At 31.3% G+C, this 57,671-nt stretch carries 56 protein-coding genes (1 of these 56 running past the window's edge); 38 read left to right on the top strand and 18 right to left on the bottom strand.

All coding sequences use genetic code 11. The features are described from left to right. From GXK57_RS20720 to GXK57_RS20700, 5 genes are all read left to right on the top strand, one after another. On the top strand, window positions 1-20 hold the end of the coding sequence (locus tag GXK57_RS20720) for an ABC transporter ATP-binding protein (protein ID WP_160679932.1). 1,831 nt of this gene lie to the left of the window's left edge; the window shows 20 of its 1,851 coding nt (coding positions 1,832-1,851); the start codon falls outside the window, past its left edge; the stop codon is at window positions 18-20. 126 nt (window positions 21-146) lie between these two features. Further along, a complete protein-coding gene (locus GXK57_RS20715) occupies window positions 147-545 on the top strand; it encodes a MerR family transcriptional regulator (RefSeq protein WP_160679931.1) in 399 nt (132 codons plus the stop codon). 98 nt (window positions 546-643) lie between these two features. Beyond that, on the top strand, window positions 644-1,432 hold the full coding sequence (locus GXK57_RS20710; protein WP_160679930.1) for an EFR1 family ferrodoxin: 789 nt from the start codon (window positions 644-646) through the stop codon (window positions 1,430-1,432). A gap of 297 nt (window positions 1,433-1,729) precedes the next feature. Then, complete coding sequence (locus GXK57_RS20705) at window positions 1,730-2,257, top strand: PadR family transcriptional regulator (RefSeq protein ID WP_202127760.1); 528 nt, start codon at window positions 1,730-1,732, stop codon at window positions 2,255-2,257. 111 nt (window positions 2,258-2,368) lie between these two features. Beyond that, window positions 2,369-4,090 (top strand): DHA2 family efflux MFS transporter permease subunit, encoded by a 1,722-nt coding sequence (locus tag GXK57_RS20700; protein ID WP_160679928.1) that lies wholly within the window; start codon window positions 2,369-2,371, stop codon window positions 4,088-4,090. Window positions 4,091-4,385: 295 nt separating this feature from the next. Here GXK57_RS20700 and GXK57_RS20695 read toward each other — a convergent pair whose 3' ends face one another. Next, entirely contained in the window at window positions 4,386-5,240 is an 855-nt protein-coding gene (locus tag GXK57_RS20695) for a LysR family transcriptional regulator (RefSeq protein WP_160679927.1), read from the bottom strand. Window positions 5,241-5,545: 305 nt separating this feature from the next. On the opposite strand from GXK57_RS20695, the gene GXK57_RS20690 reads away from it, so the two are divergent. Next, entirely contained in the window at window positions 5,546-6,085 is a 540-nt protein-coding gene (locus GXK57_RS20690) for a DUF4865 family protein (protein WP_160679926.1), read from the top strand. 224 nt (window positions 6,086-6,309) lie between these two features. Here the strand turns inward: GXK57_RS20690 and GXK57_RS20685 are convergent, their stop codons facing one another. The 3 genes from GXK57_RS20685 to GXK57_RS20675 all read right to left on the bottom strand — a co-directional run bounded on the left by GXK57_RS20685 (window position 6,310) and on the right by GXK57_RS20675 (window position 8,553). After that, window positions 6,310-7,140, bottom strand: coding sequence for an amidohydrolase family protein (locus tag GXK57_RS20685; RefSeq protein WP_160679925.1), 831 nt, complete (start codon window positions 7,138-7,140; stop codon window positions 6,310-6,312). A gap of 315 nt (window positions 7,141-7,455) precedes the next feature. Next, a complete protein-coding gene (locus GXK57_RS20680) occupies window positions 7,456-8,058 on the bottom strand; it encodes an NUDIX domain-containing protein (protein WP_160679924.1) in 603 nt (200 codons plus the stop codon). A gap of 135 nt (window positions 8,059-8,193) precedes the next feature. Beyond that, complete coding sequence (locus tag GXK57_RS20675; protein ID WP_160679923.1) at window positions 8,194-8,553, bottom strand: hypothetical protein; 360 nt, start codon at window positions 8,551-8,553, stop codon at window positions 8,194-8,196. Between the two features lie 863 nt (window positions 8,554-9,416). Between GXK57_RS20675 and GXK57_RS20670 the strand changes: the two genes are divergently transcribed. Both GXK57_RS20670 and GXK57_RS20665 read left to right on the top strand, forming a co-directional pair. Next, a complete protein-coding gene (locus tag GXK57_RS20670; RefSeq protein ID WP_160679922.1) occupies window positions 9,417-9,701 on the top strand; it encodes a hypothetical protein in 285 nt (94 codons plus the stop codon). Window positions 9,702-9,828: 127 nt separating this feature from the next. After that, the gene (locus GXK57_RS20665) at window positions 9,829-10,611 is read left to right on the top strand and encodes a class I SAM-dependent methyltransferase (RefSeq protein ID WP_160679921.1); all 783 of its coding nucleotides are present in this window, start codon (window positions 9,829-9,831) and stop codon (window positions 10,609-10,611) included. Between the two features lie 412 nt (window positions 10,612-11,023). Here GXK57_RS20665 and pyrE read toward each other — a convergent pair whose 3' ends face one another. Next, window positions 11,024-11,548 (bottom strand): orotate phosphoribosyltransferase, encoded by a 525-nt coding sequence (gene pyrE / locus GXK57_RS20660; RefSeq protein WP_160679920.1) that lies wholly within the window; start codon window positions 11,546-11,548, stop codon window positions 11,024-11,026. A 437-nt stretch (window positions 11,549-11,985) separates the two neighbouring features. Here pyrE and GXK57_RS20655 point away from each other — a divergent pair, with 437 nt between their 5' ends. After that, window positions 11,986-12,564: a DJ-1/PfpI family protein gene (locus GXK57_RS20655; RefSeq protein ID WP_160679919.1), complete on the top strand. Its 579-nt coding sequence runs from the start codon at window positions 11,986-11,988 to the stop codon at window positions 12,562-12,564. Window positions 12,565-12,790: 226 nt separating this feature from the next. Continuing rightward, a complete protein-coding gene (locus GXK57_RS20650) occupies window positions 12,791-13,573 on the top strand; it encodes a class I SAM-dependent methyltransferase (RefSeq protein ID WP_160679918.1) in 783 nt (260 codons plus the stop codon). A 222-nt stretch (window positions 13,574-13,795) separates the two neighbouring features. Here GXK57_RS20650 and GXK57_RS20645 read toward each other — a convergent pair whose 3' ends face one another. Then, entirely contained in the window at window positions 13,796-14,308 is a 513-nt protein-coding gene (locus GXK57_RS20645) for a GNAT family N-acetyltransferase (protein WP_160679917.1), read from the bottom strand. Window positions 14,309-15,682: 1,374 nt separating this feature from the next. On the opposite strand from GXK57_RS20645, the gene GXK57_RS20640 reads away from it, so the two are divergent. The 4 genes from GXK57_RS20640 (at window position 15,683) to GXK57_RS20625 (ending at window position 18,950) form a co-directional block, all read left to right on the top strand. Then, window positions 15,683-16,435: a methyltransferase domain-containing protein gene (locus GXK57_RS20640; RefSeq protein WP_160679916.1), complete on the top strand. Its 753-nt coding sequence runs from the start codon at window positions 15,683-15,685 to the stop codon at window positions 16,433-16,435. A 100-nt stretch (window positions 16,436-16,535) separates the two neighbouring features. Next, entirely contained in the window at window positions 16,536-17,183 is a 648-nt protein-coding gene (locus GXK57_RS20635) for an MBL fold metallo-hydrolase (protein WP_160679915.1), read from the top strand. 125 nt (window positions 17,184-17,308) lie between these two features. Next, complete coding sequence (locus tag GXK57_RS20630) at window positions 17,309-18,079, top strand: class I SAM-dependent methyltransferase (protein ID WP_160679914.1); 771 nt, start codon at window positions 17,309-17,311, stop codon at window positions 18,077-18,079. A gap of 334 nt (window positions 18,080-18,413) precedes the next feature. Further along, window positions 18,414-18,950 (top strand): GNAT family N-acetyltransferase, encoded by a 537-nt coding sequence (locus GXK57_RS20625; protein ID WP_160679913.1) that lies wholly within the window; start codon window positions 18,414-18,416, stop codon window positions 18,948-18,950. Between the two features lie 50 nt (window positions 18,951-19,000). On the opposite strand, the gene GXK57_RS20620 is transcribed toward GXK57_RS20625, so the two are convergent. After that, complete coding sequence (locus tag GXK57_RS20620) at window positions 19,001-19,588, bottom strand: DUF6434 domain-containing protein (RefSeq protein ID WP_160679912.1); 588 nt, start codon at window positions 19,586-19,588, stop codon at window positions 19,001-19,003. A gap of 512 nt (window positions 19,589-20,100) precedes the next feature. Between GXK57_RS20620 and GXK57_RS20615 the strand changes: the two genes are divergently transcribed. The 16 genes from GXK57_RS20615 (at window position 20,101) to GXK57_RS20540 (ending at window position 34,455) form a co-directional block, all read left to right on the top strand. After that, on the top strand, window positions 20,101-20,448 hold the full coding sequence (locus GXK57_RS20615) for a DUF6442 family protein (RefSeq protein ID WP_160679911.1): 348 nt from the start codon (window positions 20,101-20,103) through the stop codon (window positions 20,446-20,448). Beyond that, window positions 20,449-20,679, top strand: a complete 231-nt coding sequence (locus GXK57_RS20610; RefSeq protein ID WP_160679910.1) for a helix-turn-helix transcriptional regulator — start codon at window positions 20,449-20,451, stop codon at window positions 20,677-20,679. A gap of 329 nt (window positions 20,680-21,008) precedes the next feature. Continuing rightward, complete coding sequence (locus tag GXK57_RS20605) at window positions 21,009-21,521, top strand: GNAT family N-acetyltransferase (RefSeq protein WP_160679944.1); 513 nt, start codon at window positions 21,009-21,011, stop codon at window positions 21,519-21,521. A gap of 164 nt (window positions 21,522-21,685) precedes the next feature. After that, entirely contained in the window at window positions 21,686-22,021 is a 336-nt protein-coding gene (locus GXK57_RS20600; RefSeq protein ID WP_160679909.1) for a hypothetical protein, read from the top strand. Window positions 22,022-22,231: 210 nt separating this feature from the next. Next, window positions 22,232-22,723 carry a hypothetical protein gene (locus GXK57_RS20595; RefSeq protein ID WP_160679908.1) on the top strand — a complete coding sequence of 164 codons (492 nt, stop codon included), beginning with the start codon at window positions 22,232-22,234 and terminating at the stop codon, window positions 22,721-22,723. Between the two features lies 1 nt (window position 22,724). Beyond that, the gene (locus tag GXK57_RS20590) at window positions 22,725-23,168 is read left to right on the top strand and encodes a VOC family protein (RefSeq protein WP_160679907.1); all 444 of its coding nucleotides are present in this window, start codon (window positions 22,725-22,727) and stop codon (window positions 23,166-23,168) included. 125 nt (window positions 23,169-23,293) lie between these two features. Next, a complete protein-coding gene (locus tag GXK57_RS20585) occupies window positions 23,294-23,674 on the top strand; it encodes a hypothetical protein (protein ID WP_160679906.1) in 381 nt (126 codons plus the stop codon). A gap of 237 nt (window positions 23,675-23,911) precedes the next feature. Continuing rightward, the gene (locus GXK57_RS20580; protein WP_160679905.1) at window positions 23,912-24,172 is read left to right on the top strand and encodes a TfoX/Sxy family protein; all 261 of its coding nucleotides are present in this window, start codon (window positions 23,912-23,914) and stop codon (window positions 24,170-24,172) included. A 25-nt stretch (window positions 24,173-24,197) separates the two neighbouring features. Next, on the top strand, window positions 24,198-24,518 hold the full coding sequence (locus GXK57_RS20575; protein ID WP_160679904.1) for a hypothetical protein: 321 nt from the start codon (window positions 24,198-24,200) through the stop codon (window positions 24,516-24,518). Window positions 24,519-24,709: 191 nt separating this feature from the next. Further along, window positions 24,710-25,114, top strand: a complete 405-nt coding sequence (locus tag GXK57_RS20570) for a hypothetical protein (RefSeq protein ID WP_160679903.1) — start codon at window positions 24,710-24,712, stop codon at window positions 25,112-25,114. Window positions 25,115-25,940: 826 nt separating this feature from the next. Further along, entirely contained in the window at window positions 25,941-28,598 is a 2,658-nt protein-coding gene (locus tag GXK57_RS20565) for a TetM/TetW/TetO/TetS family tetracycline resistance ribosomal protection protein (protein WP_160679902.1), read from the top strand. Between the two features lie 161 nt (window positions 28,599-28,759). After that, window positions 28,760-29,245, top strand: a complete 486-nt coding sequence (locus tag GXK57_RS20560) for a flavodoxin (RefSeq protein WP_160679901.1) — start codon at window positions 28,760-28,762, stop codon at window positions 29,243-29,245. 21 nt (window positions 29,246-29,266) lie between these two features. Next, a complete protein-coding gene (locus GXK57_RS20555; RefSeq protein ID WP_160679900.1) occupies window positions 29,267-29,638 on the top strand; it encodes an ester cyclase in 372 nt (123 codons plus the stop codon). A gap of 73 nt (window positions 29,639-29,711) precedes the next feature. Continuing rightward, window positions 29,712-30,479 (top strand): MurR/RpiR family transcriptional regulator, encoded by a 768-nt coding sequence (locus GXK57_RS20550; RefSeq protein WP_160679899.1) that lies wholly within the window; start codon window positions 29,712-29,714, stop codon window positions 30,477-30,479. 994 nt (window positions 30,480-31,473) lie between these two features. Continuing rightward, the gene (locus GXK57_RS20545; protein WP_160679898.1) at window positions 31,474-33,069 is read left to right on the top strand and encodes an alpha-glucoside-specific PTS transporter subunit IIBC; all 1,596 of its coding nucleotides are present in this window, start codon (window positions 31,474-31,476) and stop codon (window positions 33,067-33,069) included. A 60-nt stretch (window positions 33,070-33,129) separates the two neighbouring features. Next, window positions 33,130-34,455 (top strand): 6-phospho-alpha-glucosidase, encoded by a 1,326-nt coding sequence (locus tag GXK57_RS20540; protein ID WP_160679897.1) that lies wholly within the window; start codon window positions 33,130-33,132, stop codon window positions 34,453-34,455. Window positions 34,456-34,789: 334 nt separating this feature from the next. Here GXK57_RS20540 and GXK57_RS20535 read toward each other — a convergent pair whose 3' ends face one another. Both GXK57_RS20535 and GXK57_RS20530 read right to left on the bottom strand, forming a co-directional pair. Further along, window positions 34,790-36,529: an ABC transporter ATP-binding protein gene (locus GXK57_RS20535; RefSeq protein ID WP_160679896.1), complete on the bottom strand. Its 1,740-nt coding sequence runs from the start codon at window positions 36,527-36,529 to the stop codon at window positions 34,790-34,792. Between the two features lie 15 nt (window positions 36,530-36,544). After that, window positions 36,545-37,297: a MerR family transcriptional regulator gene (locus GXK57_RS20530; protein WP_160679895.1), complete on the bottom strand. Its 753-nt coding sequence runs from the start codon at window positions 37,295-37,297 to the stop codon at window positions 36,545-36,547. Window positions 37,298-37,728: 431 nt separating this feature from the next. On the opposite strand from GXK57_RS20530, the gene GXK57_RS20525 reads away from it, so the two are divergent. Continuing rightward, complete coding sequence (locus GXK57_RS20525; RefSeq protein WP_160679894.1) at window positions 37,729-39,120, top strand: response regulator; 1,392 nt, start codon at window positions 37,729-37,731, stop codon at window positions 39,118-39,120. 141 nt (window positions 39,121-39,261) lie between these two features. Here the strand turns inward: GXK57_RS20525 and GXK57_RS20520 are convergent, their stop codons facing one another. The 3 genes from GXK57_RS20520 to GXK57_RS20510 all read right to left on the bottom strand — a co-directional run bounded on the left by GXK57_RS20520 (window position 39,262) and on the right by GXK57_RS20510 (window position 41,340). Beyond that, the gene (locus GXK57_RS20520; protein WP_160679893.1) at window positions 39,262-39,621 is read right to left on the bottom strand and encodes a VOC family protein; all 360 of its coding nucleotides are present in this window, start codon (window positions 39,619-39,621) and stop codon (window positions 39,262-39,264) included. Between the two features lie 373 nt (window positions 39,622-39,994). Beyond that, window positions 39,995-40,777, bottom strand: coding sequence for a DeoR/GlpR family DNA-binding transcription regulator (locus GXK57_RS20515; RefSeq protein WP_160679892.1), 783 nt, complete (start codon window positions 40,775-40,777; stop codon window positions 39,995-39,997). A gap of 389 nt (window positions 40,778-41,166) precedes the next feature. Continuing rightward, on the bottom strand, window positions 41,167-41,340 hold the full coding sequence (locus GXK57_RS20510) for a DUF6440 family protein (RefSeq protein WP_160679891.1): 174 nt from the start codon (window positions 41,338-41,340) through the stop codon (window positions 41,167-41,169). Between the two features lie 465 nt (window positions 41,341-41,805). Between GXK57_RS20510 and murD the strand changes: the two genes are divergently transcribed. From murD to GXK57_RS20490, 3 genes are all read left to right on the top strand, one after another. Then, window positions 41,806-43,143: a UDP-N-acetylmuramoyl-L-alanine--D-glutamate ligase gene (gene murD, locus GXK57_RS20505; protein WP_160679890.1), complete on the top strand. Its 1,338-nt coding sequence runs from the start codon at window positions 41,806-41,808 to the stop codon at window positions 43,141-43,143. A 208-nt stretch (window positions 43,144-43,351) separates the two neighbouring features. Beyond that, window positions 43,352-44,533: a GNAT family N-acetyltransferase gene (locus tag GXK57_RS26685; protein ID WP_243156481.1), complete on the top strand. Its 1,182-nt coding sequence runs from the start codon at window positions 43,352-43,354 to the stop codon at window positions 44,531-44,533. 478 nt (window positions 44,534-45,011) lie between these two features. Then, entirely contained in the window at window positions 45,012-45,530 is a 519-nt protein-coding gene (locus tag GXK57_RS20490) for a metallophosphoesterase (protein ID WP_160679889.1), read from the top strand. Window positions 45,531-45,916: 386 nt separating this feature from the next. Here GXK57_RS20490 and GXK57_RS20485 read toward each other — a convergent pair whose 3' ends face one another. The 6 genes from GXK57_RS20485 to GXK57_RS20460 form a co-directional block, all read right to left on the bottom strand. Further along, a complete protein-coding gene (locus GXK57_RS20485; RefSeq protein WP_160679888.1) occupies window positions 45,917-46,522 on the bottom strand; it encodes a hypothetical protein in 606 nt (201 codons plus the stop codon). Between the two features lie 642 nt (window positions 46,523-47,164). After that, window positions 47,165-47,560: a DUF6678 family protein gene (locus GXK57_RS20480; RefSeq protein WP_160679887.1), complete on the bottom strand. Its 396-nt coding sequence runs from the start codon at window positions 47,558-47,560 to the stop codon at window positions 47,165-47,167. A 1-nt stretch (window position 47,561) separates the two neighbouring features. Next, window positions 47,562-48,188, bottom strand: coding sequence for a HutD family protein (locus tag GXK57_RS20475; protein WP_160679886.1), 627 nt, complete (start codon window positions 48,186-48,188; stop codon window positions 47,562-47,564). 299 nt (window positions 48,189-48,487) lie between these two features. Next, a complete protein-coding gene (locus GXK57_RS20470) occupies window positions 48,488-48,901 on the bottom strand; it encodes a GNAT family N-acetyltransferase (protein WP_160679885.1) in 414 nt (137 codons plus the stop codon). Between the two features lie 2 nt (window positions 48,902-48,903). After that, entirely contained in the window at window positions 48,904-49,296 is a 393-nt protein-coding gene (locus tag GXK57_RS20465; RefSeq protein WP_160679884.1) for a helix-turn-helix domain-containing protein, read from the bottom strand. 5 nt (window positions 49,297-49,301) lie between these two features. Next, window positions 49,302-49,889 (bottom strand): LysE family transporter, encoded by a 588-nt coding sequence (locus tag GXK57_RS20460; RefSeq protein WP_160679883.1) that lies wholly within the window; start codon window positions 49,887-49,889, stop codon window positions 49,302-49,304. Window positions 49,890-50,078: 189 nt separating this feature from the next. On the opposite strand from GXK57_RS20460, the gene GXK57_RS20455 reads away from it, so the two are divergent. The 4 genes from GXK57_RS20455 to GXK57_RS20440 all read left to right on the top strand — a co-directional run. Beyond that, window positions 50,079-50,369, top strand: a complete 291-nt coding sequence (locus GXK57_RS20455) for a hypothetical protein (RefSeq protein WP_160679882.1) — start codon at window positions 50,079-50,081, stop codon at window positions 50,367-50,369. Between the two features lie 403 nt (window positions 50,370-50,772). Continuing rightward, window positions 50,773-51,636: an ACP S-malonyltransferase gene (gene fabD / locus GXK57_RS20450; RefSeq protein WP_160679881.1), complete on the top strand. Its 864-nt coding sequence runs from the start codon at window positions 50,773-50,775 to the stop codon at window positions 51,634-51,636. A 21-nt stretch (window positions 51,637-51,657) separates the two neighbouring features. After that, entirely contained in the window at window positions 51,658-56,697 is a 5,040-nt protein-coding gene (locus tag GXK57_RS20445; RefSeq protein WP_160679880.1) for a condensation domain-containing protein, read from the top strand. 28 nt (window positions 56,698-56,725) lie between these two features. Next, window positions 56,726-57,671, top strand: a 946-nt coding sequence (locus tag GXK57_RS20440) for a condensation domain-containing protein (protein WP_243156480.1), incomplete at its 3' end; no start/stop codon positions are given.

Genomic DNA, 57,671 nt, shown 5'->3' with positions numbered 1-57,671 from the left:
GACAGGTGGACGGAGCCTAAGTCCAACTTTATGAACAAAAAGGTTATATATAGTATGAAAAAAGTATTTCTAATAAGCAAACCATGAAGGCTATAGTATAATATTTACAAAGAAGCTGACATTATTGAAATAAGGGGAAGATGTATATGGAAGATGAATATACTATTGGGAATTTGGTAAATGAATTAAAGATAAACAAGGAGACAATAAGATATTATGAAAAAGTTGGTTTGCTTTCTGAGCCAAAAAAGAATGCAAATGGATATAGGATTTATTCAAAAAAAGATATAGAAATGATTAGATTCATACGGATAATTAAAAGCTTTGGTTTCTCCTTAAAGGAAATAGGTATATTAATACATGATGAAATATTATGTGGAAGCATGGAAGACATCAAAACAATGGTTGAAGGTAAAATCAATGAATTAAATATAAAAATCAATGAATTAGAAGGAAAAAAGAGCTTACTTATGAAAGTCAATAAAACGTTATCGTCGGAAAATATGGAAGCTTGTAATAACATGGAAATCTATATGAAGAAATAAGTGTTGACTGTGTACTATAGTACCTGGTCTATAATACCATTAAAAACTATGACCTTCGTTGTACAAAACAATGGGGGAACAATAAAGGAGAGTTTTTTATGGTGATAGACAAGGATACAATCTTATATTACTCAGGAACAGGCAACAGCTTGCAGGTGGCTAAGGATATAAATAGTGAACTAGGAGGCTTCAAGTTATTTAATATAGCTTCAATTAGAACAGAAGATAAAATAAGAATTGAAGGGAAAGTACTTGGAATAGTTTTTCCGGTAATCTATGCACGTTTACCACTAATATTGGAAAGAGTACTAGAAAAGCTTGAAATTAATGAAGACAGCTATGTTTTTGCAGTAGCAACCCATGGGGGAGCGCCTGCTGAAGTATTGATTAAATTGAGAAAAATATTTAAAAGCAAAGGTATAACATTAAGTTCTGGATTTTTAATTCACATGCCAGGAAATAATATTTTTTCATATGGTGCCAATTCTATTAAAAGACAAAGGAAGCTTTTCCAAAGAGAAAAGAAAAAAGTGAAAAAAATAACTCATATAATTAAAGAAAGAAAAAACTATAAATGTGAACTAAGTAAACTAGTAGTTGATATATTAATTGATAGGGCTTTTATTAAGACAACAGACAAGATAGTTAAAAACCTTCACTTAAGAGACAAAGATTTTTGGGTTAAGGATAATTGCAGTAGTTGCAAATTATGTGAAAGGATTTGTCCAGTAAATAATATACAGTTTAATAAGGATAAACCGACATGGAAGCATAACTGTGAGCAATGCGCTGCTTGTATTCAATATTGCCCTGTACAGGCCATTCAATGGGGGAATAAAACCATAAAAAGAAAGAGATATACAAATCCTAATATTAAGGTTATTTAGGAGTTGTTTTTGGTGCTGTCTTTAAACATATTGAGTGGGGTATGATTATTGGTGGTGGCATTGGAAGTTCTATAGACCTTATGAAGTATTCACGCAAAGCAAAGCTTAATAAATAAACAATTGTAAATTTAATAAATTACAATCACTATTATAAGAGAACTAAAGGACCTTCTAAGGTCCTTTAAAAATCTAAAAAATAATTACTTAACTGGATATGCATGTTATAAATTTCTATATTGACAAATATTTATTATACTACTATATTATATAGTAGTATAATAAATGGTGGTGATTAAATTGTCTTCAATAAATTTAATAATACTTGGCTATTTGAAAAACAAAGAGAAAAGTGCCTATGAAATGGTTAAAGAGTTTGAAGTCTGGAATCTTAATAAGTGGCTGAAAATAAGTACCCCGTCAATTTATAAAAATATAATTAAACTATGTGATAGTGGATATCTAAATTCAAGAATAGTTAAGGAAGGCGAAATGCCTGAAAAAACACTATATTCACTGAACGAAAAAGGAAATTTATATTTCAATGAACTAATGGAAGAAGGTTCAAAGAATATAGGAAATATTTATTTAGAATTTAATGCCTTCTTGGTTAACATAGAAAATTTACCAGAAGAAAAAAGAAAAGAATATCTTAGTAATTTCAAAGAGAAGGCACAAGAACGTAGGGCTTTTGTGGAATCAGTTTATAATCATGAGAAACAGCACAAGGAAAGATCTGGTTCTGAATTTCTTATATTAGATTTATATAACGAAGTTTATAACGTTTTGGAAAAATGGTCTGAAAAAGTTTTTGACTACTATAATTAATATCTTAATGTCTCTAATAAATCATAATATTAGGAGGCATTTTTTTCACCATACTACTATACTTTATAGTACTTTATATTATATTAATATATTATTTAGGAGGTTTGTCTTATGAACAAAAAGCATCAACTAATTTCTTTCATAGCCATTATTTTAGGATTTTTTATGGCGCTATTAGATACGACGGTGGTAAATATCACATTGCCTAAAATGACCCAATACTTTAATACTACTATGGATCATATTTCTTGGGTGGTAAATGCCTATAATCTAGCTACGGCAGTTATCTTAGTGACTGCTTCAAGGTTGGCAGATCAATTTGGCAGAAAAAAATTGTTTGTTGGAGGAGTGATTTTATTTACCATATCTTCACTGCTATGTGGTGTTTCAAATTCTCTTCAAGCCCTTATATTATTTAGAACAATCCAAGGATTTGCCGCAGCTTTTGTTGTGACTATTGCAATGCCTCTTTCAGCTGAAATATTTCCACCAGAGAAGAGAAGAACTATTATGGCTCTTTGGGGAGCTTTTTCTGGTCTTGCTGCTGCCAGTGGACCATCCATTGGTGGTATAGTAACTCAGTTTTTTAGTTGGAGAAGTATTTTCTTTATCAACATACCTATAGGTTGTGTATGTATCTTATTAACCATGAAATTCATAAAGGAATCTTATGACCCAACTGCAAGTAAAAGTATAGACTTTGGGGGAATTATAACAATGTCAATTGCCATGTTTTCCTTAACTTTTGCATTAATGAAGGCTAATGAAAAAGGCTGGACTTCAAGCTTTATCCTTTCCTTTTTTGCGGTTTCAGTTATAACACTTGTATTATTTGTTATTATTGAATTAAAAGTTAAAGAACCAATGGTTCCACTTAGTCTATTTAAATCCTTACCATTTACAAACGGCTCTATTACTCTATTCTTATTAGGACTTGGCATGATGTCTGGTACCTATTTGCTATCTTTTTTCTTAATTCAGATTAAAGGGTTAAGTCAACTGTCAGCAGGGCTTATTATTTCAACTATGTCCTTAACTTCAATGTGTTTTTCCTTATTGGCTCCTATTCTCATAAGGAAATGCGGCAGTAGGATAATTAGTGCATTGGGTATTTTATTACTTTGTGCCTCATGCTACTTAAACAGTTCTCTTACTCAAAATTCTTCAAATCTAGATATTATTCTAAGATTAATTGTTGCTGGTTCTGGTACTGGTTTAAGTATGGCAACATTAATAGGTTCTATAATGGCCAATGTTCCTGTAGATAAAATAGGAATAGCTTCCGGAATAAATAACATGACAAGAACACTTGGAACTGTACTTGGAGTTGCCTTGTTTTTAACTATATTTACATCGAATATGACTACCCAAATATGTGATGCTAAAAATTCTGTTGCTCAAACAATACAGAATGACACTGTATTTGATAATGAAACTAAGCTGAAGCTTATTAATTCTATCAAAGCAGGCAGTGATAAAAGTGTTAATCTTTCACAAATATTAAACTCAAATGATAAAAAAGAAACTGCTGCGGTAGCATCTTCTAAAAGCATGTCTGAAAATAAAGTCAAAGAAAGTATTGAAGCTCAAAATAAAGAATATCAAAAGAAAGATGATCAAAAGAAAGAAACTCAAAAGAAGGAAATAAAAAAAATAGAGTATAATATTCAAGATACCTTCTTGACTTATGCTGTTAAAGCCTTTAGTTTCACATTTAAAATTAGCTCTATAATTCTTTTACCAGGCATACTTTTTGCATTATTTAGTGATAAAAGTTGGGCAGGGGGACGGAGAGTTAGTCCCAAATCCAAGGATCATATCAAGATAGAATAGACAGAAAGTGAAGGATTAAACAGAAAGTAGGATATTAAGCAGAAGAAAATCTAATAAACAATCGCTAGAAAATCATGAAAATTATATAAGGCATTTAGTAAATAAAGATGTACCCTATATTTTTAGAGTACATCTTTATTTAGTAGTTTACTCTGAGGAGCATACACATTATTTGTATGAAATCCTGTATTTCACATCATTATTATCTATTTGTATAATGATGAGGTTGCACTTAGCCAGCTCACTTTTAAACAGACCTAAAGAAAAATAAAAATTTCCACCTAACGAAAACTAATCAGTGTGAATTGGCGATATAATCATTTGAAATATCAATAAAGCTTTTAACTAAACTATTTATCTTTAAGCCATTATTAACTACAAACTTAACTTCCAGCTCTCTAAAATCATCTTCTAAGTGGTAAATAAAAAACTTATTATCCTTAGGTAAAATACTTTTAGGCAACAGGGATATTCCTAAACCTTCACCAATACCACGAATAATAGATTCTAATGAGTCAAATTCAAGGACAGCAGCTTTAGAATTCTTACCAATTAACCATTTTTGCAGTAGCCTACGATAAGGGCAATTAATATCAGAGGCTACTATTACTGGACAAGTTAACTTATTAATATCATCAATTTCTTTAGAAGCTACTAATGCAAGCTCTTCCTTAAAAGTAAAGACCTCTTTAATTTTTGAAGAGGAAAACTCACCAGATATAAAAGCTCCATCTAGCTCATCTTCTAGAACCATATCTAGCAGAGTTTTTTGCTTTTCTGTTTTTAATACTAAAGATACTTCAGGATTTTTCTCGTAAAATAGTGAAAATAACTTAGGTAAAATAGCTGCAGAAATAGTCTGGGTAGCGCCTATTTTAATAGTGTTAGGATGTTTATCAGTAACAAACTCAGCATCAAGCTCATCAAATAACTGAAGAATTTTATCTGCATATTTAAGCAATCTTTCTCCGCTAGGGGTAATAATTGTACCTTTATTGTTTCTTATGAATAAGGTTGTATTAAGCCTATTTTCAAGATGCTTAATTCTCATGGTTATATTTGACTGCGCATAGCCAAGCTTTAAAGCGGCCTTTGATATAGATTTTTCATATGCAACAGTTTGGAATATTTTTAAATCATTAATTTCCATAGTATAGAAACCTTTCATTAAAGCTAAATTATTCTTGCCATCACTATTAGTGATATTAAAGATTATTTATAAGTATTATACAATTTAGATATGGAGAGTTAAACTTAAAGTGTAAAAAATATTTCATGTGACAAGGATAGAGCTTTATAAAGAGATTGTACAAGGAAAACAAATTCAAGCACGTTTAAAAATTATAGCTTCTAGTAATTTTTCACATTCATAAACTAATACTTTAATGAAAATTGCAGTCTTTATAGATTTCAGACCTTTATAGAGCTAGTAAAAATAAAGGGAGGATAAAAGAAATGATAGCAACACAATATAAAATAATATTACCTAGTGATTATGATATGAATATAGTAAGGGATAGAGTTAAAAACAACGGACATAAAACAGATGGATTTGAAGACTTGAAATTTAAGTTGTACCTAATAACCGAAAGAGGAAAGAATAACAATTTACAAAACAGCTACAGTCCTTTATATCTTTGGAAAGATAGTAATGGACTAAATAAGTTCTTATTTAAGGGGTTCTATGACAATATAATAACTTCTTTTGGCTGGCAAAAAGTAAATGTAGGAATACCATTGATTGATACCACCACCTCTAAAATTAAAGATAGCAAATATCTATTGGAAATAACAAGAGAAATAAAACAGCAGCAAAGTCTTGATAATTTTAAAGATAAAGTAGAAGAGGAAGTTATAAAAATTAAAAATGCAGAGTATATAGTTATTTATAATCCTGATAAATGGAAATATAGTATATTTTACTTTGTAGATACCTTGAGCAGTAAAGGATTAGAAGAAGGAACAGTCTATGAAATACTTCATATATCACAATAAAAGAGGTTTTAATACGAAAAATTAGGCTTTAAAGCAGAGCGATTACATCAATTTGTAAGTAAAAGTATAATATAAAGCGTCAATATGATACTGAGGAAGTTCGCTATTTAGCTTAAGGAGTAATCCTTCTAAAAATATGTATTCACTGATTTTATATATACTTAATCATAAATATTATTTTGTGGGCTATAGATGAAATCCTCAGTAAAAATACTTTTTGATGACTATAATTTTAATAAATCTCTCATATTATCACCTAAAATTAAGTCCTTTTCATGGCTTGTTATGGATAGATTTTGAACATTAGAAATTACACTACTAAGATTGTTTTTACCATAGGGAGTATCTGATCCCATAATTACTTTTTCTGCACCAAACTTTCTTATACAAGATAAAATCTTAGTTTTAGGAACTAGTTGGGGACAGGATATATCAAAAAATACATTTGGAAACACTACATTAGATTCTATAAAAACTTCTAAACCAATCAAATGACCTATAATAAAGTTTGTGTTTTTATGATGGCTAATCAATTGAACCATATCCACAATATCTTTTTTTGAAGTAAGGTGAATAAATATAGGAAGGCCTTTTATACCAGCCCACTGGGCTATTTCATGCATATAACTTTCTTTCAAATTAAACTTATTAATACACTGGTGTAGCTTTATACCTTTAAAATTATACAGTTTATATTTTTCATCAAGTTTTGCTAATATGTTTTTTTCAGCTGGATCAATCCAGTAAAACTGAATTATTCTATCAGGATACTGTTTAACCAAGTTATAGACATATTCATTTCCAAGCTCTATATTCTTAGAGGTTCTATTTAAAGAGTTAACTTGCTTTACAATGATATTGGTAAAATATATTAGACCTTCAGGATGCTTCTCAGCAAATTTAGAGAAAAAGGACAAATCCTGATTTTTTTCACTGTTAATTTGAGGAGTACCAGCTAACACTACATAATCTACATTATTTTCATTTAGGATTTTTATAATATCAAGAGCTCTGCAAAAGTCTCCAGCAGCATGAGCATGACCATCTATTATCATTACTTTAATCTCCTATCGTATGATTATTTTTTTCTATAAATAAATACTCTTGTCAAATTAATGAAGTTATAACCATATATATCAGCAGTTAGGTATTGATTTAAATGGATATAGCTATTTGAGAATGATAAGAAAGTTGTGAAAATCAAAATGATTATGATTCAATATGAAGATTAAAGGAGCAGTTATATCAATTAAAACAGTATATATGAATGTATTCAAAAAATGTGGGTGGAGCTTTTTTTATGACAATCAGTAAAGTAAGGTACATTTTACGAACAATATAACTTAAATTACAGAGTAGGGCAAAGTAGCTTACTTTTGTAAACTCCTAGTAAAATAGCTATGAATAAAACTATTATCATCTTCCATAAGTTTATTTAAAAATGAAAGGTGAACACCTGCATACATTTCCATATTAAGGTCTAGCTCTTTCTGCTGAATAAGTTTCCCGCCACTGTTTAGAAAATCTATTAAATGAAGCTTTCTTGTACAAATATATCTTATGTCTTCTTCTTTAAGAAAGATCAATCCATGAGCTTCTGATGATGGCTTTGGCTCTTCTTCAGTATATGATAGAAAAACAGCGGTTGAACGAGAGTTATCTCCAGTTATAATTAAGGGCTTAATATCCCATTGTAATTTATTTGATATGTTGCAGTAATTGGTATCTGCCCAATTTGCTTTATAAAATGTATTTTGAGCATTAAACAAACTTACTTCAACTGCCCCTTCTTCTTTAATTTCTCTTTCTAAGGCCTGTAGCAAGCTTTCATCCTTTTCTATATGACCACCTAGCCGCATTATGCCTAATCTCTTACCTGTGTTGTCTGGCCCAATCATGAATACTAGTGTATCTTGATAAAAAATAAATGAGCCCACAGTTTTAAAAGCATTCAATACATTTAATTCAAACATTCAAGGTCCCTCCTTTAAATAATAGCTTTAATAAATAATAGTGTTGAAATTAAGTCGTCAGTCATCCAAGTATCATGATTGACAACTTAACTTTAACGGGGGACTTTAACAAAACCTAAACTTTTCATATTACTTTTACTTATTTGACCATACAATGTCGTAATAACCACTTGCTTTTTCAGTTTTAATTGTTAGACTCCATTTACCTTCTACTGGTGCAAAATCTTTTGTTTCAGCAAATGAAGATTTTTCCTTCAAATTTCCGTTCCAAACTATTTTTCCAGTAGGATCTTTTGCTTCCCATTCCAGATTCCCTTCATCAGTTTTAATATCTAATTTGAGTTTTACTGTCTTAAAACTTTTATCTACCTCAAAATCAAAGCTATTATTACCTTTACTTATTTCAGAAGAACCGTCTTTAGTAAAGGTTGAATTACCGTGATTATATTTAGGGCTACTCTTAGTACAGCCTGTTAAAATAAAACAACTTATCACAATAATTAAGATGAATAATTTTAATATGGCTTTATATAAGCCGCTCCATTGGTTTGATAATTTATATTGTACTACTTTGTGGATTTAATTGTAAATATTAGAATTAGAGCCTTATTATACAATATATACTTTATGTTCCTCAAGGCATTGAAGTAACTATATAAGACACTTTCCTATGTCAAAAGTCTTTAATTTTATATAATTAAGAGATTCTATCATTAGGATTTTGATCTTTATGCTTTCTTTTTCTATAACGAAGAGTTTAATCTATCTAAACAAACATATATATTCGGAAAGACAATTGGTTGCATCACTTTTAATAATAGCTATGTTTAATAATATTGTTGAAATTAAGTGGTCATGAAGGAGATGATATATGAGCGAGCAATTAGAATTAAATGATTTTTTCAGATGGAATGGCGTTAAGAAACTGTACTGTTCGAACGTAGTGAGTTTACAGTTTTAGCCATGGAATATGACAAAATCATATTAATTCTTTGCGCAAGCGAATCTAAACATCGGATGACTGACCACTTAATTTCAACACAGTACTTTAACATAGCCTTAATAATAAATTATAATTTCTAATTCGCACCTCAGAAGTCAGAGAAATTAAAAAATAGATTTCTGATAAAATCCATTTATATATAATAATAGCTTATTTACATTAATAGATTGTAAAATTAAATACTTTGTTAGGCTGATGTAATAAAATATAGAGTTAAGGATTTGTTGGTTTTAGAAAAAATGATATAATTAGGTAATATATAGATGTTGTAGCTAGTAAATTTCAAATAGTATTCCTTTAGAGAGGTAAAATACTTGATTTATAGGCGCAAATTACCTATGGGGGATGAAAGATTATGAATGATTTTCTATACAAGCTATTACCAATGATATTAGCCTTAACAATAAGTCAGATTATTTATTTAAAAATTGATGAAAAATATAATATGAACAGTAGAATTAGTTTAAGACTACACATAAAACAAGAATGGTTGGCAGCCGTTAGTTTTTTATCTACATTTGCAGTTATGTTTTTTATAGGAGTATTATCTATATACGTAATTAACCTTCCAACTACTGCATATTTCATATTGGGTGGAATATTAACTGGTGTTACAGTTGGAATGAAAGTAGGAAAATAGATAGAATTTTTGGCTCAATTAATAGGGGGAATTTTATTGCAAAATGATTTTGATCATAGGATATATAGCGTGTACTTTTTAATTATTTAAAATTAACTAAGATTTGTATAAGAGGAGGCAAAGATTAATGGCTATACTTAAAGGCTTGGAAACCACATTTAATAATGTTTACGCTGAATATGACAAATGGAGACCAACTTATGTTTCTGAATTATATGAAGACATTATGGAATATAAGGAAATCAATCCATCAAGTAAAGTTCTTGAAGTAGGGATTGGCACTGGTCAAGCTACACTGCCTATCCTTGAGAAAGGTTGCTCATTAACAGCTATAGAACTTGGAGATAAGTTAGCAGAGTATACAAAGCAAAAATTTAGCAACTACAACAATCTTAGTATAAAAAATATTGCTTTTCAAGATTATCAGTGCCAACCAAACTCATATGACATGATCTACTCAGCTACTGCTTTTCACTGGATACCTGAAGAACTAGGCTATAAAAAGGTATATGAAATGATAAAAAGTGGGGGAATATTCGCCCGTTTTGCTAATCACCCGTATAAAGACAAAGGAAGAGAAGATATGGATAGTGCTATTCAAGAGGTATATTCAGAATATATGTCAGCTTCCACTTTGAGGCCAGAATATAGCGAGGAGCAGTGCAAGGAGTTAGCAGACATAAGTAAAAAATATGGATTCGTTGATGTGGAATACAAACTATATCACAGAACAAGAACCTTTACTTCACAAGAATATATATATCTGCTAGGCACATATTCAGACCACATAGCAATAGAAGAAACTAAGAGAAAAGTGTTTTTTAATAAGATAAAAAATATAATCGATAGTTACGGAGGGAAAATTACTATTTACGATACCATAGATTTGCAACTTGCAAGAAAACCTTAGCTGTCTTATTAACGTGGCAGGTAGTTTTGCCGAAGAATACAGAGCTTCTACTTATCAAAGTGAGCTATTTAATACTAATATTTATAGATTCTAATAAATAGAAAGCATGTATGGAAGTATACTTGCTTTATTTTTATTCAGATAACATACATTGATTTAGCAGAGTTGTTGTTTATTTGAAAATCACCACTGTATAAGCATTTCAGTGGTGATTTTTCTTTTCACTGCGGGTTAATATATAGGGGGCATTACGAAAGCTTAAGTTATGCATGTTGAAAAATCGCGGATTCTAGGTATCTTTGCAGCATGTATAAATTAATAGTTGAATTTGGTTCCCTATAGTTTGAAAAAAGCTTGCACTTAAAAATATGAGATCTATAAATAACCCTTGTGGTGAAACTGTGCTCTTGATTTATTTATGTACTTTCAATTCATCCATTGTGAAAAGTGCTTTTAACTCCAATCCGGATTCTTTAAGCTTTTTTCGTCCATCAGGATTTCTCTCTATAACGCATAGTACATTCTCTAATTTTGCTCCAAAGCCTCTTAAATCCTCTGCACTTAATAATATTTGCCCACCAGTTGTGACAACATCCTCTATAATACATACTTTTTTATTTCTAAAGTCAATTCCTTCTGCCAATTTGCACGTACCATATTCTTTAGCTTTTTTTCTTACAAATACTACTGGAATTCCTGTTTCAATTGATAAGGCTGTTGCTATTGGAATTCCACCCATTTCTAAACCTGCTAGAATTTCTGTACCATCCGGTAATTGCTCTGCCAGATGTTTAGCAATTCCTTTCAAAATTGCTGGATTAGATTCAAATAGATATTTATCAAAATATTCATTTGAAACTTGTCCGGACCTCAGCTTAAAAGTTCCTTCTAAGTGTGCTACTTCATAAATTGCTTTACACAAGTCTTCTCGTCTCAATATTATCCCCTCCAAATACTTTTATATAGTTGTACTACCTCGTTCTAAACTACAACTGATTATAATTTAGTTTAATCATTATTATAACATATTTTCCAATTTGTCACTGGGAGGTTTTAGGGGGGGTGAAAATAGATTTAGGCTTGAATTGGTATATCTTTAAGAAGAATATATGGTAGATTACTCTAATTTATTTAATAAGTAGTTTAATATACATAGTAAATAAGTAGAACCTCACCATAAATCAGCAGTAAATTTGCTGAAATAGCAGACATAGTTATAAAATCAATAGTTACATAAAAACAAATATGGAATATGATGGTTGGTAAATGTATAATGGATATATGCCTGAAGTAAGTATTACGTATAATTTAATTATTTAGTATTTACTTAATTTTGGGCTGTAAGAGTTTGTAGGTAAAGTGGAGGAGAAGGATATGAAAACATTGTTACTTTTGGCCAAGGGCTTTGAAACCATGGAGTTTAGTGCTTTTGTGGATGTTTTAGGTTGGGCAAGGAATGATTATGGATATGATGTGCAAGTTGAAACCTGTGGATTTAACAGAGAGGTTATGAGTACTTTTAATATTCCTATAGCAGTAGATCGTTTAATAGATGATATAGATGTTGATAAATATGATGCATTAGCAATTCCAGGAGGGTTTGAGGAGTATGGATTTTATGAAGAAGCATATGACGAAAAGTTTTTAAACCTAATTAGAGAATTTGAAGCCAAGGGAAAAATCATTGCAACTATTTGTGTTGCTGCCTTACCCTTAGGGAAAAGTGGAGTGTTGAATAATCGTAAAGCAACAACTTATCATTTGAGAGATGGGTATCGTCAAAAGCAGTTAGCTGAGTTTTCAGTAGCGGTAGTTAATGAGCCTATAGTAATAGATAAGAATATTATTACTTCATATTGTCCACAGACAGCATCAGGAGTTGCCTTTAAACTATTGGAATTATTGACATCAAAAGAACAGATGGAAGTAGTTAAAAAAGCCATGGGATTTTAATGAGAGTTCTGTGTCTGAATAATTAATATAATTAACTTGTTATTACGTTCTTCTTCAGTTTCTTAAATCAATTAATAATTTATATATAGGTATACTTTATGAAAATTTAATTTATAAATATTCGATGATACAGGCTTCTAGGGATTAGATGATTCCATTTTGTTTATGATCATCAGGTATGTATAAATTAATAGTTGTTGGATACCTATAAGAGGAGGAAATATCAATGGCTATAATTGAAGGATTAGAAACAACCTTTAATGACATGTATGCGGAATATGACAAATGGAGACCAACTTATGTTGCAGAATTGTATGAAGATATTTTCCGATATAAGAAAATTAATTCATCAAGTAAGGTGCTTGAAGTAGGTATTGGAACAGGCCAAGCTACATTACCTATTCTTCAGAAAGGCTGTTCTATAACAGCTATAGAATTAGGAGATAAGTTAGCAGAGTATACAAAACAAAAATTTAGCACCTACAAGAACCTTAACGTAGAGAATACTTCTTTTCAAGATTATCAGTGCCCACCTAATTCATATGACATGATATATTCAGCCACTGCTTTTCATTGGATACCTGAAGAACTGGGATATACAAAGGTATATGAAATGTTAAAAAGCGGTGGAATATTTGCTCGCTTTGCCAATCATTCTTACAAAGATAAAGGAAGAGAAGAGATGCATCTTGCTATGCAGGAGGTATATTCACAATATATGCCAACCAATAACCTTGGCCCAGAATACAGCGAAGAGAAATGCAAAGAAAGAGCAGAAATCAGTAGGAAATACGGTTTTATTGATATAAAATACAAATTATATCACAGAACAAGAACCTTTAGTTCCCAAGAGTACATTAATTTTATAGGCACATATTCAGAATATATTGCAATGGAAAAAGCTGATAGAGAAGAATTCTTCAGTAAATTGAAAGCTGTAATTGACAGTTACGGAGGAAAAATTGATGCTTATGATACCATAGATTTGCAGCTGGCAAGAAAACCTTAGCTGATATTATTAATAAAATATAATTTTAATATATTAATTTATGCATGCCAGATAATCTTAAGAAGCTGTGATTATCGAACATGTATAAATTAATTATACACAGTCTGCTAAAATTACTTTTAAAAGGGTGACCATATTAATTAGATTAGTATACGTGAATGTATTAAAGAAATGTGGGGGGTGGAACCTTATAACTTTATTAAAATAATCAATTAGTAATTATTATAAGTCAAGTCTGTATATGTACTCATCGTATACAATGTCAGTACCGCTTTTTTTAAAAGTACCTTCTTTTTCAACATAAAAGTTAAGCTTCTTTAAGACAGCATTTGAAGCTATATTTTCTTTTGCTACTGGAGCAGTTATTTTTATTGCACCATTAAGATGACAAAAATCAATTAGTGCCTTTATCATTTCTGTAGCATATCCTTGATTCCAATAGCTTTTATGAATGGCATATCCTAAATCCCAGTGCTTTTTATCTTCGCTTGGAACGGCACTGCATGTTCCAATATAGCAATCAGTTTCCTTTGATACTGCAACAAAGTAATAGCAACCAGAATAAATTTCTACATTTTCCTTCCACTTTAAATATATACCTCCTGCTTTTTCACGAGGTGGGTCTGATAAATATTTCCCCATTTCATCATCTAACCATATATCCAAACAAAAATCAGTATCTTCAATCTTCGTACTTCTAATAATCAATCTATTCGTTTCTAAATTTTCTTTCATTATAATAGTCTCCTTTGTTATTTCAGTAATGAATAGTAAAGTAATATTGCAAAACACTCTAAGTTGTATTTAATGCTTATTGTAGAACATCTTACAAGTTATAACATATGCATTGTAGCTCATGGTAGAGATTCTTTAGCAAATATTAGGCTGTATTTAAAAAGATATTGATATTATGATAATACTTATAGGAAGTTATTTGATTTTCAATAAGTTGTATTTTAGAATTAGGTCGCTTTAATATACTATTGGTTATTAAACTATAGATTTCAATCACACTTATTATAACATTATTTACAAAATATAACATGTGCCGTTCATAGGTTAGTTCTTTATTTTTAGTTTTTCATTTTAGCATACGAATGTGGTACATTGCTTGGAACTATAAAGTTTTTAGCCCTTATGCTTCCCAGCTCTAACTACCATTTAATAAGTGCAATAAGTGCATAGTTTACCTTGTGAACACCAACTCTCTCTAACTTCTTGTGCTAAGTTTATGCATAGGAAAAAAGTTGTAATTATTTCTTCGATAGGGTTGAATAATTGTTCTTTATCAAGACAAGAAAGAATAGAAACACCTGATAAAATAGTAGCTATATCTGCATAGGCTAACCGCAAACTCTTATTTAGTTGACTAATAATAGCATAAGATTGGAGTGTCTCTAATTTATAAGCATTTATTTAAAACAAAGCCAAATATTAAGATTCAGTACGATTAAATACTACACTTATTGTTATAAAAAATTCAGATGCATATTGAAAAATCAATAAAGCTGCAAGAATAAATTTTTGATTCTGATAAAGCTTTCTTATATCAGTTCTAAAGCTTTAGTCTTATAGATAATTGATAATTTTAAATTAAAAGCTTAACCTTGTACGAGGTAAAAACACTAACAACATTTTTTGAATACATATCAATATAGGTCTGAATATAAAGATACACCACTACGCTCTGCAATGTATCTTCAAGGCTCATCATGATTATAAAATGGGAATTTGAAAATATAAATTTTATTACAAAATGATATACTACTTCAAAATAGAGTTGCGTAGATTAAGGGAGAGTTTAATTTTCAGTTAAAGCATTGAAGTAGTTGTATATTTAAATTATTTAATACATACCAGTAAAAATTGCAAGATCTATGCATCAGGTATATGTAAAATTACAACAGCTTGATTATAAGCTTATCGCAATTGAATAGCGGAAAAAACTACTTCAACATAAAAACAAATATGGTAACTTTTGCTTTATAATTATATAATGAAATAGTATGCTATCATATCAAATCAAACTAAGATAACTAATATTGATATAAAAAGGAGAACTTAAAAAAACAATTCTACAATTATATAATTATGAAGGAAGTGATTTTCATGGATTTTAGGAAGGTTTTTAATAGTATTCCTGAGGAATTTGACAAATGGAGAACCCGTTATTGTGATGAAGTTTTCACTGACATTATACAATACTCAAAGCTTGATAATGAAAAAGCAACTCTTGAAATTGGTCCAGGCACTGGGCAGGCTACAGAGCCTATATTGAAGACAGGCTGTAATTATTTAGCCATTGAACTTGGGGAGAAGCTTGCGGAGTATACAAAAAATAAATTTAGCTGCTATGAGAATTTTCACCTTGTAAACGCTGACTTTGAAAGCTATGATTTTGGACATAATCAATTTGATTTGGTATATTCAGCAGCGACTATTCAATGGATACCAGAGGAAATTGCTTTTCCAAAAGTCTACCACATGCTAAAAAGTCATGGAACTTTTGCCATGATGTTTACTAAAACAGATGAAAAGAGTGCTAATGAGCTTTTATATATGAAGCTGCAGGAAGTTTACGATAAGTATTTTCATCCAGAAACAGATTATACCTGCCATATAGAGTACAATAATACTGAAAAATATGGTTTTACTGATATTGAATGCCGTAGTTATAACAAAACCAGAGAGCTTAATGCTGATGAATATGTAGCTTGGATAAGTACCCATGCTCCTCACATAACCCTAAAGGAGCCTTATAAATCAAGCTTTTATAAAGGAATTAGAGATGTAATCCTTAGTTTCGGTAACAAGATAACTCTAAAGGATACCATAGTTTTATATTTAGCAAGGAAACCATAACTATTTCACTGAACCTGAAGCTCACTCTTATTAAACGAAGTATGTACTTACTTTGCAGCACATAATAAAATAAATATGAGTTAGCAAGGAGGGATTTTCAATGAAAATTAAATGGTATGGACACTCATGTTTTATGATAACATCGGAAAATGGTACAAGAATACTGATAGATCCTTACAAAAATATGCTAGGATATAAATTGCCAGAAGAAATTGAAGCGGAAATAGTAGCAACCAGCCATGTACATGGAGATCATAATTATATACAAGCGGTTAAGGGCAGCTTTGTACACATAAATAAAACTGGTAGTTTTTTAGAACATGGCATAGAGATAAAAGGTGTGGAAACCTTTCATGATAAAGTGTCAGGAGCAAAAAGAGGTAAAAATATAGTATATAACTTTACAATAGACGGAATAAAGCTTTGTCATTGCGGAGATTTAGGTCATACGTTAAGTGATGATCTAGTAAAGGAAATAGGAGAGGTAGATATACTGCTTGTTCCTGTTGGGGGAGGCTTTACCATAGATGCTGCTGATGCAGTAAAGGTAATGCATAAATTAAATCCAACAGTGGTTATTCCAATGCACTACAGAACAAAAGCACTAGGCCCAATGGGGCTAGCATTTGCAAAAGTTGATAAATTCTTAGCAGCATCTGCTCTGCAAGTAAAAGAATACAAAGAACTGGAACTAAACAGCACCAATATTAGAGAATATTCAGGAATTGCCCTGATGAAGTACAACTAAGGGACACGGGGACGGAGCTTCTGTCCCGTATCTAAAGCAATTGTCGGAAAAATAGACAACCTACAGTTAAATTTTACTTCTAGTAATACTATGTATTAACTTTAAATAGTTTGGGGGTAATGAAAATGGAAGACGAAATTCTCAGGTTTTATCATGAGTTTAATGATGAAAGTGAACGTTTAGAATCAAACCCTGGTAGAGTGGAGTATATTACCACAATGACATATCTGAATAAAGCAATCCCTAAAAATAGTAGTATTTTGGATGCCTGTGCTGGCTCTGGCAAATATGCATTTGCACTTGCTAAAGAAGGGCACAGTATTGTGGCAGGAGACTTAATAGATGTTAATGTTAATATGATTCGTGAACAGCAGAAATACACTCCAGTGCTTAAAGATATTTATGAAGGCAGCATTTTAGATTTATCACGTTTTAAAGACGAAAGCTTTGATATTGTACTTAATTTTGGGTCTTACTATCATATATGTGAGGATGACAAACGGGAGAAGAGTATATCTGAAAGTTTGAGAGTGCTAAAGAAAGGCGGAATATACGCATTAGCATATATTAATAGGTATGCTAATTTTTTTGGGCATGCTGAAGAAATGTTGTTAAATTTCAATAGGTTTGAGTATTATATGCAGAAGGGACATTTAGAAAATTCTAATCTTTTTTATGCTTCATCGCCAGAAATGGTTGAAAATGAAATGAAGAAGTTTAATATTAATCAATTGTACAATATTGCTTCTGACGGACCATTGTTTTGCATGCGAGATACTCTTGAAAAAATGTCAGAAGATACTTTTGAAAGATATGTGAGGATGCATTTAAGTATGTGTGAAAACAGGACTACATTGGGCATCAGCGAGCATGGACTATATATAGGAAAGAAGTAGAAATAGATTTTTAATATTAAGAGTGAAGGGCTTTTGTCTTACTTTTATTTAAATAGAGATATAAAAAATTATGGAGTGATACATCGGTGGGATATGAATAAAAAGTATAAATTATTTGTCCAATCTTATTAAAGCATCGAATTAATGCCAACTTAATTTAATATGTTATTTTAACAGATTATAAATGATAAACTTTTGAATGAGGAGCCATATCTAAGGAGACAACATTTTGAGTTTATATCTATTTTTAAGATCTCTCTTATTTTTATAGGAAACTTGAAAATCTAAATTTTATTATAAAGTATTACATCGATTATAGATAGGAGACTATGCTATGGAAGTAAAAGCAATTTTAGCAAATGAACAAAATGCAAATATCATAAAAAATCTTTATCCATTATATTTGCATGATTTATCTGAGTTCTATGGAAATTTACCTAATGAGTATGGTATTTATGAGACTGAGCCTATAAAGACCTTAGCTGAGCAATATGATGTACAGGATACTTGGTTTCACAAGCCTGATGAACTGTTTCCTTTCATCATAATGGTAGACGGGAAACCAGCAGGGTTTGATTTAGTGTCCACTGGCAAATACGCACCTAAAGAGATGGATTATTACCTTTATGAGTTCTTTTTATTAAGACCTTATAGAGGAAAAGATATTGGTTCCATTGCAGCAAAGCAGGTGTTTGATAAGTTTAAAGGAAAGTGGGGACTACATGTAGCACCAAATGGCACAAACCCTAGAGCAGAAAGCTTTTGGAGAAAAACTATTAGAGCTTATACAAAGGATAATTTCAATGAAAAGCAGGGCGAAACTTTTGATGGATGTAGGCTAGTATTTACCTTTGAAAATAAAGATCTATAACTCTAACAATAGGCGGTCTTATGAAAGGCTGCCTATTTGTCTATAAGTAACTATTTTTCAAGAGCACATAAGTCTTGTCTCTCATACTTATTATGTCCTGCTGCCCCCTTTTTGAATTTCCAACATTTAATTGCTTCCTTTAAGGTTTTATCACTGTTGTCCTTGAAAAAGTCACGAATATATGTGTTGTATTCAAATTGATTATCTATAGGTGAGTTACCTTTATTATTCTTTTTAGCTTCCTGTATTTTATACCACTCATTTACTGCATCAGAATATGTTTTACCTGCACTGGTTTTTAGATATTTTTGAAAAGTAACATTAAAGGAAAAGTTATTGCCTATTACTGCTTTAAAAAAGGCTCTATGCTTTTCTGAACATACGAAATTTTCTTCAATAATGCTATCTAAAGATAGTTCATTCAAATTCACGTCAACATTTTTTCTTTTAACTATTGGGTTTATTAATTTTTCACCTGTTCTCAAAAAATGTTCTATTCTCTTACTTATATCCTGTTTTCCTCCAGTTTTAGAAAGTCCATTTTCTTTGCAAAATGAAATAAGTTCTTCTTTTAAGTAATAATATTGAAGAAAGGTGTCAGGATTTAGTTCTTTTGATAGCACTGGACGTTCACTCATATATGTCTCCTCTATTCATTATGTTTTAATTGTTGCAACAGCTGTAAGATAATATATGTAAAACTATTATAATTATAGCATAAATTTCAACCTTGAGGCCGAAGGTTTGTACTAATTGAAAAGTAGATTTTTTATTATAAAAACATGAATGTTTTTGGACAACAAAATTTATTGTAGCCACTTTATTACCCTATACAACATTAACACAGAAGAAAGTATTTTTATACCAGGCCCAGTGATAGTTACTTTTGGGGACAGAGGGACGGAGGTAGTGTCCTACTTTAGCAGGGACTAAGGCACGGAGAAAGTATTCTATGATACTAAGGAAGTATAAAGCATAGGATACCAATCATAGGCTAAAGAAAATAATAAACAATAAGAAATATAGTACGTGTGGACAAACTTACTGATTTTTTGCAAAGAAAACTTGGCAAATGTTGTTGACAAGAAAACTTGGCATGCTATAATAAAAGTACCAAGTTTACTTGGCAATGATGAGAGGTGGTTTATATATGAATAGAGATGAAATGTTGGCAAGAATAAAAAATAAAAAGGTATTAACTGATGAAAGAGAACAATATATTGAAAAATCAGCAAATGAAAATTCTTACTATACTGTAATAGTGGTATTTGCAATTTTGTCAATAATCCTTTTTATACAAAAGCTTATAACAGGCAAAGCCTTTGCAGATTATAGAGTATTCTCTTTAGCACTGTTACTGGCTATAATTGGCCAGAGCAGTACACTTTATTACTACAACCGCGAAAAGAAAGTGTATTTAGTATGTGTGGTTTTAGAAACTATTGGAGCAATTAGTTGTTTAGCATCGATTATTGGATCTGGCATGGGGTGGTTTTAATTGGTAAAGTCTAAAAAAGAGCAAACAGACGATTTAGTATTACGTAACAATTTGAAGGAAGTTAGGACAGAGCAAAAGTTGTCTCAATCTCAATTAGCTGAGATGGTAGGTGTATCTAGAAACACCATTAGTTCCATTGAGACAGGGCAATTTAACCCAACTGCCAAATTAGCACTTATTCTTTGTATTGCACTAGATAAGAAATTTGAGGATTTATTTTATTTTGATTAGGGACAGGGGACGGAGCTAGTGTTCCTAATGTATGCATAGATGTACCACTTAGCCATAAAATTTATATTTTGAAATTACTCTCTAATGATACCGAGGAGTTTTGAAAATAGATTTTGGATTGAAGTGGTACATCTTTGCTTAGAAAATAGATTGCAAAAAGGATTGATAATTTTGTAAGAACAGGCAACCTGAAATTTTAATAATTATCATAAAATTAAATAATGGTCTATAAAATTGATTGATAATTCATCAAGACGCTTTGAGTTTATGTTATGTACAAATCTAAATTTGTATCTCAGATTTTAATACAATTTATAGGAGGTTATGCTATGGTTTTAGAAACTAAAAGATTATTATTAAGAGAGATGACACAAGCAGATTTCACTGATCTTTGCAAGATCTTACAGGATGATGAGGTAATGTATGCTTATGAGGGACCATTTACCATTGACGAAGTTCAAGGATGGCTTGACAAACAAATTGGACGTTATAAAGAATTTGGGTTTGGTCTATGGGCGGTTGTTCTGAAAGAAACTGGCCTAATGATAGGGCAATGCGGGTTATCAATGCAAGATTACAACGATAATAAGGTACTGGAAGTGGGATATCTTCTTCAAAAAGAATACTGGCATCACGGATATGCAAGTGAGGCAGCAATTGCCTGTAAAGAATACGCTTTTGACAAGCTAAATGCAAAAGAAGTATGTTCTATTATCAGAGATACAAATATACCTTCACAAAACGTAGCAATACGAAATGGAATGACTTGCACAGGTAAGTTTATCAAGCATTACAGGGGAGTTGATGTGCCTCATTTTTTATTCTCCATTAGCAGGGACTAGGGCACAGAGCTGTTGTTCCTGTTATTTTAGAATAGGAGACAAAGGGTCGGAGATTACGTGGTAAAAATAGTATTATAGTTAAGTTGTATTTACAAATTGTGCTACAATTAAAAAAGTAGTAATTGATTAGCAGAATAAAAAGAGGTTTATAGATGAGGTAAAGAATGTACAATATAATTAAACAAGCTAATAATGGCTGGGAAATACATCAAGTGCCTGGAGTTAGTACTATTGCTCTTGTAAAGTACAATGCAAATCATCAAGATATAAATGTAATAATGGAGACTCTAAGACTTTTGTACAATGATAAAGTTGTAGAAGGTTCCATTGATATTAATATGGCTATGAGGGAGGAATATCTTCAGGGCCTATCAATAGAAGGATATGATTTTATAATTAATTTAGATTTTTGGGAGACTCTAATTTTTGATCCGAAACAAGAAGGTGGCAACTCATATGTGTTGAGACTTTTTGATAAATTAGCCATAGAAACTGATTAAACTAACAGATTGAGCTTAAGTGATACAAATGCTAATTCAACTGGGGGCATGTATCACTTCTAAGCTATTTTTAATTATAAGAGCAGTATAGTAGGGAATAAACTTCAAGTATTGATTTTCATATACCAGAAAATCCTCATAAGCAGTGATTTTGTAAATTTTAAATCAAGTTTCATCATAGAAATTATTTAGTAATGAGGGGGAAGTTACATGGTAGTTATAACAGGGCAAAGCATCGAGCAAATCGCCAAAAAGAGACAATTATATAAGTTGCTTCGTGAACAAATAAGTGATGAAGAGGAATGGGAAGTAGCGTGGAAGTATTGTAAAAAGACAGCAACATTTACCCATGCACCAGTTACAGTGAAAGAATATTTGCGAATGGAATCATTCGCAGAGGATGAAGCTCTTGTTTTTGCTATAGCAGCAATAATTGAAAAATGGGCTGTGCCAAATGAGAATCCAATTCTATCCGGTTTTGATGTCATAGGTTATTTTTACTCAATTGCATTGCTATCAGTAGCACAATACAATAGAGAAAATAATATAAAATTAATAAATAAGTTATGTGACAAGTTGATAGAAGAAAAAAATGAATATTGTAATTTACTTTTGAGAAACATGACTAGATTGAAGAAAGAGTATCCGGATTTGACTGCTTTGGAAGAGAAACTTAAAGCTTTTTTATTGAGGGAGGGATAAAATGCATTTAGGATCAATCTATTTAATAGTTAAGGATTTTTACAAGTCAATAAGGTTTTATGAAAAACTACTAGAGATGAATGTAACTGCAAAAAATATGGAACGGTTTGCTCAGTTTGAATTCGAAGGACATAACATATCTATAATGAACGGTTATTTTGACTACCTGAATCCTGAACTAACAACACGAAGTGGACAATATATAGAAAAGTTTGATAATCTTGTCGCTATTGCAGAGTCAGCAAATACCAATAAATTTGTATTAAATTTTTGGACTGAAGACTTAGAGAAAGAGCGTGTGAGAATTATAAATTTAAATATAAGCGATTTAGTCACCGATATTAAGTATGTGAATAATGTAATGCCATATTATTATTTTCAAGTGGAAGATCCAGATGGTAACGCCATAGAGATTACAGGTACATATGTACCCAAAATGAGTTGATATGGTCGAAAGCATTGCAGAATTGAGTTGAAGAAAAATAAATATGGATAAGTGATTGTATTTAATTTGCAAACCTAGGATATGAGAAACTTACCACTAATAACATAGACTTGAGGTGAAAAGGTATGGATAAATTTACAAAAGAACAACTAGAAAAGGCTCTAAAGGTTGTAGTTTCAACTATAAGTAATTGTGAAAAAATGCAACCCAAATTCGCAGAGGGAACGTCTCAACACACACTTCTGAAGAATAGGATAAAAGCAATGTACATTTCAAAGGCACTTATAACAGGTGAAAATGTTATGGAGCAATACACAAAGGAAGAATTAATACAAGCGTTAAGTCCAATAAGCTCAATAATCAGTAAATGTGAAAAAGCACAGCTAAAATTTGATGAGGGCACATCAAGTCATACTCGTTTAAACAACATAATAGAAGCAATGAATATCTCAAAAGCATTAATAACAGAGCTACTAGGGGACGGAGAGAATATCCCAAGAAGTTGAAGCTTTACTGATTTAATCCTCAATCTATGGTCAAAGCTCTTGTCAGATTTCCATCATGTACCTTAGAAAAGTCAGATGAGCAAAAAATTCACTGAAGAAAGTGGCTTCAGTGGAGGTGTACATCCGTAATATTATTTAATGAAAGTAAAATAAGTATCATAGAAAAAAGTTTACATAATATGCTGTAATAGTAAAAACACAACCATTACCAATATGATGTTGAAAGGAAGTTTCACTATGGGAGAGTTATCAAAACTACCTAATATAGGAGCGGAAGTTGAAAGACAGTTAAATGAAGTAGGCATTTTTACTTATGATGAATTAAAGGATATTGGTGCGGAAAAGGCATGGCTTAAAATACAAGAAATTGATGTTTCTGCGTGTATTCATAGATTGCTAGCGCTGGAAGGTGCAATTCATGGTATCAAGAAAACCGCTCTGTCACAGGAACGCAAAGCAGATTTAAAAGAATTTTATAATGCTCATAAGATTAAATAGCGAGCTTTTGAGAGGAAGAGGTTATATGGAGACAATAGTAATTAAGTTAAACCCTGAATTATTAGAAAATCCTGATTTAGACTTGCGCTATATTGTACCTGATAGAATTGAAGAATTATCAGATAAAAAGATAATAGATAATGGTTATGATTATTTAGAAGGAACCAATAATCCAATTGGTATTTGGATGAAAACAGAGTCGGCAGAACAGAATTATGCATTTATAATTGATATAATTAAGAAAGAAACCTTTGTAGAAAATGATTTGTCAAAAGCAGTGGAAATATATATTTCTAAAGCAGATTGCGATGAATTTGAGAATTGCAAAAAAGTTTATCCCTTATAAATAATTATATATAGGTCTAAGACTTCAACTATTAATTTATACATGCCCTATAGTAACAAAAAACTGGGATTGAGGAACTGGTATAAATTAAGCCATAGTACTATTTAACATAAATAATATGTTTGAAGTTTAAAGAGAAATAAGTTGTGTTTTAAAAATAGATATAAGAAGGTTGAGAGGAATATAATCCAATGGACAGTTCAAAATATGAAATTAAATTAAATCGATATCCTGAAGATATTATTGTGGAAGCCTGGGAGCGAGAAGATAAAACACAAAGCACAGTAACGCTTGACTCTACAGAATTAGATTTTTCCATAGAAGTAGATGGACATGAAAACATAAGTAATGACATAGTAGTAAGCTTTTTAAGGTATATTAAAGAAGCTGATAATATTGTACAAAAATTTTGTGAGAGCACATTTGAGCAGGGCAAATTTGATATTAGAAACTATATGGTGTCTCTTTCATGGATTACTTTTGAGAAAGATAAAGTAGTAATGGGGTATTGGGGCGAATTTGTAAATATAGAACTAAGAGCTATATTTTCAATAAAAGATGGTGTGTGGGAAAAGTTAGATATATATTATCAATAATTTTGTGATAGGATTGTAAGCATTTGGTGTATATGTCGCTTATAATAAATCCAAGAGCTGGTTTCTATATATTTCATATTCAATTGTTACCTATATATGTACTAGTCCAAGTAAATTTATTTAGTTAGATTACTAGCCAAAGAGATTTTTAAGGGATTTTACTGGTGAAAATATAATCTCTATAGCATAAGTTCCAAATTTAATCTGCGTATTCTAAATAAAGAAGGGTTGTTTTTAGATAACGATATTACCACCAATTTAGAAAAAACTACTTTATATAAATGGTTATTACAAAACTTAGTCACCTATACTTGCATAGCGGACAAGAAAAAGCAAAACTATATAATTAAACCTTTATTTTAAAACTCTGCTAAAACTCAGCAGGGTTTTTTAAGCTAATATAGAGGTACCACTTCATAATAAAATATTCTCTGCTCAGAGCTCAGAGAAGCCTTGAAAATGGATTTTGGCTTGAAATGGTACATCCCTAATAGATTTGATTAATACATGCATTATTTAATAGTGAAAATAGTAGTTCCTCATGATTTTTGCAATATTTCTAATCTAATAGCATAATTTAGAACCCTATATTGCAAAAGAAATAAGTTGTTTTTAGGACTCTAATCAATGGGACAAGAGCTCCGTCCATCTGTCCCTAGATTTAAGTTGCTGGGACAATAGTTCTGTCCCCTAGTCCCTATAGTCCCTGTATGATATAATACTAAATAAATATAAGTTATAGAATTTTGAGATAATTAAATTTACATACTAAATTCCAAGGATCGTAAGTCTAAGGAACTGAAGAAAAATAAAGGATTTGATGAAAATGAGAAAATTAGTGATTGGGATATTGGCCCATGTAGATGCTGGGAAGACGACCTTATCAGAGGCGTTGCTTTATATGAGCGGTAAGATAGGAAAACTAGGAAGAGTTGATAATAAAGATGCTTATTTAGATACTTATGAGCTGGAGAAGGAAAGGGGAATAACCATTTTTTCTAAGCAGGCGGTATTTGAAAACTCTGGTACTGAGATAATGCTTCTTGATACCCCTGGACATGTAGATTTTTCTGCGGAAATGGAGAGAACACTAAAGGTACTTGATTATGCTATTTTAGTTGTAAGCGGTGCCGATGGAATTCAGGGACACACAAAGACCTTATGGAGGCTTTTGGAACTATATAATATTCCAGTTTTTATATTTGTTAACAAGATGGATCAGTATGGGACTGATAAGACTAACTTAATGAAAGAACTTAAAAATCAATTAAGTGATGGGTGTATTGAATTCGATAAGGTTAAGACAGAAGCGTTTTACGATGAACTAGCTATGTGTGGAGAAAGCATGATGGAAGCATTTTTGGAAAATGGGCAAATTGAAGCTCCTCAGATAAAAAAAGCTGTTAGTGAAAGAAGGGTATTCCCTTGCATTTTTGGATCAGCCTTAAAGCTAACTGGTGTGGAGGAGCTTCTTCAGTGTACCGCTGAATATGTAAGCTTACCTTCGTATCCAAAGGACTTTGGAGCTAAAATATTTAAGGTGACAAGAGATGATCAAGGAAATCGTCTTACACATATGAAGATTACTGGTGGAAAATTAAAGGTAAGGGATATACTTAAGGGTAGTGACTGGGAAGAGAAGGTCAATCAGATTCGCATCTATTCTGGTCAGAAGTTTGAAGCTGTGAATGAAATAGAAGCAGGAGCAGTGTGTGCGGTGACAGGACTCAGTAAATCTATGCCAGGAGAAGGTCTTGGAATAGAAGAGGCATCAGGTGCTCCAATTTTAGAGCCAGTACTTTCTTATCAGATGATACTGCCAGAGGACTGCGATCCTAGAGTAATGATTCCGAAGCTTCGACAGATAGAGGAAGAAGACCCGGAGCTTCATATTGTGTGGGATGAGGAACTGCAGGAAATTCAGGTTAGAATCATGGGGGAAGTTCAGATTGAAATACTTCAGAGTTTGATAAAGAATCGTTTTGGAATTGATGTGACCTTTGATACTGGAGGTATAATATACAAAGAAACAATAAATAATGTTGTTGAAGGAGTGGGACACTTTGAGCCACTGAGGCATTATGCTGAGGTACATCTGCTATTAGAACCAGGTGAAATAGGAAGTGGGTTAAAGCTTCAAACCAAATGTAGTGAAGACATTCTTGGAGGAAGCTGGCAAAGACTAGTGTTGCATCATCTTGAAGAGAAGGTTCATAAGGGAGTACTAACAGGTTCAGAAATTACCGACATTGTGATTACTTTGGTTTCTGGTAGAGCACACAACAAGCACACAGAAGGTGGAGACTTTAGAGAAGCTACCTGGCGTGCTTTAAGACAAGGACTTATGGAAGCAGAGTCTGTGTTATTAGAACCTTATTATTCCTTTCAGCTAGAGCTGCCAGAAAAATTAGTGGGAAGAGCTATGACAGATATAGATAAAATGAATGGTACTTGTGAAGTATCTCATTCAGATAGTGAAAATGCAGTTATTGTGGGCAGTGCACCTGTAAGTAGCATGAGAAACTACCAAAAAGAGGTTGTTGCTTACACTAAAGGACATGGCAGGTTATTTCTAAATCTAAAGGGCTATGAGCCATGCAAAAATACTGATGAAGTGGTTAATCGTATTGGTTATGACCCAACAAGAGATATAGCTAATCCTACTAGCTCTGTATTCTGCGCACATGGCTCAGGTTTTGTTGTTGAATGGTATGAAGTAAAGGACTATATGCATTTAGAAAGCTATCTTAAGGAAAAGATAGCGGTATCAAATGAAGTGCCACAAAACCAAGTAACCTATACAGAAGAAAGATTTATAAGTACAGACGAGATTGATCAGATTATAAATAAAACCTTTTACTCTAACCAAGGAAAAAAATCAATCTGGAAAAGGGGCAGAACAGCATCTGAAAGCTACTATAAGCCATCAAACCTAGGGAGTGACAGCTGGCAAGAGACCATCAGAGAAGAGTACCTGCTTGTGGATGGATACAACATTATACACGCCTGGCCAGAACTGAAAGCTATGATAGATGACAATATGGATGGGGCCAGAATGAAATTGATTGATATCCTGAGCAATTATCAGGGTGTTAAGAAATGTCACATAATTTTAGTCTTTGATGCTTATAAGGTTCAAGGACATGTAGAAGAAATGATAGATTATCATAATATCCACGTGGTATATACTAGGGAAGCACAAACTGCAGACCAGTATATCGAAAAGTTTGCCCATGACAATAATGCAAAATACAATATCGTGGTTGCAACCTCCGATGGTTTGCAGCAAATGATTGTTCGAGGTAAAGGAAGTCTGCTATTATCTGCCAGAGAACTCAAGCTTGAAATTGAAGCAACTAACGCAGCTATGAAGCAGGAACAGCAGGTCATTGATAAAACTGAACGTAACTTTTTAGGTGATACATTATCCACCGAATCAAAGCGGAAAATGAAGGAACTTTTTAAAGAGGAAGAAGAACATTAAGATACTAAGTTAAGTTAACTGGGCCAAGTAATGGCTTGTAGAACGGCAAATAAGATCATTTTAATATATCAATAGCTAGAAGCATACGCCAATAAAGCTAAAAGCCTCTTTCAGTAGAGGCCTTCTTCTTTTCTATAGACAGAAGAAAGGAAATAAAATCTATGGGGAATACATTAGTTGTATATTATTCACTTTTCCAAAATACTAAGAAATTAGCGGAGGAAATATCAAAACAAACTGGAGGGAGTATAAGGGAATTAGTTACTGAAAAGCCATATTCCTTTGATTACAATACCGCTGCAAAAGAAGTAAGAAATGAAATTTCTAGAGGTTTCTGTCCTAAATTGATATCAGGCAATGAATCTATAGATGATTATGACACCATATTTATAGGATCGCCTAACTGGTTTAAAACAGTAGCACCACCAGTGATGAGTTTTCTTAGACATCATAATTTTGCAGGAAAAACTGTAATTCCATTTTGCACTCATGGAGGCGGTGGTTTTGGACAGATTGAAAAGGATATTGCTAAGGAGTGTGCAGAAGTTACAATACTTTCTGGCATTGCAGTAAATGGCATTGCTCAAGCGGAAGAGATTGCAAATTGGCTTAAGGCAATTGGGACGAAAAGCAATTGTGAAAACTAAACTTGAAAAGAGGGAAAAACTATGGAAAACAAACATAAAGAGATAGCAAAAGCTTTTCTTCAAGGTGTTATAACTGGCAATGTACGAGAAGTTTATGATTTTTATACATTGCCTAACTTCAAGCATCATAATGGCTTCTTTAAAGCTGATAGAGAATCACTTCTGCAAGCTATGATACAAAGTAATGAAATGTTTCCAAATAAAAAGCTGACTATAAAGCTTGTAGTTGCTGAGATGCCATACGTTACCTTGTTTTCTCATGTTAAGATTACAGAAGATAAAGAGGTAGCAGTTGTACATATGTACCGATTTGAAGGAGATAAAATAGCTGAGCTGTGGGATATATCTCAAGAGGTATCTCAAGATTCTCCTAATGAAAATAGTATGTTCTAATGAAAAATTTACATAAAAAGTTTGTAATGTTATAATATAGATAAAAAGGCTATTTCAAAGATAGGAAGTAAACATGAAGTTAGAAGAATTAGTTAATAATAGTTTTGATAAGCTAAATGAAAATGACGTTCATATATGGAAGTATATAAGCAATAATAGGCGACAATGTTGTACAATGTCTATTGACGAGTTAGCGAAGAAATGTAACATTTCAAGAACCACAATTTCAAGATTTACTCAGAAGCTATCTTTGGCAGGGTTCGGAGAGTTTAAGGTAAGGTTAAAATTAGAGCTTGATGAGGCTGATAATACTGAAGACAGTAGTGTAGAAGATGTTTATCAAGATTATTACAAAACAATAAAAGATATGAGAGAAAAAAATCTTTTTGAAATATGTAGTATGATCTATAATGCAAAACATCTTTTTGTTTATGGAACTGGGACTGTGCAAGTTGCTGCAGCAAATGAGCTTAAAAGACATTTTATAAATGTAAATAAATTTTTTGTTACCTTACATGGAGAGGCTGAAATGGATACGGTGTTAGAGACAGCTACAGATGAAGACTTAATTGTAATTATATCATTATCTGGTGAAAAAAAGTCTGCAGTAGAACATGCAAAAAAGATAAAGCTTAAGAATATACCTTCTATTTCTATTACAAAGCTATCAGACAACTCAATAGCTAGGTTATGTGATCAAAACTTATATATCATTACAAACCAGATAAAAATAAAAGATGTGGTTAACTTTGAAAATGTAGGACAGTACTTTATTCTGACTGAAATGTTATTTCTAAAATATGTTACATATTTAGCTCAATTAAAAAAGAGAGTGCAGTAATTATAACATTATAGATATGAATAGAAGTTGTAGGGTTTAATTACGGAAACTTAAGTTATGCAGCTTCAAACATCATGTACCGATGAACTTTAGCCATGTATAACTTAATAGTTAAAGTTGAAAAATTGCTGCAAAGCAGTTTTTTTATAAATGTTTTAAAAGCCTTGGATATAGGAAGCACGTAGTTTCTTAAGTCTATGGCTTTTTTGCTGTTTAGGAATTCACCATGAACGTTAAAGTCCCAACAAAGTATAATGAGAAACCCTTACTTTTTCCTGGGAATATCCAAAGAACACTAAAAGGCTCCAAAAGCATAATGTAAAGCCTTTCTTATTCATATTTAGCTATGAAGTCTTGAAGTTATTTAACCATACAATATTAAAAGTTTAGTAAAGTTCTATAACATATATCGTAAAAAAATACACTTGGCAGTAACATAACTAACAAGGATAGATAAAAGTTAAAAATATCTGTGAGGCTGCACAAATTATGTGAGAACAACTTAAAAATGTACATAAGAATTAAATGGCGTAAAGTCATTGAAAAGGTTTTTATCAATTGATACTATAAACTCATACAAGATATCTTGATATAAAGATGTATCAATTCTATTCAAAATCTATTTTCAAAAGTTTTAGTGTTTATAATAGTAGAACTTGAAAGTATAAATTTTATCATGAAGAGGTACATCCATAATTATTGATTTATAATTTTATTTTGAAAGGTATATCTATAAAAAATATTCAAAAAACATAGCAAGTCTTAAGACATTCTGTATTAAATAATCTAACCAATGATAACACATTAAAAAAAGCTCCAGCAAAATAATGTAGCAAATGAATCTAGCAAAACAACAACCCAACAAAAAGATGTAGCAACATAATTAAGGAAAAGATCTAAACAAAAGAACGCAGTAATAAGAAGCAGATGGAGAAGTAAATTCTTCATATATGTCAATGGTAATTGATAATAAATTTTGAGGAGGTCATAAATAATGATGCAAAAAATTCAGCGCTTTGGTGCTGCTATGTTTGTTCCAGTTTTATTCTTCGCTTTCTATGGTATGGTAGTGGGGTTCTCTATATTGTTTACCAATGCAGATATTATGGGGCCAATAGCAGCCAAAGGCACAGCATGGTACAGCTTTTGGTATGTAGTTCAACAAGGTGGGTGGACAGTATTTAATCAATTACCACTATTATTTGTAGTTGGGTTACCAATTGCATTAGCAAAAAAAGCACAAGCTCGAGCTTGCCTAGAAGCTTTATTGATATATTTGACCTTTAACTATTTTATTAATGCTATTCTTACTCTTTCAGGTTCAAGGTTTGGGGTTAATTTTGATTTAGCACCTGGGGTAACTAACGGGGTGTCTAGTGGACTAGCAATGATTGCAGGTATAAAGACTCTTGATACTGGAATGATAGGCGCAATCTTAATTGCAGGTATAGCTGTATACTTACATGGAAAGTTTTTTGAAAAGAGGTTACCAGCTTACTTAGGAATCTTTCAAGGGTCGGTTTTTGTGGCAATGATAGGATTTTTGATAATGCTTCCAACGGCTTTATTAATGTGTTTAGTTTGGCCAAAGGTTCAAGGGGGAATAGGAGCACTACAAGGGTTTTTAGCTTCCTCTGGTGTCATAGGAGTTTGGATATATACCTTCTTAGAACGTATTTTGATTCCAACAGGGTTGCATCACTTCATCTACGGACCATTTATTTTTGGACCAGCAGTAGTACCAGATGGTATTGCTTCCTACTGGCCAAAGCACTTATCAGACTTTGCAACAAGTGCACATTCTTTAAAGCAGATGTTCCCAGCTGGAGGTTTTGCACTTCATGGCTCTTCTAAGATATTTGGATGTGCAGGTATAGCTTTAGCTATTTATTCAACCTCTAAACCTGAAAAGAAAAAAGTTGTGGCTGGGTTACTTATACCTGCAACAATAACCGCTATTGTGGCTGGTATAACTGAACCACTTGAATTTACCTTCTTATTTATAGCACCAGCGTTATTTGCTGTACATGCTGTTCTAGCTGCAACCTTAGCAGCAACTGAGTATGCTTTTGGTGTAGTAGGTAATTTTGGAGGAGGATTAATAGACTGGTTTGCACAAAACTGGCTGCCATTATTTAAATATCACCCAGGTACTTATATAACTCAGATAATAATAGGTTTGTGTTTTACAGGAATATATTTCTTAGTATTTCGTTTCTTAATATTAAAGTTCAACTTCGCAACTCCAGGACGTGAGCCAGAGGACGAGGAGACAAAACTTTATACAAAAGCTGATTATAAAGCAAGAAAGGGTGCTGATGGAGAAACTAAGAAGGAATCAAAAAAAGAAAGTCAAGCTATGCAAATTCTAGAAGCCTTAGGGGGAAGTGAAAACATAGCTGATGTCACTAATTGTGCTACTAGATTACGTATAACTGTAAATGATGAAAACAAATTATCACCAGATAGTGTCTTTAAAAGTGCTGGAGCTCATGGGGTAGTGAGAAATGGAAAGGCTATTCAAGTAATAGTTGGATTGTCAGTCCCTCAGGTTAGAGAAGAGTTTGAAGCCTTGCTTATAAGATCATAGATCAATAATAAAATTTTAAATTAATATAGAAAAAATTAAAAGATTTGAGGAGGAAGAGATATGAAAAAATTCTCAGTGGTAATAGCAGGAGGAGGAAGTACTTTCACTCCTGGCATAGTATTAATGTTACTAGACAATCTAAATAAGTTTCCTATAAGAAAGCTTAAATTTTATGATAATGATAAAGATAGGCAAGCAACAGTAGCTGGAGCCTGCGAGATAATTTTAAAAGAAAAGGCACCTGAAATAGAGTTTTTAGCAACTACAGATCCAGAAGAAGCTTTTACTGATGTTGATTTTGTTATGGCACATATAAGAGTTGGTAAATACGCAATGCGTGAATTGGATGAAAAAATTCCATTAAAATATGGAGTTGTTGGACAAGAAACCTGTGGACCAGGAGGAATAGCTTATGGAATGAGATCTATAGGTGGAGTTATTGAAATTCTAGACTATATGGAAAAGTATTCACCCGGTGCATGGATGCTGAACTATTCTAATCCAGCTGCAATAGTGGCAGAGGCAACAAGAAAGCTAAGACCAGACTCAAAAATATTAAACATCTGTGATATGCCAATAGGTATAGAAACAAGAATGGCAGAGATACTAGGCTTACAATCAAGAAAAGAAATGACTGTTAAATATTATGGGCTTAACCATTTTGGATGGTGGACAGATATCCGCGACAAAGCTGGCAATGACTTAATGCCAAGGTTAAAGCAGCATGTTGCAAAGTATGGTTATGTAGCCGAAAAAGGAGATAATCAACATACTGATGCTAGTTGGAATGATACTTTTGTTAAAGCTAAGGATGTATATGCAGTAGATCCTAGTACACTACCTAATACTTATTTGAAATATTATTTGTTTCCTGATTACGTGGTTGAACACTCTAACAAAGAATATACAAGGGCAAATGAGGTAATGGATGGTCGTGAAAAGTTTGTATTTGGCGAATGCAGAAAGGTTATAGAAAATCAGTCTACAGAAGGTTGTAAGATGGAAATAGATGAACACGCTTCCTATATAGTGGATTTAGCAAGAGCTATTGCATATAACACCCACGAAAGAATGTTATTGATAGTACCTAACAATGGTTCAATCGAAAATTTCGATCACACAGGAATGGTTGAAATACCTTGCATAGTTGGCAGCAATGGCCCAGAACCATTAGCAATAGGAAAGATACCTCAATTTCAAAAGGGACTTATGGAACAACAAGTGTCTGTGGAAAAATTAGTAGTTGAAGCTTGGTCAGAACAATCCTATCAAAAACTATGGCAAGCTATAACACTTTCTAAGACTGTTCATAGTGCAAAAGTAGCTAAGCAAATATTAGATGAATTGATAGAAGTAAATAAAGATTACTGGCCAGAATTACATTAGCAAAAATTAAGAAAATAAGAACTAGTTGAAAAATATATTTGAATCTTAGGTGAATTGAGAATTAGAGCAGAGGTAATTTTCTTATCTGTTATACAACAGAGTAACACCTTCTAAGAATTTTTATTTACAATTTTATAAGTGATAAAGATATACTACTACAATACTTAAACTTAGACAATGTTTCCTCTGAAACTATGAAGCGTATATCATGTTTTTAAAAATAAGAGCAATTTGGGATGTCCAAATTGCTCTTATTTTTTCAGAAATTCACTATGAGGGCAGGCGATTCCACAAAATTGTATTAAAAACTTGCCTTTTTAGTAGAAAGTTATATTTAAGATAAATCTGCAGTTTCACTAACATAATCATTAGAATTGGTAACAGAATATAATGAATAGAAGAAGCCTTTCTTATCAATAAGCTCATCAAAGCTTCCTTGCTCTATAACTTCGCCTTTATTCATAACTATGATTTGATCGTAATTGGTCAATATATCAGCATATAATTTATGAGTGATGATTATTCTAGTTAAATCTTTTATTTTTAGGATAGCTTCTTCAACTTGGCGAGAAGTTTCATTATCCAAGGCAGCTGTAGCTTCATCCATTATAAGAATTGGAGTACCTCTTACTAGGCAACGAGCTATGGAAATACGTTGCTTTTCACCACCAGATAGATTAACTCCATTTTCACCACACTTATAATCTATTCCTTTGTCATCAATTAACTTAGATAGACCAGCACAGGATAGAGCATAGTCTATACTTTCTTTATCAAAGTTCCTAAAGAGAGTGATATTTTCAGCAATGCTGTTATTAAATACAAACACATTCTGTTGAATCATAGAAACCATATCATATAAGCTGTCCACCGAAACATCTCGCAATTCATTACCATCAATTTCGATAGCACCTTCATAGCTGTTGTGGTAACCAAGCAATAGATTTAGTAAGGTTGACTTACCGCTTCCACTGCTACCTACAATGGCATAGCTTTTGTTCTTTTCAAATTGGACATTGATGTTTTTCAGTGTTTGAGTATTTTCAGTGTATCCAAAGGAAACATTCTTATAAATAATTGAGTTGTTAAAGGATGGTAAGGGAATTGTTCCACTGGTAGTGTTAGAAGCTTCTGCAATAGTTTCAATCTTTTTAATTAGACCCTCCGCAGCTCTTCTGTTTGCTAGAGTAGGACCAATAGCGTTTATAGGACCTAAAACATAATTTAGCAGTTGAATGAAGGCTACAACAACTCCGACAGTAATTACTCCGGTTATTGCTAAGTACACACCTAAGCCAAAGATAGTTAGTTCAACAACAAGTCCTGCCAATGAGTTGAGGATTTCAATGTTATTTGTTACATCTCTACGTGTCTTCTTGGTTTGCTCTAGCTCATCATTTTTACTGACAAAAATACGAAAAATATCTTTATCAGCCTTAAAGCTCTTAATTACAGGAAAACCTGTCAATAGATCCTTAACAAGAGCTACAAAAGCTGCATTCTTATCTGATACTTTGACTTCTGCAGTTGTAAGTCTATTTCCGAAAATAGCATTTACTAAGATAGGAAGTGTGCTAGTAGCTAAAGTAACTAAAAGCATTTTCCAGTTATAGTAAGCCATAGCAGCAAGACCACCTATAAATAAGGAGCATTGTAGTACTAGATTTATATTGCCCACTAAATAGTTCTGTTCAATGGAAGTCAAATCATTACTGAAGGCTGAAATATAAGTGCTTGAAGCCTCCTTATTAAAGGAATTGATATTTTTGTCTAAGATTTTCTCAAAAACTTTATTTTTATATTGATTTAGAGCTCTTTTTATATAACGATTTAAAAACATTTTTCGCAATATGGATACGAAGACTGTTGATAACATGACAATTGCAGCAAGGGTCAAATCTCTCCAAAATTCTGTGATATCTCCTTTACGAGCTACATCAATTAATATCTCAAGTATAAAAGCGATTGCAACTTGAAGTGCTGCGTTTGCAATAACAACCAATATTGAGATGAAATAATTAAGATGATTATTTTTATAAAACTCCTTTTTATAGTTTACCCCCGTCTCTGCCATAACTAAAACCCCTTCCTAAATTCTGATGATAAAATTACTTCCGGATTCCGATTGGTCAATATTGTTTGCGTCAGTAAGAAAATTATTTATCATATCAGTATCAATTGAATTTACAGTGAAACCAGTGATATGAAAAGCAGAAAAAATGACCTTCATAACTGCGGTGCATTTATCAAATTCAATATATAGTGATACATCATTTTCAAATTGATCTATATGCAGGATAGATTTGAAATTTCCGAACTGTTCTTCAACTGTTTCTCGAAAGTTTTTTAAAAGATCTATTGTAAAAACTTTACATACAGCTGGTTGAAAGTGCTGGTGAAGTTTATCCCACTTTCTCTCTAAGAAGCATTTTGAAAAACTTAAAGCTTTCTCTTTAAGAGTATTTTTCCCTTCATCAATCGCAACTTTAGATGAGAAAATATCATTTCCCTCATTTAGTAGCAACATCATGTCTTGCAATCTTTTTATTTGAAGTTTTTTTAATTCAATCTGAGTTTGAATGAGAAGTTTTCTTGATTCTACCACTTCTTTTATATCTTGCTTATCATAGTATAGTTCACAAATCTCACTGATACTAAAGCCTAGATTTTTTAGAAATATTACATTTCCGATTTTTTTAGCTTCTTCCTTAGAATATTTCCTCGGCATCCGAGCCTTCTCCTGGATACTTTGAATAAGGCCTTTTTCCTCATAAAATCTAAGTGTTCTAGTTGTAATCTGATACTGGTCGCAAATTTCACTTATTGTATACATATGTTCCATAATATTCCTCCTGAATCTATTTCCAATTATATCAATTTACGTTACGTCAATGTCAATAGTTATTGAATTATTTTTATATTTTAGGAATAATATACAATTATGATATGTAACCTAGAGATTCATGTTGAAATTACCAACTATATCTAACAACATTTATTAAATACATAGGCTTCTATTTCTTTTGCTAATTTGCTTTTTCGTAAGCTTCTTGTTTTTATTTGGGTAAATAGAACTCTTACATCAGGGTATGATAGCCTAACTAGAAAATAATTAATGAATTCTATAAGGGCAAATAGTATTATAAATGTTCCACAAAAGTAATACATAAATGGAACACAAAACAAAAGTATTGACCTTAGTGTAAGGTTAAGGTCTATAATTATCCTATATGTAGATATAGAAAAAATAGCAAATCACAGGAGTTGTTTATTTTGTTTACAATAGGGGATATATCAAGAATAGTAAATATTTCTGCTAATACCTTAAGGTATTATGATGAAATTGGACTTTTTAAGCCATGCTTAGTGCAGTCAAGTAATCAGTACAGATATTATTCAGATTCACAAATTAAAGAACTTGCTTTTATTTTGGAACTTAAGCAATATGGTTGTTCTTTAGATGAAATAAAATTATTCTTAAAGGACAACAGCAATGAGAGGCTAAAAACTATTTTAGAAGAAAAACGTATTCAGTTGCGAAGTGAGATAATAAAGCTCGAGGAACAGTACGGATTATTGAAAAAGAGAATTGATAAAATTGATCAGCTCGATGGGACAAAGAGCAAAGGATGCAGGGTTCTTATTATCGATGACTTGGAACTAGCAAGAAAAGTAATAAGAAATATTGTTGAAGAGTATGGATATATGGTAGTTGGAGAGGCCTCTAATGGAGAGGAAGCGGTTGCGGCTTATGAGCTATTAAAGCCAGAACTTGTCATAATGGATGTAGTAATGCCTAAGATGGATGGTATTGATGCAACAGTACATATTATGCAGAAAGATGAAAATGCTAGAGTAATTATCTGTTCTGCAATGAGCCAAGGTCAAGTTATATTAGAAAGTATAAAAGCTGGTGCTAAAGATTTTATTTCAAAACCAATATCAAGCACAAGACTCATAAAAGCTTTGGAAAGAGGTTTAAATCATAAGAATAGCGTCAACATAGAAAAAATTAATAATTCCCTAAACATTATTGAACTTAAGTTTAAGGAGAAAACACCTACAATTGTATTGAAGCAAGAAGAAATTGACTTTCTTATATTCAATAAAGAAAATGATCAAGAAGAAGTGATTAATAAAATATTTAGTAAAGGCCAGGGTCTAGGTGGAAATGTAGAAGAGAATTTTATAGCACCTCCACTTCCTGTAGAATTAAATGCATTAACCAATTTAAAAGATAAATTCTCTGAACTATCACAAGAATTCTCAATTTATTTAGCCAATAAGTTAAATAATAAATGTTCAGTAAAACAGCTGACCGTTGAGAATATTACCATAAGTGAAATTAGAAAGTTGTTAACATCAGGCATGTATACAGGCATGATTAAAAATAATATTGCTAGTTTACCGATTATGCTTACAATATCAGAGGGAGAGCTAAATAATAAGGAAATCATCGAAGGATTACTTAACTTAACTGACAGAGGTTTTAAAAAGATAAATCAATATTTTGATAGTATGGATATGGTAATATCTCCAGTAGGTCAAAAGATGTTTAATGAAAGTGATTCAGTAATATTAGTTTCTTTTAGCATTGACTGTACTGATAAAGATGAAGACTTTATTATGCTAACCATACCTCATGATTTTTTGGAGTATTTATAAGAACAGAGAGCAGATATATGGGAACTGCTCAAAATTAAAAACCATTTATAAAGAGTCTACATAAAATGAAGAAGATGCTGCTCTTGTTATGGAAAGCATCTTTTTGTTTTTAAATTTCAAAGAATTTTTTAATTAGTATTGTCATATGGGACAAGTGATTTCTATATGATTTCCCTCGCTATCAGTAAATTCTAATACTCTATTTTCACCTATAGTTGTTAATTGAAAAACAATTTGACAATTTAAATCCTTCAATTTTTTCTGGATTAAATCAATATCATTTACAGCAAAACTCGGTAAGCAATTATTTCCCCATACTTTTGATTCATTCATTTTTTGATTTGCAAATAAGCCATATCTAAAGCCATTAATAACAAAAACACTATATACTTCATCTCTTTCAGTAACCTCTTGTCCAAATAATTTTTCATAGAAATTAATTGCTCTTTGCATATCATTTACACATATGTATAATGAGTCTATCTTAAATGCTAAATTCATAAAATCTCCTTCTTTCTAAAAATATAATTTAATCTATAGTGCATTTAGAGACTTGTATAAATTATATCAATCAATATGCGACAACAGCATGTCATTTTTTAAAATCCAATTACATATATCAAATAAAAAGTTCAGTGAAGAAGGTCCAAATTAACAAATTTTTTTACGCAATGTACTAATGGTATCAATAATAAATAAAATACTAAAGCAGATAACATAAAGTATTCTTAATGCTATATAAGTCACGAAGCCGCTTAATTCACCAGCAAAAATTTGTAGTTGAAATAGTCCATTTATCTGTGCAAGAAAAAAACGATTTTGCAAAGCAATAGGCTTAATCTTTTCTCCAAATTTGAGAATAAAAACATACATATTATTTTTCTTTCTCTAAAACAATTGTGTCCACACCAGCTTCTTCAATCTTTATCAATTCATCTTCTAAGGCATCCCAGTCAGTTATTAAGGTATCAAATTTATTTACGTCACAAACCTTTATGAAGGCTTTAAAACCAATCTTTTGGCTAGGCATTAGAAGAATGTTTTTTCTGGTATTTTCAATTACAGCCCTTTGAAAGGTAGCCGTTTCATCAGTACCATTTGATAGTCCAAAGGTAGCATCAACTCCACCAGCAGATATAAGACTTATATCAAAATGCATGTTTTTAACAAAGGCAGTAGCAAAGCTATCTACAAGAGAAGTTGTACCATGTTGACGCATTTTCCCACCAACAATGTACACAGTGACATTATCCCAATACTTCAATTCTTCAGCAAGAGTTACAGAATTAACAACCAAGGTGTAGTGAATATCTCTAGGTAAATATTTTAACATGATGAAGCCTATAGAGGCACTTGTAAGGTAAACTATATCATTTTCTTTAACAAATTCTGCACCCTTTTTTGCTATAGCAGCATAGTTATCATATACCTCCATATTTTTCATATCTCTTACTCTAGGAGGCATAAGACCAACTTGCATGAGAGGTATAGCTCCTCCATGGGTTCTCTTCAGCAATGATTTTTCCTCAAGGATTCTCAGATCTCTTCTAGCAGAATCCACCGAGATATTAAAAAGCTGCTGTATTTCTCCAATGGATATTCTTCCTTTTTCATTAACAATTTTCAATATTTCTTCATGGCGCTCTTCAATAAACATTCAATATCACTCCTAATTAATATATTTGTAAGCAAAAATGGAATTATTAATGCATTCATGTTTATTAATAGTATATAATGAATATTAATGGTTTGCAACCATAAAATGTAAAAATGATTAAATAACGTTAATAAAATGGAAAAAACATATTAACGGTTATTAATGATATATATATTCATACTAAAATTTATATCTTCAAATTCACATCTCAGAACCAAAAAATCTTTGAAATTATATTTAGGATTAAAGTGCTACATCTTTATAGGGTTACATCACGAAAACTTAAGTTATGCATGTTAGAATGTCACGAGTTTTGGAAATTATATGATACTGGCTTTTGGAGATCATCAAGCATGCATAACTTAACAGTTAAGTTAGAAATTCTATAATTACTGTTTAGTTATGATTGGTTTTCCTTCAGAGTCTAATAAGACTGTCAATCCACCAGAAGTTCCATTACTAATATATAGATAATTCACTCCTGTTTCCTTATCAATGATTATGCTATAGCTTTGTAGAACCCCCTGAGTAGATATAGCCTCAAATCTTTTATCTTCCTTCATAAGCTCACCCCTTATATTCAAAATACTGTTATCAATTCATAATTTATGATTAACCATAAAAATTAAGAACGTAGTTCTAAGAGTTTTATTATTGGTTAACCACAAACAGTCATGGCAAAGACCTTAGAAAATTTACTATTATAATAGAAACATAGGAAAATAAAGTCTTTAGAGAATATAATGAAAGAACTTTCCTTATTGTAGTAGGTAAAACCCAAAAATCAGGGCTTTCCAAAGTACTACGAAAAAGAGTCTCTCTATTCTGAGAAAATTTAATAACTACTGCTATAAAGGGTAATTTATAATATTTGCATTACTGTGGCTGGTTTACAAGTTAAGTAATTAAAATTGATTATATGTACAGAAATTGTTAATATTGTAGTAATAAGGATTGATAAAGCTGAAAGGTACTTTAGAGAGAAAATTAAGATATATAGTAATAATATATAAAGAGGAGTAGGTAGAATGAGCACAAATAAAAAAGTTTTTGTTCTTGGTATGGCTAGAAGTGGCTATGAGGCTGCAAAGCTACTAGTAGGTAAGGGGTATGAAGTCATTATAAATGATGCAAATAATGAACAAAACTTGGAACAGGTAAAAGAGCTGAAAGCAATGGGAGTAAATATTATCTTAGGAAGTCACCCAGATGATTTGCTTGATAATAGTTTTGAATTGATAATTAAGAATCCTGGTATTTCTAATAGTCATAAATATGTACAAAAAGCACTTGAGCTTAATATACCTGTTATAAATGAATTGGAATTAGCTTTTAGGTATTTTCCAACAGGGGTGAAAATTATTGGAGTTACTGGCACTAATGGAAAAACCACCACAACTACATTAATCTATGAAATTTTAAAAGAAGCTTCCTTGGATGTTTTCTTAATGGGTAATATAGGGTATCCAGTATGTTCTTTTATATCTCAATTAAGAAATAATAGTATTGCAGTTATGGAAGTATCTGATCATCAGTTGTGTAATGTAGTTGACTTTAAGACAGATATTTCTGTTTTAACTAATATATCAGAGGCACATCTTGACTTCCATGGATCTTACGACGTTTACAAAAGTATGAAAAAGAGAATATTTAATCATCACACAAAAAGTGACATTTCTATTATTAATTTAGATGATAAAGAAGTGATTAGTTTGGCACAGGATATTGAGTCTACTAAAAAGTATTTTTCATTTAGTATCCCAAATAAATTAGGTTGTGAAGTCAATGATGGATATATTTATTATAATGGACATAGGATTATATCCCTAGAAGAAATAAAAATTAAGGGAAGACATAATTACGAGAATGCTATGGCAGCTATTGCAGTGGCTAAAGAGTTAGGAGTAGAAAATGATGTTATTATTAATGTACTAAAAACCTTTGGAGGAGTAGAGCATCGAATAGAATATGTTAAAACTATAAATAATATAGATTTTTATAATGATTCAAAAGCTACTAACATAAAATCTACTCAAACTGCACTTTCTTCATTTACAAAACCAACAATATTATTATTGGGAGGACTAGATAGAGGCCACAGCTTTGATGGATTAAAAGAATATCTAACAAATGTAAAGTTAATTGTAGCCTTCGGACAGGTAAAAATGAGAGTACAGGAATTTGCAAAGCAATACCAAATCCTGTGTAAAGTTGCAGATAGCCTATATGATGCTACAAAAATAGCCTATACTTCAGCAAGTGGCGGTTACGTTGTGCTGTTAAGTCCTGCTTGTGCTGCATGGGACCAATTCAAAGACTTTGAGGTTCGTGGAAATTTATTTAAGGAGTATGTAAATAGCTTATAAGTCAAATAAAGACTTGCAATTTTTATCCTAAAGAAATTTTCAAAGACCTTTGCTTTTTAGGGGAGAATTTTGAAGGCAAATTTAAATATGAAAAGGTACACCTATATAACTAACCTTAGATATATGAAAGTAGTTACTGTATTTAGAAGGTGAAAATAACTAGTTTTTGTCAAGGCAATAGCTAGTATGAAAATGGAGGGCAAAGGTAATGGAATATGAAATAATACATTTACCAAAAAATAAGTGGAAGGAAACTATAATTCCAATAGGCTATACCACAGATAAATACTATGACGTTATGCTAAATAAAACAGATAGAGGGTATGTTATCAATATAGAAAAGAAAGAATTTATAGAACCAGTAACTCACACACCAGAAGAATATGATTTTCCAGATAAATTATATGAAGATCACTGGGAAAATGCTTATGCTTGGGGAGTAGTAGTTGATGATAGATTAGTAGCAGCAATTGAAACTGATCAAGAATTATGGTCCAATAGATTAAGAATAACAGAGCTTTGGGTAGCAGAAGACTATCAAAAGCAAGGGGTAGGCCATGCATTTATTGAAATAGTAAAGGAGCAAGCAAGAAGAGAACGTAGGCGAGCTATTATACTAGAAACTCAATCTTGCAATGTAAATGCAGTAGATTTTTATCAGCATGAAGGCTTTACCTTAATAGGTATGGATACTTGCTGTTACAAAAACAATGATTTAAAGAGAAAAGAAGTAAGATTAGAATTTGGATGGTTTCCAGAAGAAAAGAATAGATTAAATCCAGAAGAAGTAGAAATTCGAAGAGAAACAAAAGACGACTACTATGATGTGGAGTTGATGACTCAGAGAGCATTTTGGAACAAGCATCATCTTGGATGTGACGAGCATTACCTGGTGCACAAATTACGTGAAGATAAAGACTATCTTCCAGAATTAAGTAGAATAGCATTAAAGGATGGAGAAGTTATAGGCTGCATAATGTACTCAAAGGCACGAGTGGTTGATGGTACAGAGACTCATGAAATTGTGACCTTTGGTCCACTTTGCGTAGCTCCTAAATGGCAAGGCTGTGGAGTAGGAGAGCTACTATTGAAGGAAACAATGATATTAGCAGCAGGTAAAGGCTATAAAGGAATTGTGATCTTTGGAGAACCAGAATATTATCCACGAATAGGGTTTAAGACCTGTGATAATTTCAATATTACAACCAGTGACGGTAAAAACTTTGATGCCTTTATGGGAATAGAATTAGAACAAGGCAGTATGAAGGGCATAAAAGGAAAATTTTACGAATCAGAGGTTTTTGAAAATCTTCCAAAGGAAGAAGTGGAAGAATATAATAAAAATTTTCCTAAGCTAAAAAAGTTAAGGTTTCCAGGACAATGGGATTAAATAATAAATTAGTTAAGATGCTTCGCTTAAATCCTCGCAAACCCGCATTCTATAAGTAAATTCTTAAGAAGTTATAAAGTTATATTGTTAAGAATACCTTCCTGCAAATATACACGAGTGTATTTTTGTTGGCTGCTTTTTAAAATCTTAGAAGAATAAATATTATTATATGGATATATAACTATCAAATTTGGATATGTAGTTCATACATTAGGATCCGCTATTTAGTGTATATGACATACAAAAAAACTTTAAATGAGAAAGTTAATTTTAAGAAGAGTACAGACACTGTTGGGGTAATTACAATAGTTATTACGGAAATGCATTATAAGTTTCATTAAAGGCAAAAGCATTAGATGTTGTTATGATATAATTTAACTAAGAAAAAATAAGAAGCTACTAGAAAATATAGAACTTAAAAAACTAAGGGCATATTTAGAATAATGCAGTAAATTATTTTTGTGATGAGGTGTACAATATGGCAAGAATTTTTATAACAGCAGATACGCATTTTGGAGATTCAAATATAATAACATATGAAAAACGACCATTTTCAAGTATCGAAGATATGGATAACCAAATGATTGCTTCATGGAATAGTGTAGTGAATGAAGATGACATAGTATTTCATCTTGGTGATGTTGGATTATATCCATTATTGAAAATGCAGGACATCATTAAGAAGTTGAACGGGAAGAAAATACTGATTATGGGCAATCACGATGATCATCTAACGTTAAGTCAGTGGATGGAATGTGGCTTTGATGAAGTATGTAAATATCCAATTGTATATAATGAGTTTATAGTAATGCAACACCAGCCTCCACAGTATATTAATTCTACCACACCGTTTTTCTATATGTATGGACATGTCCATGGAACTGAGATGTATCCTACTGTAACGAAGCAATCAGCCTGTGTTAGTGTAGAACGATGGGATTATGCTCCAGTTAACCTTGAGTATTTAAAAAAATGTGTAGCTGAGTTACCTAAGTAGAATAGCCAAAGTCTAACAAGATTATATTTATATAGATGTAACACTGATAATAAAGCTTGTATTTTAAATAAGTAGCAATTAACTTTTGATATAGGTAGACTCTTCAACTATTAATTTATACATGTTTGATGCTCCTCATAACTTTTGGTTGAATAATATAGAAGAATTAGGATTATCGAAAAGATATAAATTAAGTTTTCATGAAGGATACCTATGGTAACCATAAATGGTTAAAAGCAAAAAGTATAAGTTGTATTAATTGTAAAGAATTATAAATTCAGTCACCAGAATAACTTATAGATTAAGAATTGATTTTTTAATACAAGAATAGAATCCACAATTATATGACATTTACATATAATTGTGGATTCTATTGGCTTTAATATTTACTTTTTCATATAATCAGCAGCATTCTTATGTTCAGCGGTATTTTCGTGTTTAGAATTATATATTTCCACTACCTTCTTAATGCCATCATTGGTCATATATTTTAGATATTTTTCAATGTATGACCAGTTACCAGTCTTTTGTATTATATCTACAGCGGTTAAATCAGCCTCGTTCCCAGAAAGTTTGGATAAATCTTCTGAAGTATCTAGTTGATTTTTCTGTCCCATGGTTAGATATACTGAGTTATTTTTTTCGTCAACTTTAATATTAAAGTGCATATATTTTAATATCTCATCAAAGGGCATATATAACTGAGGTTCTGAATCTTTTTCACTTGTTATAGACACCAAAGGGTTTTTTAAAGTAATTTCTTTTCCATTAAAATACACCTTATAATTGTTAAAGTTCGCAGCCTTTATTTTTCCATCAGAAGAAACAACGGTTGCATTAGTTGAGGCTTCTTTAGAAGCTTCTGTAGTTTTATTAGTAGCAGTGTCTTTATTAGCTACAGGCTTTCTATCAAGTGCTAAGAAAGTAATAACACCACATAATACAGCAATTACAACTCCCATAAATATAATTCTTAGATCAAATTTTTTCATTTTGTGCTCCTTTCCAATTTAAGCTAATTAATTTCTGCATAGCTAATTCTATTTAGATATTATTTATAGATAGTAAAATCTAAAAATTAACTAAGATATTGCTTAGATTTTTTCTTCGTAGAAGCTTATTTTATACTTGTTTTAAAATCGTGACTTTAAGCGATTTTGAAACAAATATAAATTAACAATTAAGGCTTTAAGCAAATATTATGTATACTTTTAGCTAAACTTAGATCTCTATCAAAGAATAGGTTATGATTTGATATCAAATAAAAAAAGTGAATAGCTATTTCATTTATTTTACTATTATAGCACAATATTGGTTTTAAAAAGTTAATTTTTTACAACAATAAGTATTTTACATGGTAATGAACCTATTAACACACAAATAAATACATATGATAATTTTAGACTTCCTCATAAAATAATATTCTATATTTAGCAAAATGAAATGCCTATTTGACATTGAATAAGAAGTTTATAAGAATAAAAGACATGCATAAAAGGTTATTACTCTGCCATTTTATGCATGTCTTTATCTAATATTATTCTTAAGTTTCAACGTCATGCTATATGTAACATTTATGAAAACTTAATTTCAACACAGTACTTTAATACAGCCTTAATTATAAGTAGCTAATTCTATCTTTTATAGCCATGGATAATATATGTCCCATTAAGCTCCTCATAGGGAATTGAGTATTTATTCAATATGGAAAGAAATTCATTAGTTTCATCAATTATTTCATCTTCTATTAATTGGCCTCTAAAATGCCTACACACTGGTTGGACACGAATCCATTCAATAGCATAAAAAGGTGTTATAGCTTCATTACTCCAATCGCCGTAATACCATGGAATATTATCAAAAGTTTCTGGATACAGTGTATCCAAATGAACATATTTAAGTTGATATGGTGGAGGAAATTGTAGTGTCTTTACTGCACTCTGTAGTTCTCTCCACTTGGTATTATTCATCAAAGAATACATTTGTTTTTCATTAATAATACGCATTACTTTTTCTTTAACACTGTTCATTTTATAATATGTCTTCCTTATAAATAATACTTACTATTATATCAGTTGGCTCTGAAGTCTTATTAGATAAAATAAATTCATGTTTGTCACCGATGTTTGAGCAGTTAACTATAAGTAAATCATTAGGAACAGTTTCACAAACCTTATCATTAATAGTAGTTTTAAATCCGCCATTTACATTGTAAAAACAGATTGCTACCAAGTCTTTATCTGCTGGAGATGCATATTGAAACTTAAGATTTTCATTAGAAGAAATATTAAGATGAAGTAATATTCCATCATAGTTTTCTCTTGTCATTAGATTAAAGACAGTAGCGGTGCCATAAGTTCTAGTGTTCCAATCACCACTGAAGGCATCTTGCTCAAAGGGCTTAAGGGGTTTCTTATACTTATTTTCATGATCTAAAGTTATTTGCCCTTCAATAACCATGAATTTACGAGAAACTTTAGGTAAGCTACTAAAAGTGGATTCTGGAATATCAATCTTAGCTATTCCCATTCTCCATAAAAAGTTTCTGCTGGCATAATCAGAATCTAAAGGATATGTAGTAAGTTCTGTAGCCATACCTCCAGACCAATAGGTTGGTTTATAGTTCTCTTGTCTTAGTATCTCTACATTATATTTCATATATTAGTACACCTCTTCTTTACGTATCTTTTATGTACATATTATATTGAAAGCTGTAGATATAATCAAATAGGTATCCTTTATGAAAACTTAACTTACACATGATTGTGGGGCGATATAATATCCTATGAAAAGCCAACTTATTTTTCATTATACTCTTTTTATGAAGTTAGACTTCATAAGGTATTCTTAAATAGTAAGAAAGCTTAGTGCTGTTAACACTAAGCTAAAGCTTGCAAAAAATATTTTGAAGCTTATTAAATAAAGCATTATTTTATCTGAGTCACTATATATACTCTTTAACACTTGTTTTGAAAATTAGAAAGCTGCATTGCTACACCATCTTCCATAATCTTAAATCCAAACTTTTCATAAAAGGCTGCATTCTTTCTCTCTTCAGGCATAATCTCGATATATAAATAATTTTTATATTTTTCTTTAATCATCTCAATCATTGTTCCCGCAATTTTCATCCCTTGATAATTAGGATTTACCAAAACGTAATGAATGAATGCTACCATTTCACTGTCATCTAGTACACGTACTAGTCCTACTAGTTTATGGTCGTCCCAAGCTGTTAGTACCGTAGAGGAATTCTGCAATGCTTTATTAAGTCTACTTGGAAACTGGCCAGACACCCAGCCAACGGATAAGAACAGCTCCTGTATTGCTGCTTCCGTGAAATTTTTTTCCTCAGTATAGGTAATGTTCATTTTTAAACTCCTCCTTTTTTATATTTATAGTCACATTTTTTACATTGTGTTAGTGTATTTTCATTATCTTCTTTGTGATAGGCTCCTGACCAGCTACAAATACTTTGAAGGATAGGAACTACAGAATTGCCTTTTGAAGTTAGGCAATACTCCACCCTAGGCGGAATCTCATCAAAGGACCTTCTATGTATAATATCGTCTGCAATAAGTTCTTTTAAGGTGGATGCCAGTACTGCATCGGTTATATTACTCATTTCTTTTCGAAGTTCACTGTAACGCAAAGTGCCTTTACCAGCCAAAACACATATTATTCGCGATTTCCACTTGCCACCGAAAATTTCAAGACCATATTCAAGTGGACATCTTATATCTTCTTCTAGTTTATGTTGATACATTATATTCACCCCTTTAAAATATCAAAAGCGCAATACAGCAAGAACAGGCTTAATACAAAATTGATTAGCTTAAAGTGTTTTGTATAAGTCTTTTGTAGCTTAATGCCTGCCAATGCCCAAGTAAGAGAAGCTATGCTTCCGATGCTTACCACTCCCAAACCAGCTAAAAGTAAACCAGCCAAAGTTCTAATATGAGGAACTAGATACACCATCAGTAAAGTCATAATATAAAAGTAAATCTTTATATTTACAAATTGAAGTGCGAAGCCTTCTCTAAAGGATGCTTGCCCACTATCATTATTTTCCAAAGGTTTGCTTCTAAAAATATTTAGCGCAAGCCATAACATATATATGGTTCCAAAGTATTTCAGTACAGCAAGTATCGGTAAGAGAAAAGTGTTTAACCCATATACCGCTAAAGTACAAATAAATTGCACAGAGGCATAACCTGCACAAATGCCAAGAAGTAGTGGTTTTCCTTTTTGCCAGCCAAATTGAGTTGTAGTATTTAGAGCCAGTATGTTTCCAGGGCCAGGCGTAAAAGAACAGACCAGCATATATCCTAGCATTGTTCCAAAAACTGATATAGACATATTAACCTCCTGTATTCAAATCAATGTAGCATCATTATAAGTGGCTAATTGCCTAATAGCAAGTAACTATGAAATTTATTAGTAACTCATTAATTCACGGATATATTTTTCTCTTGGAGTACTTGAAATATAATTATACCAGACTCAGTGATAGAAGCAGAGTCATATAACAAAATTGGAGGTAATATCATGAAAGTAAATGCTTATTTAGAAATCACAATGAAAATAGAGGAAGGTAACCGTCCTGCAGCTGCTAAGGTTTATACTGATTATCGTACTCCATTCCTAGAAACAATTGAAGGAGCTCTTACTAAAGACCTATTAATTCGTGAAGAGGATGTCCAAGTACTTCACGGTTTTGACAGTGTAGAACATGCAAAGGCTTACTTATCCAGTGAAATGTTCCAAAAGGATGTTTTCGTTGGATTACAACCACTTTGGAGTGCTGACCCAGAAGTAAAGATTTATATTGTGGCATAATTAAAGTACTTCTATAAATGAACTTATTAATCTTTATCTGAAGCATAAAGATTAATACCAAGGTTACATGTATAGTAATGTTGATAATAAGATAATAGTAACTTTTAGAGTCTATTAAAAAAATGAAATATTTTATTAAAAAGCCTTAACAGCCAAAGTATAATGGCGGTTGAGGCTTTTTTCTTTGAATATATATATAAAATTAAATGGAATATGTCTAATTAAAAGAGGAATCTTTAATAAAAAAATAAAAAATAACTATTTTTTATTAATAAGGTTAATAAACGAAAGTTTTAGGGAATTACAATGTATTGTAAAAAAAGGAATACTATTGTATAATTAATTGTAATTAATTGTAACATGCGTAATTATATTGAAATAAATACAGCTAAGGAGTGGTTTTATGTCTAATGTTTTTCTATTTCCAGGGCAAGGTTCACAGTTTAAAGGTATGGGTAGAGAATTATTGTCAGAATTTCACGATAAGTTTCAGGAGGCAAGTAAGATACTTTGTTACTCTTTAGAAAAGTTGATTTTGTTAGATGAAAATAATTTGTTGAATAAGACGCTATTTACTCAACCTGCATTATACGTAGTTAGTTGTTTAGATTATATAAAGAGAATAAGAGAAAGTAACATTGTACCTGATTATGTTGCAGGACATAGTTTAGGAGAGTTTGCGGCATTGTTTGCAGCAGGAGTTTATGATTTCGAAACAGGCCTAAAAATAGTGAATAAGCGAGCGCAGATAATGAGTAAGATAAGCAATGGTGGAATGGCGGCGGTTGTAGGACTAACTAAGGAAAATGTAAAAAGTATTTTAAAAGATATAGATGGGTTATTCATTTCAAATTATAATTCTGAGTTTCAAGTAGTTATTTCAGGTCATAAGAATTTGATAGAAAAAAGTGAAAAATTATTTTTAGAAAATGGAGCAAGTGGATACTATATTTTGCCAATAAATTGTCCATGCCACTCTAAGTTATTAGAAGATTCAGCAACTAAATTTAAAGCTTATATAGAATCTTTTGAGCTTAAGTTACCTAATATTCCAATTATATCAAACCTCACTGCAAAAGAGTATGAGTTTAATGATATATATGAAACTATGTCTAAACAAATGTGTAATCAAGTTAGATGGAGACAATCAATGAATTATCTTCTAGATAAGAAAATTGATGAATTTACCGTAGTTGGGCCATCGCAAGTACTGAAAAAATTGATAGATAGGAACAGAAATGAATATAAATCAATATTAGTTCAATGATGGGAAGAAGGAGTGAATTTTATGTTTTCAAATTTAATAGAAGCATTTCTTTATCAAGCTGAAAATTCTAATAATGGAATTACTTTTGTAAATGTCGAATCAAAAGAATATATATCATATAAAGAATTATTTATATACGTGAAAGAAGTTCTTTCGTATTTTAGAAGCGTAGGAATAAAAAGAGGGGAAAATATAATATTGCAATTAAATAACCCTTATGAATTTATAGTTTCTTTTTGGGCAGGGATACTAGGAGGTTGTGTAGTTATTCCAGTTCCTGTAACTAACACTAAAGAAAGTATAACTAAAGCAAAACATATTCAACAACTGCTTGGAGATGGATTTATAATAAGTAATCCAAGTATTGATAAATTGGTTACTACTCAATATAAGATTAATGAAAAATTTAAGAAGGTTATTATAGATTTTAACAAAATTAAAACTTTAGATACAAATTTTGAACTTGAACTTGAAGAAGTAAGAGAAAGTGATATAGCATTTATTCAGATGTCATCTGGTTCAACTAGTTTACCAAAAGGAATAATAAATTCTCATAAAAATGTAATTTCTAATTGTAACTCAATGTCTGTTTCAGGGAATGCTACATGTGATGATAAGTTTATTTCCTGGCTACCATTAACACATAATATGGGATTAGTCACCTTACATATATTGCCTCTAATTAGAGGGATTTCGCAAATAATTATGCCAACTGAAATGTTTTTAAGAAATCCCTTTACTTGGTTGAAAGCGATTAGTGAAAGTAGAGCTACTGTAACAGCCTCACCTAATTTTGGATTTAAGCTATGTATTCAACAATTACTTAATGGAGATCTACCGAAGGACATAGATTTATCTAGTATTAGATTGATTATAAGTGGAGCTGAGCCAGTATCTGCAGAAGTCTGTTATAGATTCCTTAATATTTTAAGCAAGTATAATATAAGACAAAATTGTATTGTTCCGTCATATGGATTGGCGGAGGCTTGCCTTGGAGTTAGTATGGGGTTCTTAGGAGATAATTTAAATGTCTTGAACCTAAATCGAAGTGGAATCAGAATAGGATCGCCTATTATAAAATCTGAGATAAGAGATGAATTTAGTGTAACTTCTGTTGGACTACCACTAGAAGAGGTTGAAATTAGAATTGTAAATGATGATGGTGTTATATTGCCAGAAGAGTATATAGGCCATATACAAGTTAGAGGAGATAATGTAACGTCTGGTTATTACAATAATATTAAAGAAACCCTTGGTGCTATTACAGAGAATGGTTGGCTTAATACAGGTGATGTGGGTGTAGTTAGTGATAAATTCTTATATATAACAGGTCGTTCAAAAGAAATGATAATTATCAATGGTGTGAATTACTACTTACACGATATTGAAAGGGTAGTAATAGAAAATAATTTTGAGATAGTTCATCAGTGTGCGGCTGTAGATGTCTACAATAATGAATTGAAAACAGAAGAAATCATAATTTTTGTGAAGTTAATAGAGAATGTAGATAAAACTAATTTTTTAGCTATAGGGAAAAAAATACATGACACTATTGAAAGGTGTATTGGAATACCTATTGGAGGTATTTTGGAGGTACAAGATTTTCCTACTACAAATAGTGGAAAGATACAGAGATATGTATTAAAAGATGAATATGAGAGCAATTCCTTGAAATTTATCAATGAGTATAAAAAATCAAGTAAAAACACAGAAAAAAAATATTTGAAGGTTGAAAATAGTTCTAGATTAAACCATTTGGAACAGTATATGATTGAACAAATTGCTATTATTTTAGACGAAGAAAAAGAAATGATAGATGTAAATACGCCTTTTAGTGAACTAGGTATAGCATCAATAGAAGTAGAAAGATTATTTTGTAGAATTGAAAATTATTTGGGAATTAAATTTGATATAACAGCAATTTGGAACTACCCAACTATAAGAGAGCTTTCAGCTTATTTATTAAATAAGAAAAGTGAGTTATATATTAATGATGAAGACTTACAAGATGAGCAGATTGATGAAGAAGATGATATAGCAATAATAGGAATGGGGTGCAGATTTCCAGGAAATGCAGATAATCCTCATGAATACTGGGAAAATCTAATAAATAAGAAAGATTGTATAACTGCCATTCCAGTAGATAGAAAAGATTTATTACACTTGAAACAAGATGAATACTTTGGCGGTTATTTACGCCACATAGATATGTTTGATACAGAGTTATTTTCTATAAGTCCTATTGAGGCCAATAAAATGGATCCTCAGCAACGTATATTATTGATGGTAACTTATGATGCATTACTAAGCACTGAGATTGCAATGGATAACATAAAGGGGAGCAAATGTGGTGTTTTTATTGGAATTAGTTCAAATGATTACTCAAAGCTGCTAAATATTAATAGGCAAAATATTGATGTATATATGAGTACAGGTAACTCATTAGCTATAGCAGCTAATAGAATTTCCTATTACTTTAATTTAAATGGGCCAAGCATGGCCATAGATACAGCATGCTCATCATCATTAGTCGCGATACACAATGCTTGTAACAGTATAAAAAATGGAGAGTGCAATCTAGCTATTGCTGGTGGAGTAAATTTAATGCTACTAGAGGAAATTACAAATGCATTTTCTAATGCTGGTATGCTTGCAAAAGACTTTAAATGTAAAACCTTTGATGAGTCAGCTGATGGATATGTACGTGGTGAAGGGTGCGGAATAGTTATTTTAAAGAAGCTAAGGGATGCAGTCAGAGATAAGAATAATATATTCGCAATAATTAAGGGAAGTAGTGTAAATCAAGATGGGAAAAGTAACGGATTGACTGCTCCAAACGGTTCAGCCCAAGTATCAGTAATAAAACAAGCATTAAAAAAAGCTAAGATAAGAGCTGAAGAAGTAACATACATTGAAGCTCATGGAACTGGAACAAGACTAGGAGATCCTATTGAGGTTAATTCAATAAATGAAGTTTATGGTGTATCAAGGACAAGGGATAATCCTTGTTATATAGGGTCTGTAAAAACAAATATAGGCCATCTAGAAGCAGCAGCGGGAATAGCTAGTTTAATAAAGACAGCTTTAATACTTAATGAAAATAAAATTCCACCTATTTTAAATTTTAAATCCATGAATCCGTATATAAATATAGATAAAGATATCATAAAGATTGCTGTAGAGGAAGAAGTAAGTTTACAAAGTAAAGAAATTAATTATGCAGCTATAAGCTCATTTGGATTTGGTGGCACAAATGCTCATGTAATCCTGCAAAGATATAATAAAAAGAAATTTGATATTCCTAAAAGTAAACATAAGTTTTCTTGCCAGTCTTATTGGTTAAAGGATATAGTAACATTTTCAGCTAAGGAGAATAATAAAGATGTTATTGAAGAAATAAGCACTGATACAATAGGAGAATTTACTGTTTCTTTAATTGGAAAAGGTGCCGAGGAGAGCTATACAGAAATTGAAAAGTTAGTAGCCAATATTTGGGGAGAGCAACTTGGATTTCATGAGATAGATGTTGATAAGACTTTTTATGAAATGGGTGGAGATTCAATATCTGCATTAAAGATTGTAAATAAGATAAATAAAATATTAGCACTTCAAGTGAACGTATCAGATATATTGAAGTATCAATCTATTAAAGAATTTGCACAATTTTTAGATAAAAATGAGAATAGTCAATTGGTATCACCTTATACCATAGATAAAGCGGAATACATGGAGAAATATCCATTATCTGCAGCTCAAAAGAGAGTGTATATTTTAAATCAATCAAGAGATATAGGCACAAGCTATAATATGCCATTTTCCATAACGATTAAAGGGGATTTTAATATTGAAAGATTCGAATCAGCCTTTAATAAGTTAGTAGAAATACATGAATCATTTAGAACCTCTTTCCACTATGAAGATGGTGAGCCAGTTCAAGTGATACACAGTAAAGAAAATGTTAAGTTAAAGATTGAATATATTAGCATTAAGGAAGGTGAAATAGAGGATTATATTAAAGATTTTGTTAAAGCATTTGATTTACAAAAACCTCCTTTACTTCATGTAGCTTTGTTAAAAATCAATAATAACAAGTATGTTGTTATTGTTGATATACATCATATAATTTCAGACGGTACCTCTATGGGAATATTATTGAAAGATTTTGCTGATTTATACAATGGAAAAGAAGTAATGGAGGGTAAAATACAGTATAAAGATTTTGCAGTATGGGAACAAAAATTTGATAAGAAAGAATTTAAAAAGCAACAGAAGCAATATTGGATAAATATGTTAAAGGGTGGCGTGCATACTTTAAATCTTCCAACAGATTTTCCTAGAAAAAAAGGACAATTCTATGAGGGTGATATTATAGAGTTTAACTTTGAAAAAGAATTTACAGATAAAATAAAAACATTCTGTACACATAATAGTGCAACATTATTTACTGTATTATTGTCCTGCTATTATATTCTATTAGCTAAATATAGTGGACAAGAAGATTTAGTTATAGGAAGTCCTATTTCAGGAAGATCTAGTGAAGAAATACAAAATGTAATTGGTATGTTTGTTAATATGCTACCACTAAGAGCTAGACCAGTTATGAATAAATCATACAAAGAATTTCTAGCTGAAGTTAAAAATGTTGTATTAAATGCATACAAAAATCAAGACTGTCAGTTTGATGAGTTAGCTGATGAATTGAGTATAGAAAGAGAATTAGGTAGAAATCCTTTATTTGATACTGTATTCGCACTTCAAAATATGACAATACCAAAGGTTGAAATTGATAAATTAGAAATAAGTATGTGTAATAATGATACAAAGGCCAAGTTTGATATCATATTGGAAGCCATGGAGACAGATGGAGTCATTAAATTCGATGTTAAGTATAGGGTTGATCTATTTAGTAAATCTACAATAGAGAGATTTATAAAAGATTATATAAGCATTACTAAGATTTCAGTAGATAGCCCTGAAATACTAATAAAAGAAATAGAATTGGAACAGAGATTTGATTTATTAGAAGAAGTTTCTCTAAAGGAAATAGAATTTGATTTTTAATTGAAAGCAGTCGATGGAGGGGAGAATAATGAAGTTGAATAAATATTCACAAAATATAATAGCAAGCAGTAGTGAGTTTGAGAAAGAAAAGCACTACTGGCTGGAAAAATTAGGCGGAGACATTGAGATTAACAGTTTTATAACAGACCACGTGTATGATGAATCTATTGAAGCAAAGAAAGAGTTTTATAACATAAATATAAATAATCAGATTTATAATAGAATATCACAAATGGCAAAAGGATCCGATTATGCTGTTTACATGATACTGTTATCAGGTATTCAGTTTTTGCTCAGTAAGTATAATAATAACGAAGATATAGTACTAGGTATACCAACTTTTAAACAAAATGAAAAATTGGCATACGTAAATAATATGTTGGTATTAAGAAATAATATAACCTCAGACAGTACCTTTAAAGAAGTTGTAAAAAATATAAAATTTACTATCTCAGAGGCACAGGAAAATCAAAATTTTCCTTTGATTAAAATAGCTGAAATTCTTAAACTTGATACCAACTCTATGTTTAAAACTATAGCTTTGTTAAAGAATATTCAGGACCTTAATGTTATTAAAGATATTAAGACAGATATAGCATTTATATTTGAATTAAAAGATAACTTGATTTCTTTAGAAATCCAATATAATTCAAATTTATTTTCTAGAGAATATATAAAGCAAATTGGTAAACATTTATTAGCATATTATAATATCGTTTCAAATAGGACAGATATTAAACTTAAAGATATAAATATTCTGGATAAGAATGAAGAAATGAAGATTGAAAGCTTTAATAGTAACTATAAGGAAATTCCTAATAAAACAGTAATTGAATTTATAGAGTCGAAAGTTAAAGAAAATCCATATAAGGTAGCTATCGTTCATGAGAATAATAAAATAACCTATGAGGAATTGAATAATAAAGCCAATCAATTGGCTAGTTATTTAATCAATGATAGAAAAGTTAAGTTAG

The organism is Clostridium sp. C8-1-8 (genome assembly GCF_009928445.1).
Classification (GTDB): domain Bacteria; phylum Bacillota; class Clostridia; order Clostridiales; family Clostridiaceae; genus Clostridium_AR.
The sequence above is the reverse complement of the archived record's forward strand: the minus strand, read 5'-3'. Positions and strand labels throughout refer to the sequence as shown.

Bases quoted from the DNA above. Each gene is read 5' to 3' on its own strand.
- GXK57_RS20540 (WP_160679897.1), top strand. From the start codon at position 33,130: ATGAAAAAATTCTCAGTGGTAATAGCAGGAGGAGGAAGTACTTTCACT.
- GXK57_RS26685 (WP_243156481.1), top strand. From the start codon at position 43,352: ATGGAATATGAAATAATACATTTACCAAAAAATAAGTGGAAGGAAACT.
- GXK57_RS20520 (WP_160679893.1), bottom strand. From the start codon at position 39,621: ATGAATTTAGCATTTAAGATAGACTCATTATACATATGTGTAAATGAT.
- GXK57_RS20635 (WP_160679915.1), top strand. From the start codon at position 16,536: ATGAAAATTAAATGGTATGGACACTCATGTTTTATGATAACATCGGAA.
- GXK57_RS20590 (WP_160679907.1), top strand. From the start codon at position 22,725: ATGCATTTAGGATCAATCTATTTAATAGTTAAGGATTTTTACAAGTCA.
- GXK57_RS20620 (WP_160679912.1), bottom strand. From the start codon at position 19,588: ATGAGTGAACGTCCAGTGCTATCAAAAGAACTAAATCCTGACACCTTT.
- GXK57_RS20460 (WP_160679883.1), bottom strand. From the start codon at position 49,889: ATGTCTATATCAGTTTTTGGAACAATGCTAGGATATATGCTGGTCTGT.
- GXK57_RS20545 (WP_160679898.1), top strand. From the start codon at position 31,474: ATGATGCAAAAAATTCAGCGCTTTGGTGCTGCTATGTTTGTTCCAGTT.
- GXK57_RS20465 (WP_160679884.1), bottom strand. From the start codon at position 49,296: ATGTATCAACATAAACTAGAAGAAGATATAAGATGTCCACTTGAATAT.
- GXK57_RS20695 (WP_160679927.1), bottom strand. From the start codon at position 5,240: ATGGAAATTAATGATTTAAAAATATTCCAAACTGTTGCATATGAAAAA.
- GXK57_RS20470 (WP_160679885.1), bottom strand. From the start codon at position 48,901: ATGAACATTACCTATACTGAGGAAAAAAATTTCACGGAAGCAGCAATA.
- GXK57_RS20555 (WP_160679900.1), top strand. From the start codon at position 29,267: ATGGAAAACAAACATAAAGAGATAGCAAAAGCTTTTCTTCAAGGTGTT.
- GXK57_RS20445 (WP_160679880.1), top strand. From the start codon at position 51,658: ATGTTTTCAAATTTAATAGAAGCATTTCTTTATCAAGCTGAAAATTCT.
- murD (WP_160679890.1), top strand. From the start codon at position 41,806: ATGAGCACAAATAAAAAAGTTTTTGTTCTTGGTATGGCTAGAAGTGGC.
- GXK57_RS20665 (WP_160679921.1), top strand. From the start codon at position 9,829: ATGGCTATACTTAAAGGCTTGGAAACCACATTTAATAATGTTTACGCT.
- GXK57_RS20655 (WP_160679919.1), top strand. From the start codon at position 11,986: ATGAAAACATTGTTACTTTTGGCCAAGGGCTTTGAAACCATGGAGTTT.
- GXK57_RS20490 (WP_160679889.1), top strand. From the start codon at position 45,012: ATGGCAAGAATTTTTATAACAGCAGATACGCATTTTGGAGATTCAAAT.
- GXK57_RS20560 (WP_160679901.1), top strand. From the start codon at position 28,760: ATGGGGAATACATTAGTTGTATATTATTCACTTTTCCAAAATACTAAG.
- GXK57_RS20485 (WP_160679888.1), bottom strand. From the start codon at position 46,522: ATGAAAAAATTTGATCTAAGAATTATATTTATGGGAGTTGTAATTGCT.
- fabD (WP_160679881.1), top strand. From the start codon at position 50,773: ATGTCTAATGTTTTTCTATTTCCAGGGCAAGGTTCACAGTTTAAAGGT.
- GXK57_RS20690 (WP_160679926.1), top strand. From the start codon at position 5,546: ATGATAGCAACACAATATAAAATAATATTACCTAGTGATTATGATATG.
- GXK57_RS20510 (WP_160679891.1), bottom strand. From the start codon at position 41,340: ATGAAGGAAGATAAAAGATTTGAGGCTATATCTACTCAGGGGGTTCTA.
- GXK57_RS20530 (WP_160679895.1), bottom strand. From the start codon at position 37,297: ATGGAACATATGTATACAATAAGTGAAATTTGCGACCAGTATCAGATT.
- GXK57_RS20640 (WP_160679916.1), top strand. From the start codon at position 15,683: ATGGATTTTAGGAAGGTTTTTAATAGTATTCCTGAGGAATTTGACAAA.
- GXK57_RS20475 (WP_160679886.1), bottom strand. From the start codon at position 48,188: ATGAAATATAATGTAGAGATACTAAGACAAGAGAACTATAAACCAACC.
- GXK57_RS20455 (WP_160679882.1), top strand. From the start codon at position 50,079: ATGAAAGTAAATGCTTATTTAGAAATCACAATGAAAATAGAGGAAGGT.
- GXK57_RS20630 (WP_160679914.1), top strand. From the start codon at position 17,309: ATGGAAGACGAAATTCTCAGGTTTTATCATGAGTTTAATGATGAAAGT.
- GXK57_RS20580 (WP_160679905.1), top strand. From the start codon at position 23,912: ATGGGAGAGTTATCAAAACTACCTAATATAGGAGCGGAAGTTGAAAGA.
- GXK57_RS20670 (WP_160679922.1), top strand. From the start codon at position 9,417: ATGAATGATTTTCTATACAAGCTATTACCAATGATATTAGCCTTAACA.
- GXK57_RS20600 (WP_160679909.1), top strand. From the start codon at position 21,686: ATGTACAATATAATTAAACAAGCTAATAATGGCTGGGAAATACATCAA.
- GXK57_RS20550 (WP_160679899.1), top strand. From the start codon at position 29,712: ATGAAGTTAGAAGAATTAGTTAATAATAGTTTTGATAAGCTAAATGAA.
- GXK57_RS20615 (WP_160679911.1), top strand. From the start codon at position 20,101: ATGAATAGAGATGAAATGTTGGCAAGAATAAAAAATAAAAAGGTATTA.
- GXK57_RS20700 (WP_160679928.1), top strand. From the start codon at position 2,369: ATGAACAAAAAGCATCAACTAATTTCTTTCATAGCCATTATTTTAGGA.
- GXK57_RS20680 (WP_160679924.1), bottom strand. From the start codon at position 8,058: ATGTTTGAATTAAATGTATTGAATGCTTTTAAAACTGTGGGCTCATTT.
- GXK57_RS20715 (WP_160679931.1), top strand. From the start codon at position 147: ATGGAAGATGAATATACTATTGGGAATTTGGTAAATGAATTAAAGATA.
- GXK57_RS20585 (WP_160679906.1), top strand. From the start codon at position 23,294: ATGGATAAATTTACAAAAGAACAACTAGAAAAGGCTCTAAAGGTTGTA.
- GXK57_RS20535 (WP_160679896.1), bottom strand. From the start codon at position 36,529: ATGGCAGAGACGGGGGTAAACTATAAAAAGGAGTTTTATAAAAATAAT.
- GXK57_RS20605 (WP_160679944.1), top strand. From the start codon at position 21,009: ATGGTTTTAGAAACTAAAAGATTATTATTAAGAGAGATGACACAAGCA.
- GXK57_RS20650 (WP_160679918.1), top strand. From the start codon at position 12,791: ATGGCTATAATTGAAGGATTAGAAACAACCTTTAATGACATGTATGCG.
- GXK57_RS20625 (WP_160679913.1), top strand. From the start codon at position 18,414: ATGGAAGTAAAAGCAATTTTAGCAAATGAACAAAATGCAAATATCATA.
- GXK57_RS20685 (WP_160679925.1), bottom strand. From the start codon at position 7,140: ATGATAATAGATGGTCATGCTCATGCTGCTGGAGACTTTTGCAGAGCT.
- GXK57_RS20570 (WP_160679903.1), top strand. From the start codon at position 24,710: ATGGACAGTTCAAAATATGAAATTAAATTAAATCGATATCCTGAAGAT.
- GXK57_RS20515 (WP_160679892.1), bottom strand. From the start codon at position 40,777: ATGTTTATTGAAGAGCGCCATGAAGAAATATTGAAAATTGTTAATGAA.
- GXK57_RS20595 (WP_160679908.1), top strand. From the start codon at position 22,232: ATGGTAGTTATAACAGGGCAAAGCATCGAGCAAATCGCCAAAAAGAGA.
- GXK57_RS20565 (WP_160679902.1), top strand. From the start codon at position 25,941: ATGAGAAAATTAGTGATTGGGATATTGGCCCATGTAGATGCTGGGAAG.
- GXK57_RS20575 (WP_160679904.1), top strand. From the start codon at position 24,198: ATGGAGACAATAGTAATTAAGTTAAACCCTGAATTATTAGAAAATCCT.
- GXK57_RS20645 (WP_160679917.1), bottom strand. From the start codon at position 14,308: ATGAAAGAAAATTTAGAAACGAATAGATTGATTATTAGAAGTACGAAG.
- GXK57_RS20480 (WP_160679887.1), bottom strand. From the start codon at position 47,560: ATGAACAGTGTTAAAGAAAAAGTAATGCGTATTATTAATGAAAAACAA.
- GXK57_RS20710 (WP_160679930.1), top strand. From the start codon at position 644: ATGGTGATAGACAAGGATACAATCTTATATTACTCAGGAACAGGCAAC.